Origin of the sequence: Streptomyces luteolifulvus (genome assembly GCF_008806595.1) — a bacterium.
Lineage (GTDB): Bacteria > Actinomycetota > Actinomycetes > Streptomycetales > Streptomycetaceae > Streptomyces > Streptomyces luteolifulvus.
Genome location: NZ_VZRB01000008.1, coordinates 49,562 through 107,232, shown reverse-complemented (window position 1 = coordinate 107,232; position 57,671 = coordinate 49,562). Strand labels below are relative to the sequence as shown.

The 57,671-nt window shown below is 72.1% G+C and carries 45 protein-coding genes and 1 riboswitch (1 of these 46 cut by a window edge); of the genes, 22 read left to right on the top strand and 23 right to left on the bottom strand.

Annotated elements, in window-relative coordinates:
• Both F7R91_RS14110 and F7R91_RS14105 read left to right on the top strand, forming a co-directional pair.
• Positions 1-184: the final stretch of an alpha/beta hydrolase family protein gene (locus F7R91_RS14110; protein ID WP_150948268.1), read on the top strand. The gene continues 854 nt to the left of window position 1, outside the view; the window shows 184 of its 1,038 coding nt (coding positions 855-1,038); its start codon lies off the left edge, out of view; the stop codon is at positions 182-184.
• Positions 185-306: 122 nt separating this feature from the next.
• A complete protein-coding gene (locus F7R91_RS14105) occupies positions 307-1,668 on the top strand; it encodes an amidase (protein WP_150948265.1) in 1,362 nt (453 codons plus the stop codon).
• A gap of 28 nt (positions 1,669-1,696) precedes the next feature.
• Here the strand turns inward: F7R91_RS14105 and F7R91_RS14100 are convergent, their stop codons facing one another.
• Both F7R91_RS14100 and F7R91_RS14095 read right to left on the bottom strand, forming a co-directional pair.
• Positions 1,697-2,182: a GNAT family N-acetyltransferase gene (locus F7R91_RS14100; RefSeq protein WP_150948263.1), complete on the bottom strand. Its 486-nt coding sequence runs from the start codon at positions 2,180-2,182 to the stop codon at positions 1,697-1,699.
• A 54-nt stretch (positions 2,183-2,236) separates the two neighbouring features.
• On the bottom strand, positions 2,237-2,410 hold the full coding sequence (locus F7R91_RS14095) for a hypothetical protein (protein ID WP_150948262.1): 174 nt from the start codon (positions 2,408-2,410) through the stop codon (positions 2,237-2,239).
• Between the two features lie 471 nt (positions 2,411-2,881).
• Between F7R91_RS14095 and F7R91_RS14090 the strand changes: the two genes are divergently transcribed.
• Entirely contained in the window at positions 2,882-3,322 is a 441-nt protein-coding gene (locus F7R91_RS14090) for a hypothetical protein (RefSeq protein ID WP_150948260.1), read from the top strand.
• 714 nt (positions 3,323-4,036) lie between these two features.
• Here F7R91_RS14090 and F7R91_RS14080 read toward each other — a convergent pair.
• The 6 genes from F7R91_RS14080 to F7R91_RS14055 all read right to left on the bottom strand — a co-directional run bounded on the left by F7R91_RS14080 (position 4,037) and on the right by F7R91_RS14055 (position 10,654).
• Entirely contained in the window at positions 4,037-4,270 is a 234-nt protein-coding gene (locus F7R91_RS14080) for a hypothetical protein (RefSeq protein WP_150948257.1), read from the bottom strand.
• A 75-nt stretch (positions 4,271-4,345) separates the two neighbouring features.
• Positions 4,346-5,839, bottom strand: coding sequence for an SDR family NAD(P)-dependent oxidoreductase (locus F7R91_RS14075; RefSeq protein ID WP_150948254.1), 1,494 nt, complete (start codon positions 5,837-5,839; stop codon positions 4,346-4,348).
• Positions 5,840-5,952: 113 nt separating this feature from the next.
• Positions 5,953-7,272 (bottom strand): wax ester/triacylglycerol synthase family O-acyltransferase, encoded by a 1,320-nt coding sequence (locus F7R91_RS14070; protein ID WP_150948251.1) that lies wholly within the window; start codon positions 7,270-7,272, stop codon positions 5,953-5,955.
• A gap of 166 nt (positions 7,273-7,438) precedes the next feature.
• Complete coding sequence (glgC, locus tag F7R91_RS14065) at positions 7,439-8,659, bottom strand: glucose-1-phosphate adenylyltransferase (protein WP_150948248.1); 1,221 nt, start codon at positions 8,657-8,659, stop codon at positions 7,439-7,441.
• A gap of 50 nt (positions 8,660-8,709) precedes the next feature.
• Positions 8,710-9,861, bottom strand: a complete 1,152-nt coding sequence (gene glgA / locus F7R91_RS14060) for a glycogen synthase (RefSeq protein WP_150948245.1) — start codon at positions 9,859-9,861, stop codon at positions 8,710-8,712.
• A 37-nt stretch (positions 9,862-9,898) separates the two neighbouring features.
• Complete coding sequence (locus F7R91_RS14055) at positions 9,899-10,654, bottom strand: (2Fe-2S)-binding protein (RefSeq protein ID WP_150948242.1); 756 nt, start codon at positions 10,652-10,654, stop codon at positions 9,899-9,901.
• Between the two features lie 210 nt (positions 10,655-10,864).
• Here F7R91_RS14055 and F7R91_RS14045 point away from each other — a divergent pair, with 210 nt between their 5' ends.
• The gene (locus F7R91_RS14045; protein ID WP_150948236.1) at positions 10,865-12,067 is read left to right on the top strand and encodes a DMT family transporter; all 1,203 of its coding nucleotides are present in this window, start codon (positions 10,865-10,867) and stop codon (positions 12,065-12,067) included.
• Here the strand turns inward: F7R91_RS14045 and F7R91_RS14040 are convergent.
• Positions 12,057-13,232 carry a transglycosylase family protein gene (locus F7R91_RS14040; RefSeq protein ID WP_150948233.1) on the bottom strand — a complete coding sequence of 392 codons (1,176 nt, stop codon included), beginning with the start codon at positions 13,230-13,232 and terminating at the stop codon, positions 12,057-12,059. The genes F7R91_RS14045 and F7R91_RS14040 overlap by 11 nt on opposite strands.
• 289 nt (positions 13,233-13,521) lie before the next feature.
• Between F7R91_RS14040 and gndA the strand changes: the two genes are divergently transcribed.
• Complete coding sequence (gene gndA, locus F7R91_RS14035) at positions 13,522-14,961, top strand: NADP-dependent phosphogluconate dehydrogenase (protein ID WP_150948230.1); 1,440 nt, start codon at positions 13,522-13,524, stop codon at positions 14,959-14,961.
• 652 nt (positions 14,962-15,613) lie between these two features.
• On the opposite strand, the gene F7R91_RS14025 is transcribed toward gndA, so the two are convergent.
• The 7 genes from F7R91_RS14025 to F7R91_RS13995 all read right to left on the bottom strand — a co-directional run bounded on the left by F7R91_RS14025 (position 15,614) and on the right by F7R91_RS13995 (position 20,953).
• The gene (locus F7R91_RS14025; protein ID WP_150948228.1) at positions 15,614-15,958 is read right to left on the bottom strand and encodes a GNAT family N-acetyltransferase; all 345 of its coding nucleotides are present in this window, start codon (positions 15,956-15,958) and stop codon (positions 15,614-15,616) included.
• 48 nt (positions 15,959-16,006) lie between these two features.
• Positions 16,007-16,426 (bottom strand): aspartate 1-decarboxylase, encoded by a 420-nt coding sequence (gene panD, locus F7R91_RS14020; protein ID WP_150948225.1) that lies wholly within the window; start codon positions 16,424-16,426, stop codon positions 16,007-16,009.
• Positions 16,427-16,615: 189 nt separating this feature from the next.
• Positions 16,616-17,437 (bottom strand): phosphate ABC transporter ATP-binding protein PstB, encoded by an 822-nt coding sequence (gene pstB / locus F7R91_RS14015; protein WP_150948811.1) that lies wholly within the window; start codon positions 17,435-17,437, stop codon positions 16,616-16,618.
• A 106-nt stretch (positions 17,438-17,543) separates the two neighbouring features.
• Complete coding sequence (gene pstA / locus F7R91_RS14010; RefSeq protein ID WP_150948222.1) at positions 17,544-18,449, bottom strand: phosphate ABC transporter permease PstA; 906 nt, start codon at positions 18,447-18,449, stop codon at positions 17,544-17,546.
• Positions 18,446-19,396, bottom strand: coding sequence for a phosphate ABC transporter permease subunit PstC (pstC, locus tag F7R91_RS14005; RefSeq protein ID WP_150948218.1), 951 nt, complete (start codon positions 19,394-19,396; stop codon positions 18,446-18,448). Before pstC ends, pstA begins: the two co-directional genes overlap by 4 nt.
• A 2-nt stretch (positions 19,397-19,398) precedes the next feature.
• Positions 19,399-20,364, bottom strand: coding sequence for a PstS family phosphate ABC transporter substrate-binding protein (locus tag F7R91_RS14000; protein WP_225320643.1), 966 nt, complete (start codon positions 20,362-20,364; stop codon positions 19,399-19,401).
• 112 nt (positions 20,365-20,476) lie between these two features.
• Complete coding sequence (locus F7R91_RS13995) at positions 20,477-20,953, bottom strand: VOC family protein (protein WP_150948215.1); 477 nt, start codon at positions 20,951-20,953, stop codon at positions 20,477-20,479.
• 161 nt (positions 20,954-21,114) lie between these two features.
• A riboswitch (cobalamin riboswitch) is annotated at positions 21,115-21,354 on the top strand.
• Between the two features lie 150 nt (positions 21,355-21,504).
• Here F7R91_RS13995 and metE point away from each other — a divergent pair.
• The 9 genes from metE (at position 21,505) to F7R91_RS13950 (ending at position 38,164) form a co-directional block, all read left to right on the top strand.
• Positions 21,505-23,823: a 5-methyltetrahydropteroyltriglutamate--homocysteine S-methyltransferase gene (gene metE, locus F7R91_RS13990; RefSeq protein WP_150948212.1), complete on the top strand. Its 2,319-nt coding sequence runs from the start codon at positions 21,505-21,507 to the stop codon at positions 23,821-23,823.
• Positions 23,824-24,025: 202 nt separating this feature from the next.
• A complete protein-coding gene (locus tag F7R91_RS13985) occupies positions 24,026-25,837 on the top strand; it encodes a methylmalonyl-CoA mutase family protein (protein WP_150948207.1) in 1,812 nt (603 codons plus the stop codon).
• Positions 25,837-28,011, top strand: a complete 2,175-nt coding sequence (scpA, locus tag F7R91_RS13980; protein ID WP_150948204.1) for a methylmalonyl-CoA mutase — start codon at positions 25,837-25,839, stop codon at positions 28,009-28,011. Before F7R91_RS13985 ends, scpA begins: the two co-directional genes overlap by 1 nt.
• Positions 28,008-29,006, top strand: a complete 999-nt coding sequence (gene meaB / locus F7R91_RS13975; RefSeq protein WP_150948202.1) for a methylmalonyl Co-A mutase-associated GTPase MeaB — start codon at positions 28,008-28,010, stop codon at positions 29,004-29,006. Before scpA ends, meaB begins: the two co-directional genes overlap by 4 nt.
• Before the next feature lie 242 nt (positions 29,007-29,248).
• Positions 29,249-32,116, top strand: a complete 2,868-nt coding sequence (locus F7R91_RS13970) for a helix-turn-helix transcriptional regulator (RefSeq protein WP_331000560.1) — start codon at positions 29,249-29,251, stop codon at positions 32,114-32,116.
• Positions 32,117-32,241: 125 nt separating this feature from the next.
• Positions 32,242-33,021: a hypothetical protein gene (locus tag F7R91_RS13965; RefSeq protein WP_150948199.1), complete on the top strand. Its 780-nt coding sequence runs from the start codon at positions 32,242-32,244 to the stop codon at positions 33,019-33,021.
• Entirely contained in the window at positions 33,021-35,339 is a 2,319-nt protein-coding gene (locus F7R91_RS13960) for a bifunctional serine/threonine-protein kinase/ABC transporter substrate-binding protein (RefSeq protein WP_150948196.1), read from the top strand. The genes F7R91_RS13965 and F7R91_RS13960 overlap by 1 nt, the downstream gene beginning before the upstream one ends.
• Before the next feature lie 10 nt (positions 35,340-35,349).
• The gene (locus F7R91_RS13955) at positions 35,350-37,521 is read left to right on the top strand and encodes a bifunctional serine/threonine-protein kinase/ABC transporter substrate-binding protein (RefSeq protein ID WP_150948193.1); all 2,172 of its coding nucleotides are present in this window, start codon (positions 35,350-35,352) and stop codon (positions 37,519-37,521) included.
• Between the two features lie 139 nt (positions 37,522-37,660).
• Complete coding sequence (locus F7R91_RS13950; RefSeq protein ID WP_150948189.1) at positions 37,661-38,164, top strand: Lrp/AsnC family transcriptional regulator; 504 nt, start codon at positions 37,661-37,663, stop codon at positions 38,162-38,164.
• A gap of 115 nt (positions 38,165-38,279) precedes the next feature.
• Here the strand turns inward: F7R91_RS13950 and hisC are convergent, their stop codons facing one another.
• Positions 38,280-39,326, bottom strand: a complete 1,047-nt coding sequence (hisC, locus tag F7R91_RS13945; protein WP_150948186.1) for a histidinol-phosphate transaminase — start codon at positions 39,324-39,326, stop codon at positions 38,280-38,282.
• A gap of 346 nt (positions 39,327-39,672) precedes the next feature.
• Here hisC and F7R91_RS13940 point away from each other — a divergent pair, with 346 nt between their 5' ends.
• Positions 39,673-40,326, top strand: coding sequence for a hypothetical protein (locus tag F7R91_RS13940; RefSeq protein ID WP_150948183.1), 654 nt, complete (start codon positions 39,673-39,675; stop codon positions 40,324-40,326).
• 56 nt (positions 40,327-40,382) lie between these two features.
• Here the strand turns inward: F7R91_RS13940 and F7R91_RS13935 are convergent, their stop codons facing one another.
• Entirely contained in the window at positions 40,383-42,281 is a 1,899-nt protein-coding gene (locus tag F7R91_RS13935; RefSeq protein ID WP_150948803.1) for an ABC transporter ATP-binding protein, read from the bottom strand.
• Between the two features lie 207 nt (positions 42,282-42,488).
• Here F7R91_RS13935 and F7R91_RS13930 point away from each other — a divergent pair, with 207 nt between their 5' ends.
• From F7R91_RS13930 to F7R91_RS13915, 4 genes are all read left to right on the top strand, one after another.
• The gene (locus tag F7R91_RS13930) at positions 42,489-43,445 is read left to right on the top strand and encodes a lysylphosphatidylglycerol synthase transmembrane domain-containing protein (protein ID WP_225320642.1); all 957 of its coding nucleotides are present in this window, start codon (positions 42,489-42,491) and stop codon (positions 43,443-43,445) included.
• A gap of 46 nt (positions 43,446-43,491) precedes the next feature.
• Complete coding sequence (locus F7R91_RS13925; RefSeq protein WP_150948177.1) at positions 43,492-44,256, top strand: crotonase/enoyl-CoA hydratase family protein; 765 nt, start codon at positions 43,492-43,494, stop codon at positions 44,254-44,256.
• 375 nt (positions 44,257-44,631) lie between these two features.
• On the top strand, positions 44,632-45,729 hold the full coding sequence (locus F7R91_RS13920) for a mechanosensitive ion channel family protein (protein ID WP_150948174.1): 1,098 nt from the start codon (positions 44,632-44,634) through the stop codon (positions 45,727-45,729).
• Positions 45,730-45,876: 147 nt separating this feature from the next.
• The gene (locus tag F7R91_RS13915; RefSeq protein ID WP_150948171.1) at positions 45,877-48,093 is read left to right on the top strand and encodes an NADP-dependent isocitrate dehydrogenase; all 2,217 of its coding nucleotides are present in this window, start codon (positions 45,877-45,879) and stop codon (positions 48,091-48,093) included.
• An 86-nt stretch (positions 48,094-48,179) separates the two neighbouring features.
• On the opposite strand, the gene F7R91_RS42000 is transcribed toward F7R91_RS13915, so the two are convergent.
• Positions 48,180-48,338 carry a hypothetical protein gene (locus F7R91_RS42000; protein WP_191971477.1) on the bottom strand — a complete coding sequence of 53 codons (159 nt, stop codon included), beginning with the start codon at positions 48,336-48,338 and terminating at the stop codon, positions 48,180-48,182.
• A 24-nt stretch (positions 48,339-48,362) separates the two neighbouring features.
• Here F7R91_RS42000 and F7R91_RS13910 point away from each other — a divergent pair, with 24 nt between their 5' ends.
• Positions 48,363-49,160 carry an N-formylglutamate amidohydrolase gene (locus F7R91_RS13910; protein WP_150948168.1) on the top strand — a complete coding sequence of 266 codons (798 nt, stop codon included), beginning with the start codon at positions 48,363-48,365 and terminating at the stop codon, positions 49,158-49,160.
• 39 nt (positions 49,161-49,199) lie between these two features.
• Here F7R91_RS13910 and F7R91_RS13905 read toward each other — a convergent pair whose 3' ends face one another.
• Genes F7R91_RS13905 through F7R91_RS13895 form a run of 3 tightly spaced genes read right to left on the bottom strand, consistent with a single transcriptional unit; the run spans position 49,200 to position 51,774 of the window.
• Entirely contained in the window at positions 49,200-49,700 is a 501-nt protein-coding gene (locus F7R91_RS13905) for a hypothetical protein (protein ID WP_225320641.1), read from the bottom strand.
• An 11-nt stretch (positions 49,701-49,711) separates the two neighbouring features.
• On the bottom strand, positions 49,712-50,347 hold the full coding sequence (locus tag F7R91_RS13900; RefSeq protein WP_150948163.1) for an RNA polymerase sigma factor: 636 nt from the start codon (positions 50,345-50,347) through the stop codon (positions 49,712-49,714).
• Complete coding sequence (locus F7R91_RS13895; RefSeq protein WP_150948161.1) at positions 50,344-51,774, bottom strand: S8/S53 family peptidase; 1,431 nt, start codon at positions 51,772-51,774, stop codon at positions 50,344-50,346. The genes F7R91_RS13900 and F7R91_RS13895 overlap by 4 nt, the downstream gene beginning before the upstream one ends.
• Before the next feature lie 149 nt (positions 51,775-51,923).
• On the opposite strand from F7R91_RS13895, the gene F7R91_RS13890 reads away from it, so the two are divergent.
• A complete protein-coding gene (locus F7R91_RS13890) occupies positions 51,924-54,491 on the top strand; it encodes a CHAT domain-containing protein (RefSeq protein WP_191971496.1) in 2,568 nt (855 codons plus the stop codon).
• An 83-nt stretch (positions 54,492-54,574) separates the two neighbouring features.
• On the opposite strand, the gene F7R91_RS13885 is transcribed toward F7R91_RS13890, so the two are convergent.
• Complete coding sequence (locus F7R91_RS13885; protein WP_191971476.1) at positions 54,575-56,386, bottom strand: LuxR family transcriptional regulator AbsR2; 1,812 nt, start codon at positions 56,384-56,386, stop codon at positions 54,575-54,577.
• Between the two features lie 71 nt (positions 56,387-56,457).
• On the opposite strand from F7R91_RS13885, the gene absR1 reads away from it, so the two are divergent.
• Entirely contained in the window at positions 56,458-57,543 is a 1,086-nt protein-coding gene (gene absR1, locus F7R91_RS13880) for a beta-glucuronidase AbsR1 (RefSeq protein WP_150948157.1), read from the top strand.
• Positions 57,544-57,671 lie beyond the last annotated feature (128 nt).

The window sequence follows — 57,671 nt, the reverse complement described above, 5'->3', positions numbered from 1 at the left end:
CCACCACGGCACCGCGGACGACACCTGCCCCCTCACCTGGTCGAAGCAGACCACGGCCGCATTCAAGGCAGCGGGCAAGGACGTCCGGCTGGTGACCTACCCCGGCGAGGGGCACACCTTCGGTCCGCAGTGGCGGCGCTCGATGGACGTCACGATGGCGTTCTTCGACCGGCACCTGCGCTGAGTCCCGGCCGAACCCCGAATGTCCCGGGGCGCGCACTCTCGACGCGGAGCCCCTGCTCCGGGCACAGTTCTCCCGACGTACTCGCCGGTACGCCCGTGAGACCGCACACCCGAGGAGCCGCCGTGACCACATGGGTCGGCCGCACCGCCGCCGAGATCGCCGCCGCTGTACGCGAGAAACGGGCCACACCGCGCGAGGTGGTGGCCGAGCACCTCGACCGGATCGAGCGGCTCGACGGCCGCGTCGGTGCCTTCCGTACCGTCCGGGCCGAAACCGCGCTCGCCGAGGCCGACGAGGTGGGCGCGCGGGGCGACCTGTCCGAACTGCCGCTCGCCGGTGTGCCGGTGGCCGTCAAGGACAACCTCGCCGTACGCGGCGAGTCCACCCGCATCGGCTCCGCGGCGACCCCGGACACGCCCGCCGCCGAGGACCATGTCACGGTGGCCCGGCTGCGGGCGGCGGGCGCGGTGGTCGTGGGCCTGACCAATGTGCCGGAGCTGTGTGTCTTCGGCACCACGGACGGCGTCCACGGCACGGCCCGCAACCCGTGGGACACCTCGCGCACGGCGGGCGGCTCCTCGGGCGGCAGCGCGGCCGCGGTCGCCGCCGGCCTGGTGCCGATCGCCCTCGGCAACGACGGCATGGGCTCCCTCCGTATTCCCGCGGCCAACTGCGGTCTGGTCACCATCAAGCCGGGCACGGGAGTGGTCCCGGCCGGCATCAGCGACGGCGACTGGTTCGGCATGTCCGAGAACGGCCCCCTCGCGACGACGGTCGAGGACGCGCGCCTGATGCTCTCGGTCCTCGCGGACACGGAGTTCGTACGACCCGGGCAAGCCGCCACCCGCAGGGTCGCCGTGTCCCTGCGCAGCCCGCTCACCGGTGTCGTCGTCACCAAGCCGTACACGACGGCCGTCCGTGACGCGGCCGCGCTCCTGACGAAGGCGGGCCACCAGGTACGGCGCGCCGACCCGCCCTACCCGCCGTCGCTGAGTCTCACCTCACTCGCCCACTGGACCGCGGGAACCTCCGTCGACGCACAGACCCTCGACCCGCGGCTGCTGGTGCGGCGCACCCGCGTCCATGCGGCCGTGGGCCGCCGCTTCGTGGCCGCCGTACGCACCGGCAAGGGCCGGGAGCAACTGCGCCGCCGCCTGGAGCCGTTCTTCGACGAGTACGACGTCCTGCTGATGCCGGCACTGGCCCGCCGCTCCCCCAAGGCCGGGGACTGGCACGAGCGGGGCTGGCTGCGCAACCTCATGGCCAACACGACCTACTCGCCCCTGACCCCGCCGTGGAACCTCACCGGCTGGCCCGCGATGTCGGTCCCCTTCGGCACCCTGCCGTCCGGCGCCCCCTGCGCCGTACAACTGGTGGGCCGCCCGGGCTCGGAGGCGGAACTGCTGGCGCTGGCGGAACAGTTGGAGAAGGCCCATCCATGGCGGCGCATCGCGCCGCTGGAAGAGGCCGGCGCCGAGCGGTAGGGCTTGATCATACGAATCTGACCAAGCCCTACACGAGGGCCCTGTACATGATGTGCAGGCCCACCGGCCCGTGCCGTGGGTGGTCGAACGCGGCCGGTACCGTCCCCAGGATCGTGAAGCCCAGGGAGGTCCACAGGCCCACGGCCGGGTTGGTTTCGACCACGGCGTTGAAGACCATGCCGCGGTAGCCGTCGGCCTCGGCGGCGGCCAGGATGTGTTCGGCGAGGGCGCGGCCGATGCCGCGGCCGGCCTGGTCGGGGTCGACCATGAAGCCCGCGTTGGCGATACGGGCCGCGGGGCCGCCGTAGTTGGGGGTGACATACGCGGAGGCGACGACGGCGCCGGTCTCGTCCTCGACGACGAACACCCGTTTCTCCGGGCTCATCCAGAGGGACCGGGCCGCCTCCTCGGAGGTGTCCCGGTCCCAGGCGTAGGTCTCGCCCGCGGCGACGATCCGGTGCCAGAAGGGCCAGATGCGCGGCCAGTCCCCGGCCGCGGCTTCTCTGATCAGCATGGGCGTGAGTCTGGCACGCCCATGCGGTCGGCGATCGCGACGGTCCTGCCGGCGTCAGTCCACGCTGGGCAGGATGTGGGGCTCCTCGAGGTCCTCCTCGTAGCCCGCCAGGCGGATGGGGGCGGACCGGGCCCACACGTCCAGGCTGCCGAGCTCTCCGGGCCGGCGGCCCGCGCGCTCAGGACGTTCCTTGGGGCGCTGATCGCGATTCGTCTTCTCCGGTGTCACCGCGCACTCCTTATGTGTCGGGTCACCCTCGGGGCACGTCGGCCGGTCTGCGATCCGGCACCCTGCGCCCGCTCGGGTCTGTGTCAACGACTCGGACGCGGTGGCGCCGGTACCTCGTACGAGAGCAGGCCGTTGTGAGCCGGCTTGTCCCATGACGGACCGTGGGTGTGGGTAGGACCCCGTACTGCTGTCCGTCCGATACAGACTAACCAAATGAGCGGGGGTCCGCTCGATGGGGCTGAAAACTTGGTGTAACTTTCGCAAGTCACTCCGTACTCGGTCGAACTGAGTCTGTGCCTGTTTGCAGCTGAATGCGTAGTTTTGGGTCACCCGTCCGGCCTACTCGGGCGCACACGCCGCCGAGCCCGGCCGGGAGCGGGCCGCGCAGTTCAAGTCCCGTTGGCCGTATCGCAAGCCGGCCATGATCTGCTGGCGGACGGCAAAGCCCCGTCCGGCGGGAGGGACTGGCGCATGGAGCTGCGCAGTGTCGAAGAGCTGATGGATCTGCTGTACGCCTGCCGGGGTGCGCCGACCGCGCCGCCGCACGGAAGGGGCCCGGGAGATCCGCACCAGCACGCCCTGCGGACCGCGGCGCTGCTGCGCCGCAGCCGCCCCGCCGACAAGGAACTCCAAGTGGCGGGCCTGGTGCGGGCCATCGGCCCACTGCTGCGGCCCGGCGCTCACACCGACAGCGCGGCCCACGCGGTGCGATCCCTGCTCGGCGAGCGGGTCTTCCGTCTCGTCAGCGGGCACACCCGGGCCGGCAGCCCTGCCGACGACGACCTGCTGCGGCTGCGCCAGGCCGAGGAGGAGAGCCGGACCGCCGGGTTCGACGCCGGGGTCCTGGAGGACTGGCGCACCGTCCTGGAACTGGTGGCGGCACGCAACTCGCGCCTGCGGGCCGTCGACTGACGGACCGTCATGAGACGGTACGGCGATGATGCCGCCGTACGGACTTCAGGGCAGGGCCGCCGTGGTGACCGGCGGCACGCGGGGTATCGGCCTCGCCGTCGCCCGCCGGCACGGCCGCGGCCGGGGCGCTGGTGTGCGTGACCGCGCGGAACGCCGACGACGTGCGGCGGACCACGGAGGAGTTGGGCGGCGTCGGCCGGCAGCGTCGCCGACCCGGACCCATCCGGCACGGGTCACGGAGCCGGCGCTGCGCGAGTTCGGCCGGATCGAGTGGTGGTCGACAAGGCCGCGACGAATCGGCCGTACGGGCCGCTCATGGAGGCTGATCCGGGCGCCTGGCGCGAGGCGTTCGCCGTCAATGTCGAGGCTCCGCTGCGGCTGGGGCAGTCCGCGTGGCGGGCGTGGCTGGGTGAACACGGCGGCGCGGTGGTCGACATCTGCACGGAGGGCGCCGGACATGTGGGGCCAAACTTCGTGTGGGAGCCCGGAGAGCGGGAGGTGGCCTCGGGACTGCCGCTCGGGCGGATCGGGGAGCCCGAGGACGTGGCGCGGGCGGTGGTGTGGCCCGGCCTCGGACGCGGCGGAGTGGGTGACCGGGGCCGATCTGGTGGTGGACGGGGAGACCGGGTCGGGGGGGGGGGGGGGGCGGCGGCGGCCCCCCCCCCCGGCGGCGGGGGTACGCGCCACCGCACGCGGGTCGCTGACCGTCGGGCATCACGGGAACAACGCGATCCCCATGAGGATCACCAGGACGATGGCGGCCACGAAGCCGACCGTGCCCCAGAACCCGCGGTGCTTCAGCGGAGCGGCGGGCCCGCCGCCACGGGGCCGGTCCTCCGGAAGCACAGGATGGGCCGGGCGGTCGCTCAGATAGAACTGCTCGTCCGTCGGGTAGTGGTTGCGCGGATCGTCGAAGGCACGCGGATCGATGCTGTATGGACTGGACATGGCAACTCCCGGCCCGGGATACCCGCTGACTGCGGTTCCCGGCAATACCCAGGGTAGGCGTCCCCGGGCGGCGGGTCACCACTTGCCGGGCGCGTAGTCCTTGAGGAAGACGCCGTACAGGTCCTCGCCCTCTTCGCCGCGCACGATCGGGTCGTAGACGCGGGCCGCGCCGTCGACCAGATCGAGCGGAGCGTGGAAGCCGGCCTCGGCGAGGCGGATCTTGTCGAAGTGCGGGCGCTCGTCGGTGATCCAGCCCGTGTCGACGGAGGTCATGAGGATGCCGTCGGTCTGGAACATCTCCTGGGCGCTGGTCCGCGTGACCATGTTCATCGCGGCCTTGGCGGCGTTGGTGTTCGGGTGGCCCGCGCCCTTGTAGCCGCGGCCGAACACGCCCTCCATCGCCGAGACGTTGACCACGTACGCGCGCCCGCTCGTGGCCTTCCTGGCGGCGTCGGCCATGGCCGGGCGGAGCATGCTGATCAGGATGAACGGCGACGTGTAGTTGCACAGCTGGGTCTCGAGGAGCTCCACCGGGGAGATCTGGTCGATGGTCTGCACCCAGGTGTTGCTGTCGACGACGTCGGGGACCAGGCCGCCCGCGTCGATGGCGGTGCCGTCGAGGTGCCGGGCGACGCTCGCGTTGCCCGCGACCAGGGCGAGGTCGGCGACCTTCTGCGCGTCCAGGCCGCTGGTGCCGAGGGGCAGCGCGGCGAGGCCGTCGACCGCACCGGAGTTGAAGGCGCCGATGACGTGGTGGGCGGGCAGTTCACCGGCGGGCAGCGGAGCGCTCTCGCCGTCGACCAGGGCGGCGTAGGCGGCGGGCAGACGGCGCACGGTCTGCGTCGCGTTGTTGATGAGGATGTCGAGCGGTCCCGCCTCGGCGACCTGGTCGGCGAGGGCCACGGCCTGCGCCGGGTCGCGCAGGTCGATGCCGACGACCTCCAGCCGGTGCATCCAGTCCGCAGAGTCGTCCATGGCCTTGAAGCGGCGGATGGCGTCCTTCGGGAAGCGGGTGGTGATCGTGGTGTGGGCGCCGTCCCGGAGCAGCCTGAGGGCGATGTACATGCCGATCTTGGCGCGGCCGCCGGTGAGCAGGGCGCGCTTGCCGGTGAGGTCGGCGCGGGCGTCGCGCCGGGAGCGGTTCACCTGGGCGCAGTCGGGACAGAGCTGGTGGTAGAAGTAGTCGACTTCCACATAGCGGCTCTTGCAGGTGTAGCAGGAGCGCGGGCGCTGGAGTATCCCCGCGATCTGTCCCTCCGCGGTGACCGAGGACGGCAGGATGCCTTCCGTCTCGTCGTCGATGCGCTGGGCGGAGCCGGTCGCGGTGGCCTCCGTGACCGCCTTGTCGTGTGCGGTCTTGGCGGCCCGGCGCTCCTGGCGGCGGCGCTGCTTGACGGTGCGGTAAACGCCGGCGGTGGCGCGGCGCACGGCGATCGCGTCGGGGTGGTCGATGTCCAGCTTGTCGAGTTCCTCGAGCACGCTGAGGCAGACGGCGAGCCGCTCCGGGTCGATGCCGGGCCCGTGGACCACCGCGTCCGTGATCGAAGAGCCGTTGTCTGTCACCGTCATGCCCGCTGCCGTTCCCTGATGTCCCGCGGCGCTCCGACCGCGACCGCCTTCGAACGGGGGATTTTACGGAGCGCCGGGCCGCACCGCCAAACACGGGCGGCAAGACGGGGCGATCAGGGGGCGCAGGCGGTGATCAGTGTCTCCACCTCCTCGGACACGGCGCGGGCCAGGCGGTCGAGGTCCGGGACGGCCTCGGCGTCGGCGACGAGCCCGTAGTGGACGTGTCCGCGGTACGTCGAGATCGCGACCGCCAGGGAGTGGCCGCGGGCCAGCGGGGCGAACGGGTAGACCTCGGTGACCGGGTTGCCGCCGAGTTTCAGGCCGAGGCCGGGCAGCGGCACGCTGGTGACAAGGATGTCGAACCACAGCCGCGCGGCCTGGCCGGCCAGGGGCCCGCCGAGCCGGTGGCCGAGCGCCGGGACATGGTCGGCGAGCAGCGCGACGGCGCCGGCGCCCCGGTTGGGGCCGGCGTCCTTGTTGCGGTCCATGGCCGAGCGGACGCTGTGCAGGCGGCGCAGCGGGTCGGGGTCGTTCACCGGCAGCCGTATCACATAGCCGGAGAGCCGGTTGCCCTGCGGGTGGGCGGTGCGCGGACGCCGCTTGGAGACGGGGATCAGCGCACGGGGCCGCACACCCTCGCTGCCGTCGCCGCGTTCGTCCAGCCAGCGGCGCAGGGCGCCCGCGACGACGGCGATCAGTACGTCGTTGACGGTGCCGCCGACGGCCTTGCGGATCCGGTGCACATCGTCGAGGTCGACGGCCACCCCGTCGGTGCGGCGGGTCCCGCTGGGCTCGGCGGTCAGCGCGGGCGAGGAGTGCACACCGAGGCCGGACACGGCGAGGGAGGCGCCGATGTCGAGGGCCCGTCCCAGGTCGGACACCGCGCCGCGCAGCAAGTCCGGCAGCTTGCGCACGTCCGGGAGGCGGCCGTGCGGTGGCTCCTCCCGCCGGGGGCGCCGTGCGGGCAGGTCCATGGGGTCGAGGACGGCGGCGGCCAGGCCGAGTGCGCGCAGCCCGTCGGCGAGGGCGTGGTGGAACTTGAAGAGCACGGCGAAGGACACACCGTCCTCCCCCGGCAGCACATGGGCCTCCCACGGCGGCCGCCCGCGCTCCAGCGAGCGCTCCATGAGCCGCCCGGCCACGGCCTGGAAGTCGGCTGTGGGGGCGTGCAGGCGGACATGGTTCATGGGGTCGAAGCCGGGGTCGGGCTCACGTGTGGCGCTGCCGAAGGAGAGCGGCTGCCACACGTCCCGGATCCGCATCCGCAGTCCGGGCACGGCGGCGGCCCGGGCGGCGAGCAGGTCGGCCGCGTGGGCGCCCGCGGTGGGCGAGTGCGCGGCGAAGACACCGAGCGCGGCCAGGTGCATCGGGTGCCGGTCGGACTCGATGTTCCAGAACGCCAGGTCGAGGGGAGCGAGCAGGTCAGAAGTCACAGGCTTGCCTCGCGTCGACGACGGGTGGGCAAGCAGTCAATCGCCCCGAGGTGATTACGGTCAAGTACGATCAGGCTACGCACAGTTAACGGCAGATTAAAGACTCCGCCTGGTGCACCATCCGCCTCAGAGGCCTCAGAAGCCCTCAGGGGCACCACAGTCACCGTCAGGTCACCAGCTGGCCCTTCCCCAGCGCGATGACTCCGCCCTTGGACACCGTGTACAGCTCCGCGTCCCGCTCCGGATTGACCCCGATCGTCGCGCCCGGCGGTACTTCGACGTTCTTGTCGAGCACGGCACCGCGCACCACCGCACCCCGCCCGATGTGGACGTTGTCGTGCAGCACCGAGCCCTGGACCACCGCACCGGGGTCGACCACGACGCCCGGGGAGAGCACGGAGCGGGTGACCTGTCCGCGGATGAGGCAGCCCGCGCTGATGATCGACTCACCGGCGATGCCGCCGGCGTTGAAGCGGGCCGGGGAGAGCTGGCCGGAGTGGGTGTAGATGGGCCAGCTGCGGTTGTACAGGTTGAAGGCGGGGCGCTCGGCGATCAGGTCCATATGGGCGTCGTAGTACGCGTCTAGGGTGCCCACGTCGCGCCAGTAGCCCTGGTCGCGGCTGGTCTCGCCGGGCACGTGGTTGGCGCTGAAGTCGTAGAGCTGGGCCTCTCCGCGGTCGGTGAGCTGGGGCAGGATCGAGCCGCCCATGTCGTGCACCGAGCCGTCGTCCTCGGCGTCCCGTTGGAGCGCCTCGATCAGGGTCTTGGTGGTGAAGATGTAGTTGCCCATGGAGGCGAAGACGCTCTCCGGGTCGTCGGGGAGGCCCGGCGGGTCGGCCGGCTTCTCCAGGAAGCGTTCCACGGTCTGGCCGTCGGAGCCGGGACTGATCACTCCGAACGACGAGGACTCGCCGCGCGGGACGCGGATCCCGGCCACCGTCACGCCCGCGCCGCTGTCGATGTGCTGGGCGAGCATCTGCCGCGGGTCCATGCGGTAGACGTGGTCGGCGCCGAAGACGGCGACGTATTCGGGCCGCTCGTCGTAGATCAGGTTCAGGGACTGCAGGATGGCGTCCGCGCTGCCGAGGTACCAGCGCGGGCCGAGGCGCTGCTGGGCGGGCACCGGGGTGATGTAGTTGCCGAGCAGGCTGGACATCCGCCAGGTCGTGGTGATGTGCCGGTCCAGCGAGTGCGACTTGTACTGGGTGAGCACGCAGATGCGCAGGATGTCGCCGTTGACGAGGTTGGACAGGACGAAGTCGACGAGCCGGTAGGTGCCGCCGAAGGTGACCGCGGGTTTGGCGCGGTCCGCGGTCAGGGGCATCAGGCGTTTGCCCTCTCCGCCCGCCAGTACGATGCCGAGCACCGAAGGACCACCACGACGCATGGCCGCTCCCCTCACCTGGTTGACCCATGCCTGCCCTTGTGCCGGGCCGCCTACGCCTGTTTGAGGATCTCCTCGTAGAGCCGGACCGTACGCCGTGCGACCGCGTCCCAGCCGAACTCGCCCACCGCGCGTTCCCGCCCGGCCTCGCCCATCCGCCGGGCGGTATCGGGATCACCGAGCACGGAGTCGAGCGCCTGCGCGAGCCCCGTCTCGAAATCGTCGTCCACGGGCACGAGTACCCCGGTCTTGCCGTCGTCCACCACCTCGGGGATCCCGCCCACCCGGGACGCCACGACCGGAGTGCCGCAGGCCATCGCCTCCAGGTTGACGATGCCGAGGGGCTCGTAGACGGAGGGGCAGACGAAGGCGGCGGCGTGTGTGAGGAGTTGGATCACCTCCGGACGCGGCAGCATCTGCGGGATCCAGTGCACGCCCGCCCGCACGCGGCTCAGCTCCTGGAACAGGTCACGGAACTCCCGGTCGATCTCGGGTGTGTCCGGGGCGCCCGCGCACAGCACGACCTGCGCCGCGGGGTCGATGTTCCGCACCGCGCGCAGCAGGTGGGGCACGCCCTTCTGGCGGGTGATGCGGCCGACGAACAGGATGTACGGACGGTCCGGGTCGAGGCCGATCCGGTTCAGGACGTCGGTGCCGGGGTCGGGCCGGTACAGGCCGGTGTCGATGCCGTTGTGCACGACATGGACCTTGGCCGGGTCGAGCACCGGGTAGCAGTTCAGGATGTCCTCGCGCATGGCTCCGGACACGGCGACCACCGCGTCGGCGGCCTCGATCGCGATGCGTTCGGCCCAGCCCGACAGGGCGTATCCGCCGCCGAGTTGCTCGGCCTTCCAGGGGCGCAGGGGCTCCAGGGAGTGTGCGGTCATCACATGCGGGATGCCGTACAGGAGCTTGCCGAGGTGGCCGGCCAGATTGGCGTACCAGGTGTGCGAGTGGACGAGCTCGCGGCCCTCGACGGCGGCGGTCATGGCGAGGTCCACGGAGAAGGTGCGCAGCGCGTCGTTGGCGGTGTCGAGCGCCGACCAGGGCCGGTGGCGCAGCACGCCGTCGGTGCGGCCCTCGCCCCAGCAGTGCACGTCCAGGTCGACGAGGGACCTCAACTCGCGGGCGAGGAACTCGACGTGGACGCCCGCGCCGCCGTACACGTCGGGCGGATACTCCCGGGTCAGCAGTCCCACTCTCACCCGGAACCCCCTGTCGCAGCGGCTGGTTCCTTCATGGTCACCCAGATGGGCCGCGCGGGGAAGAGCGTGGGGGCCTTGTGAAGCAACAGTCACCGCAGATTCCCCCGCCGGGCACCTGGTAGTAGAGACAGCAGCTGCGACGTCGGAAGGCGGTGCCGGTGAGGGTACCGGTGCCGGCCAGGAGGGGGTGGGCGAGGAGGTCCGCGGTCAGGGACCGGGTCCGGGCGGCGGCTTCCGTACGCCCGTTCGCCTGGGCCCACCGGTCCAGTTGCCGGGCGGCACCCGCCAGCGCGGAGGCCGCGTTGCCCCACAGCAGGCCCCGCGCGAGGCGGTGGCGGGCGCGCAGGGCCGCGGTCAGGGGTTCGAGGTGGCCGCGCAGGACGGCGTCCACGACGGTCGCGGTGTCCCCGGGCAGCGGGCGTACCTCGGACAGCCACAGGTCGTCGGGGGCGCTGCCGTCGGGGTCCCAGTGCAGCAGCCGCGCGTCGAGGTCGGGGATCCGGCCGTACAGGGCGGCGCAGCCGAGCGCCACGGACCACAGCCGGGCCGCGAGCCCCTGGTGGGCCACGGACGCGGCGATCCGCACCTCGGGGGCGCGCAGCGTGTCCGCGACCTTGTGCACACGGAAATTCAGGACATCTCCGTAAACATCCGATGACCCGCCTTCGTATGCTCGCGCCAGCGTCGGCAGCGACGGGCGGGGCACTCCTGCCGTGCGTAGGAGGAAGAAGCCGCCGAGCGGCCTCAGCGCCGCAAGTCCGGGGTCGAGGTCCACGAGAAGCAGTAGTACCAGGGCGGATGGGGGAACCCAGTAGGGGCCCTCCCCCTTGCGTCACCCACCCTGGGGATGACGGCGGCCCGGTCCTACTCCATCGGCAGTAGGACTCATTGCCTGCTCAGGGACGACGACGGGAAGACTTTTCAGCGGCAAGCTGTTGGTTATGGATGCCGACCGTTCGCCGCGCCGGGCCCAGCGCCCCGGCCTCGCGCAGAGGAGCCATGGATGAGCGCCCTCGCGTTGTCCGTGCTGCTGTCGCTCGTGTCCGCCATCGCCTACGCCGGCGGAGCGATCGTGCAGGAGCACGTCGCGGTGTCCTCGCCGGGCAAGCAGTACGCACCGCTGCGCCGCCCGGTCTGGTGGGCCGCGGTCGCGCTGAACGGCCTCGGCGGACTGCTGCACGTCGTGGCGCTGGCCTACGGCCCGCTGAGCCTGGTCCAGCCGCTCGGCGCGCTGACCATCGTGTTCGCCCTGCCCATGGCGGCGCTGTTCGTGGGCCGCAAGGCCGGGGCGACCGCGTGGCGGGGCGCGATCATGGCGACGGTCGGTCTCGCCGGTCTGCTCTCCCTGGTCGGCGCGTCCGACGCGCAGACGCTCGGCACCACCCAGCGCATAGCCGCCGGCCTGGTCACCGCCGCCGCGGTCGTCGCCCTGATGATCGCGGGCCGGGCGGCGCACCGGCACCCGGCGGTGCGCAGCATGCTGCTCGCCACCGCGGCCGGCATAGCCTTCGGCATGTCCTCGGTGTTCACCAAGACGGTCGCCGTCGACTGGACCGGCGGTCCGTCGGCGACCGACCTGCCGTCCCTGGCCGCGATCGGCGTGCTGGCCACGGCGGGACTGCTGCTGTCGCAGGCCGCCTACCGGGGCGCCGGGCTCGCGGCCCCGCTGGCCACGCTCACGGTCGTGAACCCGGTGGTGGCGGCCGCGGTCGGCATCACGATGTTCGGCGAGACGTTCCGCTACGGCACCACGGGCACGGCGCTGGCCCTGAGCTGCGGTGTGGTGGCGGCGGGCGGCCTGATCCTGCTGACCACGGAGCGGCTGGCCCGCACGACCGGAGAGCCGGTCCGGCCTCATGCCGAGCCTGCTGTGGTCGCCGAGCCGGAGCCGGTCCTCAGCCTCATGTCCGAGCCGGAACCGCTGCCGGGCTTGGGCGCCGACCCGGAGCCGCTGCGGCGCTTCACCGCCGACCTCGTGCCCGCCGAGGAACTCCTCGTCCGGCTGGCCGAGCGCCCCACCACCGCGCGGGACGAGGTCCTCGTCCCGGCCCAGGCGTCTGCACCGGTCCCGGAGAGTCAGTACGAGGAAGAGGCGGCGGTGGCCGACGCCGCTGTAGAACCCACGTACCTCTACGGCCCCTACTTCGGCGGCGTGTACATCCCGATGCCGGTCATGGACCGGCACCGTATGCGGGTCAAATCCTGACGCCACCGGACCGGAGATACGCGACCGGGTCGATGTCCGTGCCGAAGCCGGGCCCCGTCCGCACCTCGAAGTGCAGATGAGGGCCTGTGCTGTTGCCCGTGGACCCCGAGCGGCCGATGCGCTGGCCGCCGCCCACCGACTGGCCTGCCTTCACCGAGATCGCCGACAGGTGCGCGTACTGGGAGTAGCGGCCGTCGGCGTGCCGGATCACGACCTGGTAGCCGAAGGAACCGCCCCAGCCCGCGCTCACGACCCGGCCGGCGGCAACCGCCTTCACGGACGTGCCGGTGGGCACGGGGAAGTCGACTCCGGTGTGGTAGCCCTTCGACCAGGAGGAGCCCGCCGCGTGGTACTGCGTGCCCGTCGCGGCGCTCACCGGGGCGACCATCGAGTGGCTCGTGCCGGCCGGCCGGTCGCTGTCCGAGGACTCCCTCTTCTTGGACGACTTGGAGGAGGACTGAGTCGTCGTTGACGTGTCGGTGGTCGCGTCGGTCGTCGTGGCCTTGGCCCGCAGATTCAGCCGCTGTCCCGGCAGGATCAGGTCGGGGTCCGCGCCGATGATCTTGCGGTTGGCCTGGTACAGCCGCTGCCAGCCGCCCCTCACGTGCTCCGCGTCGGCGATGCCGGAGAGCGTGTCGCCGCGGACCACCGTGTACATCTCGGCCGTCCCGGCCCGGGACTGCGGTGTCGTCTGCGGCTGTACGTCCTCGACGGAGGTCCTGCGCGTCCTCTGCTCGTTGACGGTCCCGTCGCCCGTGCCGGCGGGGTGGATGTCCTGGGTGCCGCCGCCGCGACTGAGCCCCGCCCGCACCGAGCACACCGGCCAGGCGCCCGGACCCTGCCCGTCCAGTACCTTCTCGGCCACCGCGATCTGCTGGTCCCTGGTGGCCAGGTCCGCACGGGGCGCGTACCGCGTGCCGCCGTACGCCTCCCAGGTGGACCGGGTGAACTGGAGTCCGCCGTAGTAGCCGTTGCCGGTGTTGATGCTCCAGTTGCCGCTCGACTCGCACGCGGCGACCTTGTTCCAGGTGTCCGCGTCGGCCGCGTGGGCCGCGCCGGTGCCGATGAGCGGGATCGCCATCCCGGCGCCGCCCGCCGTGACGGTGAGTGAGGCGCGGTTGATCCTGTTCGGCTGATACCGGCGGTGCCGGCCGCGTACGGCCATGAAGAGCCCCCTCGACAAGCGTCAGGAGGGCCAAAAGTAAGCGTGCCGAACAGGCCATGACAAGGCGGAAATTCGGCCGCCCCGTATCTCAAGTGACCAGGAATGCACCCCGGTTGCGAAACGGCTGAGGCGGGCGGGGCCTCGCGTGCGTATCTGCGGAGGCAAGCGTACGCATCATCGGACACCCCGGATGTGCGACCGGAGTACCGGCACGTCAGGATGGTCGAGGGGCAATACTGGCGGGCACGACCGGCACCACGATTTCCTGGATCCTTAGGAGCCAAACCGTATGAGCACTTCAGCCCAGATCGGCGTCACGGGCCTCGCGGTCATGGGCCGCAACCTCGCCCGAAACTTCGCACGCAACGGCTATACGGTCGCGGTGCACAACCGGACGGCGTCGCGCACGCACGCGCTGGTCGAGGAGTTCGGGAACGAGGGCGACTTCATCGCGGCCGAGACGGCCAAGGACTTCGTCGCGGCGCTGGAGCGGCCGCGGCGCCTGGTCATCATGGTGAAGGCCGGTGACCCCACGGATGCGGTGATCGAGGAGTTCGCCCCGCTCCTCGAACCCGGCGACATGATCATCGACGGTGGCAACGCGCACTTCGCGGACACCCGGCGCCGCGAGCGCGAACTGCGTGAGCAGGGCATCCACTTCGTCGGCATGGGCGTCTCCGGCGGCGAGGAGGGTGCGCTGCACGGGCCGAGCATCATGCCGGGCGGGCCGAAGGAGTCGTACGACTCTCTCGGCCCGATGCTGGAGAAGATCTCGGCGAAGGCGGCGGACGGGGCGCCCTGTGTGACACACGTGGGTCCGGACGGCGCCGGGCATTTCGTGAAGATGGTGCACAACGGCATCGAGTACGCGGACATGCAGCTGATCGGTGAGGCGTACCAGCTGCTGCGCGATGTGGCCGGGTACTCCCCCGCGCAGATCGCGGAGATCTTCCGCACCTGGAACCGGGGACGGCTGGACTCCTACCTGATCGAGATCACCGCCGAGGTGCTGTCGCACGTGGACGCGGCGACCGGCAAGCCGTTCGTGGACGTGGTGGTGGACCAGGCGGAGCAGAAGGGCACGGGCCGCTGGACCGTCCAGATCGCCCTCGACCTCGGCGTGCCGGTGTCGGGCATCGCGGAGGCGGTCTTCGCCCGCTCGCTGTCCGGTCACGCGGCGCTGCGGGAGGCCTCACGGGGCCTTGCCGGACCGAAGGCCGCGCCGCTCGACGAGTCGGAGGCGGGCGCCTTCGCCGACCGGGTGGAACAGGCGCTGTACGCCTCGAAGATCGTGTCGTACACCCAGGGCTTCCACAAGATCGCGGCGGGCAGCGAGGAGTACGGCTGGGACATCGACCTCGGCGCCGTCGCCTCGATCTGGCGGGGCGGCTGCATCATCCGCGCCGCGTTCCTCGACCGCATCCGCGCCGCGTACGACACCCGGGCGGACCTGCCGAGCCTGCTGTCCGACGACACGTTCGCGCAGGAGATCGCGGCCGCCCAGGACGACTGGCGCGAGGTCCTCGTCGCCGCCACCCGCCAGGGTGTCCCGACCCCGGGCTTCGCCGCGGCCCTCGCCTACTACGACGCCCTGCGCGCGGAACGCCTCCCCGCCGCCCTGACCCAGGGCCAGCGCGACTTCTTCGGCGCCCACACCTACCGCCGCACGGACCGCGACGGCTCGTTCCACACCCTGTGGGGCGGCGACCGCTCGGAGGTGTCGGCCTAAGCGCTCCGCTGGAATGCCGCGATGCGTCGTCGGCCGTCTGCGGCGCCATCGTGGCTGGTCGCGCAGTTCCCCGCGCCCCTTCAGGGCGCTGCCGAACCGTAGGGGCGGGTCGCCAGGTGACTGGCGGCCCGCCCCGGCTTTTTAGACCCCGACGGACGGGGTCATCCGGGACCGGCGGGCCCCGCCCAGCGACACGCCGTAGAACGCCCGGCACAGCTTCAAAGGCGGACGAGACGAGTGACCGGCGGCTGCCCCTCTGCTGTCCACATGGCCGAGGCCTGCAGGGCTCACGCCATGCGTCTCCCGCCCCTCACGTCAGCGGCGGTCCAGGTTCCGGGTTCGGGACCGGTTCCGGGCCCGGGGGGATCGGGGACGGGGAAGGTTCGGGGGTGGGGCGGGGGCCCGGGCTGGGGGGTGGTGGGGGTGGGAGTGGGGTCGGGCCCGGGGCCGGGGGTGGTTCCGGGGTGGGGACCGGGTGCGGCTGGGGGTCCGGGCCCGGTGTGGGACCCGGGGTGGGGTCCGGGCCCGGTGGGATCGGGTCGGGGTACGGGTTCGGCATGGCGTCCTCCAGCCAGTCGGGCGACATCGGCTCTGGACTACTCCCCGCCTACCCGACGGCGGCCCCGGCACTCACTCCCCCGCATGACCCCCGTCAGAACCGGCCGGGGTGCGAAACCAGCCACGCCTTTGCCGCCCGCTGCAGCTCCGGGTCGGCCTGAGGAGCCTCCTCGGGGTGGCGTTCCGCCCACTTGATCACGTACGGGCACAGCGGGGCGACGACCTTCCCCTCGCGCTGCGCCGTCCGGTACAGCTCGCGCGCCAGCGACCCCGCGATGCCCTTCCCCTCGTGTGCCGGCTCGACGATGGTGTGGACGGGCACGAGCGCACGCTCGGGTGATGCGAGGACGAAGTACTCGATGTGGCCGAGGACTTCGCCGCCGCCGATCGCCTCCAGACGGCCGGCCGCCCGGTCGTCGCGGATCTCCGTGTCGCTCATGGGTACGCTCCTGCTCCGATGATCGTCCGATCGTCCGGAAAGCCCGGGTCAGACCCCTACCGCCTGCGGGCTGCGCTCCTGGTCCGACCCCGGCACCGGCTCGGACGGGTCGGCCCCGAGGGCCACGATCCGGTTGTCGCGGTCCACGTGCACGACCCGGGGCCGCAGCGCCCGCGCCTCGGCGTCGCTCACCTGGGCGTAGCTGATGATGATCACCAGGTCTCCGGGGTGGACCAGGTGGGCGGCAGCCCCGTTGATACCGATGACGCCCGAGCCGCGCTCGCCCTCGATGACGTACGTCTCCAGACGGGACCCGTTGGTGATGTCGACGATGTGGACGAGCTCACCGGGCAGCAGATCGGCGGCGTCGAGCAGATCCGCGTCGATGGTCACCGATCCCACATAGTGCAGGTCGGCCTGGGTGACCGTGGCTCGGTGGATCTTGGACTTGAACATGGTGCGCAGCATGAAGGTACTCCCGGACCTAGGCTCCCTGCCCGCGTTTGCAGGTCAAGGGCTGTTCCTTACCCAATGACGAGTCGGGTGCCCGGTCCCTGGGGCCTTGCGGCACGACGACGGGGACCAGCCTACGCACCGGCCTTGGCCTGCCCGCGTGACCTTCGCCACTACGGGCCCCGTCCGCCGCTCACGCCGGGCTCAACCGAAGCGGCCGGTGATGTAGTCCTCGGTCCGCTGGTCGACCGGGTTCTCGAAGATCTTCTCCGTGGCGTCGTACTCGACGAGCCGCCCGTGCCGCACCCCGGCGGGATCGATGTCGGAGGTGAAGAAGGCGGTGTAGTCCGAGATCCGTGCCGCCTGCTGCATGTTGTGGGTGACGATGACGATCGTGAACTCGGAGGCCAGCCCGGCCATGAGGTCCTCGATCTTGGCGGTGGCGATCGGGTCGAGGGCGGAGCACGGCTCGTCCATCAGGACCACCTCGGGCCGGACGGCGATGGCCCGGGCGATGCACAGCCGCTGCTGCTGGCCGCCGGAGAGGGCCAGCGCGCTGCCCTTGAGGTTGTCCTTCACCTCGTCCCACAGGGCGGCGCCGGTCAGCGCCTCTTCGACGATGTCGTCGAGCTTTCCCTTCATGCCGTTGACCCGGGGCCCGTAGGCGACGTTGTCGTAGACGGACTTGGGGAACGGGTTGGGTTTCTGGAAGACCATGCCGATACGGCGGCGCACCTCGATGGGGTCGACCTCGGGGTCGTAGAGGTTCTCCCCGTGATAGGACACCTTGCCGACCACCCGAGCCCCGGGGATCAGGTCGTTCATCCGGTTCAGACAGCGGATCACGGTGGACTTTCCACAGCCGGACGGGCCGATCATCGCGGTGATCTGGCGGCGGCCGATGGTCATCGTGACGTCGCGCACGGCCTGGTGGTCGCCGTACCAGACGTCGAGGTCGGAGAGGTGGAAGACAGGATCGTCGAGGGACGCCTCGGGCCGCCCGGGCCGGCGGCTGAACAGCGACATCGACCGGCCCTCCTGCTCCTCGGCGCCGGCGGGCGGCTCGGGCAGGTCGATTGCGGCGGCTTCCGGAGCGGGCTCGGGGCTGCGGTCACGATCGGGGGTCATGGGATCACCAGCGCTTGCTGTAGCGGTTGCGGAGCCAGATCGCTGCGGCGTTCATCAGCAGGAGCAGGACGAGCAGGATCACGATGGCCGCCGCGGCGAGGTGGTGGAACTCTTCGCGGGACTGGCTGATCCAGCCGTAGATCTGCACGGGAAGCACGGTGTACGCGCTGTCGAGCCCCTCGGGGTTGAAGGCCACATAGGTCACCGCGCCCAGCAGGATGACGGGCGCGGCCTCGCCGATGGCACGGGACAGGGCGAGGATCGAGCCGGTGGCGATGCCCGGGACGGCGGCGGGCAGCACCTGGCGCCTGATGGTCTGCCACTGGGTGGCCCCCAGCGCCAGGGATGCCTGGCGGATGGACTGCGGTACGGCCCTGATGGCCTCCCGTGAGGCGATGATCACCACGGGAAGCACGAGCAGGGAGAGGGTGAGCGAGGCGGTCAGCACGGTGGTTCCGAGGCCGAGTTGGCGGGCCAGAAGCCCGAGACCGAGAATGCCGTAGATAATCGAGGGTACGGCAGCGAGGTTCTGGATGTTGAGTTCGATCAGCCGGTTGTACCAGCGGTCCGGATCGGCGTACTCCTCCAGATAGATCGCCGCCATGATGCCGACGGGCAGGCAGAACAGTCCGGTGAAGGCGATCACCCAGATCGTCCCGGAGATCGCCGACTGGGCACCGGCACGCTCCGGGCGGCGGATCGAGGGGAAGTTGGTCCACAGCCGGGAGTCCAGCCGCGGCCAGGCCTCGACCAGGACGTAGGTCAGCAGGACGCCGAGGAACACGATGCCGATGGCCAGACAGGCGAAGAGCATCCAGCGGAAGGCGCTCTCCCCGGGGCGGAAGCGCGGGCCCGCAAGTCCGCTGGTGCTCGCAGGGGCCTCGGCGATCGCTTCGCGTTCCGTGCTCATTCGTAGACCTCGCGGTACTTGCGCACGAGCCGGATGCTGATCACGTTCATCACGAAGGTGAGCACGAACAGGTACGCGCCGACGGCGAAGATGGTCTTGTACTCGAAGGAGGCCGTGGAGACGTCGCCGGAGGCGGCACCCGCGATGAACGCGGTCATGGTCTGCATCTCGTGCAGCGGGTTCCAGGACAGATCAGGCCTGGCGCCCGCAGCGATGAGCACGATCATCGTCTCACCGATCGCCCGGGAGATGCCGAGGACGAAGGCGGCGACGATCCCGGACAGGGCGGCCGGGACGACCACCCGCACCGCAACCGTGCGACGGCCCGAGCCCAGCGCGTACGCCCCGTCGCGCAGCGAACGCGGTACGGCGGCCATGGCGTCCTCGGCGAGCGAGGCGATGGTCGGCACGATCATCACGCCCATGACCAGACCGGCCGAGAGGGCGTTCTTGATCTCGGGGCCGTCACCGCCGAAGGGCCACCAGTCCTGGAGCCGCGGGGTGACGAAGGCGAGCGCGAAGAATCCGTAGACCACGGTGGGGATGCCCGCAAGGACTTCGAGGGTGGGCTTGAGCAGCTTGCGGGTGCGTGGATGGGCGTACTCGCTCAGATAGATCGCCGCGCCCAGCCCGACGGGGATCGCGACGGCCACCGCGATCCCCGTGATGAGCAGTGTCGCGGCGAGCAGCGGCAGCACGCCGTACTCGGGTTCGGCGAACAGCGCGGTCCAGACCGTGCCGGACAGGAACTCCCAGACGCCGACCCGTTGGAAGAAGTCGACGGTGGGTGGGATCAGCGCGATCACGATGCCGATGGTGGTGGCCACCGACACCAGGGCGGCGATCATCAGCAGGGCCTTGACGAGTTGCTCCGCATAGCGCGGGTGCGCCTGCCGCAGGGACCGGGAGCCGGTTCCTGCGGCAGGCTTGGCGGCCGGAGCGGTCATGGCTAGGGCTTCAGCTGATCGAAGTCGGACGTGAGCTGCTGAGCCTGCCGGCTGCTGAGCGGGATGAACCGGGCGTCCTTGGCGATGTCGGCGTTGTTGTCGACGTAGTACTGCACGAAGTCCAGCACTTCGTCCCGGCCGAGGGCCTCCTTGGAGGGATAGATGAACAGCGGGCGCGAGAGCGGCGTGTAGGTGCCGTCCTGCGCGGTCTTGGCGCCCGGCGCCACACAGCCCTTGCCGCTGTTGATCTGCAGCGCCTTGAGCTCGTCCTGGTTCTCCTCGAAGTAGGTGTAGCCGAAGTAGCCCATGCCACCGGGGGAGCCGGCGACGCCCTGCACGATGACGTTGTCGTCCTCGCTGGGGCTGTAGTCGGTGCGGGAGGCGCCCTCCTCGCCGTTGATCTCCTCGGTGAAGTAGTCGAAGGTGCCCGAGTCGGTGCCGGGGCCGAACAGCTTGAGCGACTCGTCGGGAAACTGGGCGTCGACCTGGTTCCAGTTGTCGACGGTGGAGCCGGGTTCCCAGATCTTCTTCAGCTGCGCGGTGGTCAGGCAGTCGACCCAGTCGGCGTCCTTGTTGACGACGACGGTCAGGGCGTCGTTGGCGACGGTCAGGGCGCCGTAGGTGACGCCGTTCTTCCGGCAGGCCGACTTCTCGTCGTCCTCGATCGGGCGGGAGGCGTCGGAGATGTCGGTCTCACCGTTGCAGAACTTCTCGAATCCGCCGCCGGTGCCGGACGTACCGACGGTCACCCGCACCTCGGGTTCTTCCTCGGCGTAGAACTCCGCGGCCGCGGTGGTCAGCGGAGCCACGGTGCTGGAGCCGTCGACCTTCACGGTGCCGGACAGATCCTGCTGCTGGGATTCGGCGCCCGCGCTCCCCCCGCAGGCGCTCAGTGGAAGTGCCGCGGCGAGGAAGAGCGCTGCGGCACCGATGGTCTTCCTTCTCGAACTGGCGATCGTGTTCTTCACGTGTCGTGATCCTCGAAGTCGTGACTCTGTTCAGACGCATCGATGGATACGATCTCCAGTTTTTCTGCTTCCTTCACGATATGTCCGCCATTGGACGGATGCTGCGGCACACTCAGCCGTCGCCGTGTCCGGCCTCCATCATTTCCTTGGCCCGTCTCTTCAGCTCCTCCGGCGGGACGTCCTCCACATGGGTCGCGACGTTCCACCGGTGACCGAAGGGGTCCTCGAACCCTCCGGAGCGGTCGCCGTAGAACTGGTTCTTCACCGGCTCCAGCTCCAAGGCGCCCAGGGCCAGGGCCTGGGAGTGGACCGCGTCGGCGTCCTCGACGTACACATAAAGGGTCACCGGCGTACCGCCCACCGTCTTCGGCCCGCTCATTCCCATCTCCGGGAACTCGTCCGCGATCATGACAACCGAGTTGCCGATCTGCAGTTCGGCATGGCCGATCTTGCCGCCGGGTGCCGGCATCCTCATGCGCTCCGTCGCACCGAGGACGGCGATGTAGAAGTCGATGGCGGACGCGGCTCCGTCGACGCAGAGGTACGGCGTGACGCGCGGATAGCCCTCGGGAACTGGCTCAACGCTCATGGTCTCCCGCCTGTTCGAATAGGCCTGATATGCCTTCAATGTGGGGCACACCGCCAGCGTGACACGCATCGCCGGGCCGCGCAGCCAGGACTGGGGCGACCTGCCGAAGCAGCAGTCCCTGCACACCACGAAAGACCGGCACCGACCACCCGGCGGACCGGTAGGCTGCCCGTGCAGCTGGTTCGCCCCGTCCGCCAGGCGGGATGCGTCGTAAGAGGGAACCCGGTGGGAATCCGGGACTGCCCCGCAGCGGTGAGCGGGAACGACCGCCGTCATACGCACTGGGCCCGGCGAGGGTCTGGGAAGCGACGGCCAGTAGGTGTCTCGTACGCATACGTACGACTGCGTACGAGCGAGACGTGCCCGCGAGTCCGAAGACCTGCCATCTGCCCGTGTGCGAAGCACTCGCGCGCGGACATCCCGGTGACCTCGAGGGCGGGTCGGCGCACACCGAACGGACGGCCGCAGGCCGTCGGCGTCCGGTGCGTCACCCTTCGCGTTCTCGTCCCGTCCCCGGGATCTCAGGGATTCATCTCGCGAAGGAGATCTCCGTGACCACCAAGCCCGCAGCCGCGGCAGCACGGGCCACCGTGTACGGCTACCCCCGCCAGGGACAGGGCCGGGAACTGAAGAAGGCGATCGAGGGCTACTGGAAGGGCCGGGTCACCGCCGACGCCCTGCGCGCCACCGCCGCCGGACTGCGCCGGACCGCCTGGCGGCAGCTGGCGGACGCCGGTGTCGACGAAGTCCCGACGGGCGACTTCTCGTACTACGACCATGTCCTGGACACCACCGTCATGGTGGGCGCGATCCCCGCCCGCCACCGGGACGCCGTCGCCGCCGACCCGCTCGACGGCTACTTCGCCATGGCGCGCGGCACGAAGGACGTCGCGCCGCTGGAGATGACGAAGTGGTTCGACACCAACTACCACTATCTGGTGCCGGAGTTGGGCCCGGACACCGTGTTCGTCGCCGACTCCGCCAAGCAGACCGGCGAGCTCAAGGAGGCGCTCGCCCTCGGTCTGACGGCCCGCCCCGTGCTGGTCGGACCCGTCACCTACCTGCTGCTGGCCAAGCCCACGCCCGGGGTGCCCGCGGACTTCGCACCGCTCACGCTCCTGGACCGCCTGCTGCCGGTGTACGCCGAGGTGCTCGCGGATCTGCGCGCGGCCGGCGCCGCATGGGTCCAGCTCGACGAGCCCGCGCTCGTCCAGGACCGCACCCCCGCCGAACTCGACGCCGCCCAGCGTGCCTACCGCGCTCTCGGCGCCCTCACCGACCGGCCGAAGCTGCTGGTGGCCTCCTACTTCGACCGTCTGGGCGAGGCCCTGCCGGTCCTGGCCAAGGCCCCGGTCGACGGGCTCGCGCTGGACTTCACCGAGCGGGCCGCCGCCAACCTGGACGCGCTCGCCGCCGCCGGTGGACTGCCCGGCAAGCGGCTGGTCGCCGGGGTCGTCAACGGCCGCAACATCTGGGCCGACGATCTGTCGGCGTCGCTCGCCACGCTCGGCACCCTGCTCGGGCTGGCCGACCGGGTCGACGTGGCCGCCTCCTGCTCCCTGCTGCACGTCCCCCTGGACACGGCGGCCGAGCGGGACATCGATCCGCTGATCCTGCGCTGGCTCGCCTTCGCCCGGCAGAAGACCGCGGAGATCGTCACCCTCGCCAAGGGCCTGACCAGCGGCACCGACGCGATCGCCGGAGAACTGGCCGCGAACCGCGCCGTCCTCGCCTCCCGCGCGAACTCGCCCATCACCCGCGACCCGGCCGTCCGCGCCCGCACCGGCGCGGTCACCGCGGCGGACGCGCGCCGCGCACAGCCGTACGGCGAACGGGCCGCCGCCCAGCGCGCCGCCCTCGGCCTGCCGCTGCTGCCGACCACGACCATCGGCTCCTTCCCGCAGACCGGCGAACTGCGCACCGCCCGCGCCGATCTGCGAGCCGGGCGGATCGACACGGCCGGCTACGAGGAGCGCATCAGGGCCGAGATCCAGGAGGTGATCTCCTTCCAGGAGAAGACCGGACTGGACGTGCTCGTGCACGGCGAGGCCGAACGCAACGACATGGTCCAGTACTTCGCCGAACAGCTCGTCGGCTGCCTCGCCACGCAGCACGGCTGGGTGCAGTCCTACGGCACGCGCTATGTCCGCCCGCCGATCCTCGCCGGCGACATCTCCCGCCCCGAGCCGATGACGGTGCGCTGGACGACGTATGCCCAGTCCCTCACCGTCCGCCCGGTCAAGGGCATGCTCACCGGTCCGGTCACCATGCTCGCCTGGTCGTTCGTGCGCGACGACCAGCCCCTCGCCGACACCGCCCGTCAGGTCGCCCTCGCCCTGCGCGACGAGGTCGGGGATCTGGAGGCGGCCGGGACGTCGGTCGTCCAGGTCGACGAGCCCGCGCTGCGGGAGACGCTGCCGCTGCGCACCGGCGACCGCCCGGAGTATCTGGCGTGGGCGACGGAGGCGTTCAGGATCACCACCAGCGGTGTCCGGCCGGACACCCAGATCCACACGCACATGTGCTACGCCGAGTTCGGTGACATCGTCCGGGCCATCGACGACCTCGACGCGGACGTCATCAGCCTGGAAGCCGCCCGCTCCCATATGCAGGTCGCCCATGAGCTCGCCGCGCACGGCTACCCGCGCGAGGCCGGGCCCGGCGTGTACGACATCCACTCACCGCGCGTGCCCAGTGCGCAGGAGGCGGCCGGACTGCTGCGCACCGGCCTCGCCGCCATCCCGGCCGAGCGGCTGTGGGTCAATCCGGACTGCGGGCTGAAGACCCGCGGCTGGCCCGAGACCCGCGCCGCCCTGGAGAACCTGGTCGCCGCGGCCCGTACCGTGCGTGGTGAGCTGTCCTCGTCCTGACCCGGATGGTGTGAACTGTCCGTGTCCCGACCCGGACGAGCCGGACGAACGGCAGGGCCCGGGGCGCTCCCACGCACCCCGGGCCCTGCCCCCCACGCGTCACCCCGGCGGGCATCAGCGATCCACGTCACAATTCCGGGGAGAACAAGGTCACAATCGGATCCTCTGCTGCTCATCTGCCGTCCTGCCCTAGCATCCGAGTATGACGGTCCTGCCTGACGACGGGCTCTCCCTGGCCGCCGAGTTCCCTGACGCGACACATGAGCAGTGGCAGCACCTGGTGGCGGGTGTCCTGCGCAAGTCCGGCAAGGAGGTCTCGCGCGACGAGGCGGAGGACGCCCTGTCCACCGCGCTGGAGGACGGGCTTCGCGCCCGCCCCCTGTACACCGCGGACGACACCGCACCCGAGCCCGGTCTGCCCGGCTTCGCCCCCTATGTGCGAGGGGGCCGCGCCGAGGGGAACACGGTCGGCGGCTGGGACGTACGCCAGCGGCACACCGTGGCGGACCCGGGCGCGGTCCTCACCGACCTCGAGAACGGCGTCACCTCCCTCTGGCTGGCCGTGGGCGAGTCCACCGGCATCCCGGTCCCCGAGCTCGACCGCGTCCTCGACGGGGTCCTCCTGGATCTGGCGCCCGTCATGCTCGATCCGGGCGACGAGGCCGACCGGGCCGCGCGGCGGCTGCTCAGGCTCTACAAGGAGCGGGGTGTCGCCGACGAGGCGGCGCGCGGCAATCTGGGCGCCGACCCGCTGGGGCACGAGGCCCGCACCGGCCGGACGTTCGACTTCGCTCCCGTGGCCGAGCTGGCGCGGCTGTGCGCCGACCGCTACCCGGGCCTGCGGGCGCTGACCGTGGACGCGCTGCCGTACCACGAGGCGGGTGGTTCGGCCGCGCAGGAGCTGGGCTGCTCCCTGGCGACGGGTGTGGCGTACCTGCGTGAGCTGACCGCGGCGGGCCTGAGCGTCGAACAGGCCTGTGCGCAGCTGGAGTTCCGGTACGCGGCCACCGACGACCAGTTCCTGACCATCGCCAAGCTGCGGGCGGCGCGCCGGCTGTGGGCACGCGTGGCCGAGGTGTGCGGGGCGGCCGCCGCGGGCGCGCAGAAGCAGCACGCGGTGACCTCGCCGGTGATGATGGCGCGCCGCGACCCGTGGGTGAACATGCTGCGCACGACGGTCGCGGCGCTCGCCGCGGGGGTGGGCGGGGCCGACTCCGTCACCGTGCTGCCCTTCGACGACGCGCTCGGCCTGCCCAACGCGTTCGCCCGCCGTATCGCCCGCAACACCTCCACCATCCTGATCGAGGAATCGCATCTGTCCCGGGTGATCGATCCGGCGGGCGGTTCCTGGTACGTCGAGCGGCTCACCGATGAACTCGCCCACGCGGGCTGGGAGTTCTTCCGGACGATCGAGCAGGCGGGCGGACAGGCGGCCGCACTGCGCGACGGGACGGTCCGCTCCCGGCTGGCCGGGACCTGGGCCGCGCGCAGCGCGAAGCTCGCCAGGCGGAAGGAACCGGTCACCGGGGTCAGCGAGTTCCCGGACCTGGCGGAGAAGCCGGTCGTCCGCGAGCCCGCACCCGAGCAGGCCTCCGGAGGGCTGCCGCGCGTGCGGATCGACGACGCCTTCGAGGCCCTGCGCGCCCGCTCCGACGCCCACCTCGCCGCGACCGGGTCCCGGCCACGCATCTTCCTGGCCGCCCTCGGCCCGGCCGCCGCGCACACCGCGCGCCTCACCTTCGCCTCGAACCTGTTCCAGGCGGGCGGCATCGAGCCCGTCACCGAGGGCACGTTCGAGGAGAGCGGGGCACGGGACGTGTGCCTGTGCTCCAGTGACACGCTGTACGGGGAGCAGGCCGAAGCCGTCGCCGAGACGCTGCGGGCGGCGGGTGCCGAGCAGGTGTTCCTCGCGGGCCGTCCCGGGTCCTACGCCGGAGTCGACTCGTACGTCTTCGCGGGCTGTGACGCCGTCGCCGTGCTGTCCGCCGCCCTCGACCGCATGGGAGTGTCCTGATGTCCATCCCCGACTTCTCCGGGATCGAACTCGGCACGCCGACGGCCGACGGCAACCAGGACGACTGGCGTGCGGCCGTCAAGAAGGCCGCCGACGGCGACGATCTCCTCTGGGAGACCCCGGAAGGCATCACGGTCCGGCCGCTGTACACCGGACAGGACCTGGAGGGCCTGGACTTCCTGGGCACCTACCCGGGCATCACCCCGTATCTGCGCGGCCCCTACCCGACGATGTACGTCAACCAGCCCTGGACGATCCGCCAGTACGCGGGCTTCTCCACGGCCGAGGAGTCCAACGCCTTCTACCGCCGCAACCTGGCGGCCGGCCAGAAGGGCCTGTCGGTCGCCTTCGACCTGCCCACGCACCGCGGCTACGACAGCGACCATCCGCGGGTGACCGGCGATGTCGGCATGGCGGGCGTGGCGATCGACTCGATCTACGACATGCGGCAGCTCTTCGACGGCATCCCGCTCGACCGGATGACCGTGTCGATGACGATGAACGGTGCCGTGCTGCCGGTGCTGGCGCTCTACATCGTGGCGGCGGAGGAACAGGGCGTACCGCCCGAGAAGCTGGCCGGGACCATCCAGAACGACATCCTCAAGGAGTTCATGGTCCGCAACACCTACATCTATCCGCCGAAGCCGTCGATGCGGATCATCTCCGACATCTTCGCCTTCACCTCCCAGCGGATGCCCCGCTACAACTCCATCTCCATCTCCGGCTATCACATCCAGGAGGCGGGAGCGACGGCCGACCTGGAGCTGGCGTACACGCTCGCGGACGGTGTGGAGTACATCCGGGCGGGCCGTGAAGCGGGCCTGGACGTGGACGCGTTCGCACCCCGGCTGTCGTTCTTCTGGGCGATCGGCATGAACTTCTTCATGGAGATCGCCAAGCTGCGCGCGGCCCGGCTGCTGTGGGCGAAGCTGGTGAAGCAGTTCGACCCGAAGAACACCAAGTCGCTGTCCCTGCGCACCCATTCGCAGACCTCGGGCTGGTCGCTGACGGCGCAGGACGTCTTCAACAACGTCACGCGCACGTGCGTGGAGGCCATGGCGGCCACCCAGGGCCACACCCAGTCCCTGCACACCAACGCCCTCGACGAGGCGCTGGCGCTGCCCACCGACTTCTCGGCGCGCATCGCCCGCAACACCCAGCTGCTGATCCAGCAGGAGTCCGGCACCACCCGGGTGATCGACCCGTGGGGCGGCAGCGCGTACGTGGAGAAGCTGACGTACGACCTCGCCCGCCGGGCCTGGCAGCACATCCAGGAGGTCGAGGCCGCCGGCGGAATGGCGCAGGCCATCGACGCGGGCATCCCGAAGCTGCGCGTGGAGGAGGCGGCGGCCCGGACGCAGGCCCGCATCGACTCCGGTCGCCAGCCGGTGATCGGCGTGAACAAGTACCGCGTGGAGAACGACGAGCAGATCGACGTGCTCAAGGTCGACAACTCCTCGGTGCGCGCCCAGCAGATCGAGAAGCTGCGGCGGCTGCGCGCGGAGCGGGACGAGACCGCCTGCCAGGACGCGCTGGACGCGCTGACCCGGGCGGCCGGCGGCGAGGGCAACCTGCTCGAGCTCGCGGTGCGGGCGGCCCGTGCGAAGGCGACGGTCGGGGAGATCTCGTACGCCCTGGAGAAGGTGTACGGGCGGCATGCGAGCCAGATCCGTACGATCTCCGGTGTGTACCGCAACGAAGCAGGTGAGTCGCCGTCCGTGGACCGCACCCGCGCCGTCGTCGACGCGTTCGCCGAGGCGGAGGGCCGGCGCCCGCGCATCCTGGTCGCCAAGATGGGCCAGGACGGCCATGACCGCGGCCAGAAGGTGATCGCCACCGCCTTCGCCGACCTCGGCTTCGACGTGGACGTCGGCCCGCTGTTCCAGACTCCGGCAGAGGTGGCCCGTCAGGCCGTCGAGGCGGACGTGCACATCGTCGGGGTCTCGTCGCTGGCCGCCGGGCATCTCGCGCTCGTCCCGGCGCTGCGTGAGCAGCTCGCCGAGGAGGGCCGCGAGGACATCATGATCGTGGTGGGCGGGGTGATCCCGCCGCAGGACGTGCCGACGCTGCTGGAGATGGGCGCGACGGCCGTCTTCCCGCCCGGCACGGTGATCCCGGACGCCGCGCGCGACCTGGTGGCGCGGCTGGGGGCGGACCTCGGGCACGACCTGTGATCGATGTCGACGCGTATGTGAAGGGCGTACTCGACGGGAAGCGTGCGGTCATCGCGCGCGCGATCACGCTCGTCGAGTCCACCCGGCCCCAGCACCGGGCGCTGGCCCAGGAGTTGCTCACCGAGCTGCTGCCGCACGGCGGGCGGGCGCGGCGGATCGGGATCAGCGGGGTGCCGGGGGTCGGCAAGTCGACGTTCATCGACGCGTTCGGGACCATGCTCACCTCGCTGGGGCACCGGGTCGCCGTGCTCGCCGTCGACCCGTCCTCCACCCGGACCGGCGGGTCGATCCTGGGCGACAAGACCCGTATGGAGCGTCTGGCCGTGGACCCGGCGGCCTTCGTACGGCCCTCCCCCTCCGCCGGCACGCTCGGCGGGGTCGCCAAGGCCACCCGGGAGTCGATGGTGGTCATGGAGGCGGCGGGGTACGACGTGGTGCTGGTCGAGACGGTCGGCGTCGGCCAGTCCGAGACGACCGTCGCGAACATGGTCGACTCCTTCCTCCTGCTGACCCTGGCCCGTACCGGCGACCAGTTGCAGGGCATCAAGAAGGGCGTCCTGGAGCTGGCCGACGTGATCGCCGTCAACAAGGCGGACGGCCCGCACGAACGCGACGCGCGTGCCGCCGCACGGGAGTTGGCGGGCGCGCTCAGGCTGATGCACGGCAAGGACGCGTTCTGGACGCCGCCCGTGCTCAGTTGCAGCGCCCGGGAGTCGGCCGGCCTCGACATCGTCTGGGAGCGGCTGGAACAGCACCGCACACTGCTGGACTCCACCGGGCGCCTCGCCGCCCGGCGCAGCGACCAGCAGGTCGACTGGGCCTGGGCCATGGTCCGCGACGAACTGCTGGACCGGCTGCACGCCGACCCCGCGGTCCGCTCCCTCGCCCCCGTCCTGGAGCAGCAGGTCAGGGCGGGCGAGCTGACGGCCACACTGGCCGCGGAACGCATCCTGGGCGCGTTCGGGGAGCAGCGGACGTCTCCGCCCTCCGGGTGACCTGCTCCGGCCCGGGGCTGCCGCGCGACGTACAGGTCGTCCCCTGCCGATGGTGTTCTCGCGCCGCCGTTCCGTCTGAGACGCGCACGGCGGCGCCTGCGGTTCTCCGGCGGACACAACCGCCTGCCGTGAGGATCCCCACGCCGGTGGCACGAGTCCGAGTGTCGGTACCCGACCTTAGGGTTGGCTGTGGGGACGAAGAACGACGCAGGCAGGCGAATCGCCGGTGGGGGGATGCGAGCGTGACACAACTGGTGGGCAGAACAGCAGAACTCGGGCGGCTCGAGACGCTGCTCGCCGAGCTGGGGCGGCCCGAGGCGCCGGCGGTCGTCGACATCTCCGGTGAACCCGGCATCGGGAAGAGCCGGTTGCTCGGCGAGGTGTGCGCGCGGGCCCGCCGGGCCGGGTTCACCGTGCTGCGCGGCCGCGCCACCGAGTACGAACGGCATGTGCCCTTCCAGGTGTTCACCGACGCGTTCGCCGATGCCGATCCCGGCGCCTCGGCCGCGGAGCCCGCCCTCACCGAAGCGGGCTCCGTGCTGCACGGTGTCTGGCATGCGCCGGGAGGCGTCGCCCGCTTCGAACTGCAGCGTGCGATCGCCGGGTTCCTCGCCCACCTGGGAGAGCGCGGTCTGGTGCTGGCCCTCGACGATCTGCACTGGGCCGATCCCGCGTCACGGGAGCTCGTGGACCATCTGGTCCGGCATCCGGTGCGCGGCCGCGTGCTGCTGGTCGTGGCCCGGCGGTCCCGGCAGACACCGACATCCCTGACCGCGGCGCTGACCCGCGGTGCCGACATGGGAGCCGTGCTCCACCTCGATCTGGAACCGCTGCCCGAGCAGGAGTCGATCCGGGCGCTGGCCGCGGACCTGCCCGAGGACGAGGCCAAGCGGTTGTACGCCGCCAGCGAGGGCAACCCCCTGTATCTGCTTTCGCTGGTGCACGCGTACCGGGACGGCGCGCCGCTGCGGGACTGCACGGTCCATACCGGCGCCACGTGGTCGGTCGGTGTGCCCGCCGGGCTCGCGGCACTGCTGCTCGACGAGTTGACCACGCTGACCGGGCCGCAGCGCCATGTCGTCGAAGCGGTGGCCGCCCTCGGCGACCATGCCACGACCGCCATGCTGTCCGCCGCGACCGGGCAGTCGGTGCAGGACGTGGCGGACCGGACCGGCGCCATGGTGGCGCGGGACGTGCTGCGTTCCCGGCCGGGCGGCCGGTGGATGCTCCGGCATCCGCTGCTGCGGGCACTGGTCTACGAGAACACCGCGCCGGAGCGGCGGGCCGAGGTCCATCGACGCGCCGCGCGGGAACTCGCCCGTGGCGGTGCTCCCGCCACCGAGCGCGCCCACCATGTCGAACGGTCGCTGACCGGCTGGGATCCGGAGGCCGCGGCCGTGCTGAGCGAGGCCGCCGCGCAGTTCGCGCAGACGGCGCCGGCAACCGCCGCCCATCTGCTGGACGTCGTCCTGACCCATATGCCGGACACTCCCCGCGAGGTCAGGCGGCGCGGCGAACTCGTGCTGGCGCGCGCCCGTGCCCTCGGGGTCAGCGGGAACCTCCGGGAGAGCCGGGACCTGCTGCACACCCTGATCGAGGTGTCGGGCAAGGACCATCCCGAACTGCGGACGGAGGCCGTCGCCCAGTGCGCCGTGATGGAGCGGCATCTCGGCCACTCCCCGGAGGCCGCGGCCCTGCTGCGCCGGGAACTGTCCCGCGTTCCGGGCCCGTCCCCAGCCCAGGCGGTCTCGCTGCGGCTCGCCCTCGGCATGTCGGCGCTGCTGACCGCGTCCTATCCCGAGGTGCGTGATCAGGTCGCGGAGGCCGTCGCCGTCGCGCGCTGCGACGGCGACGCCGCGAGCGAGGCGGCGGCTCTGGCACTGGCGGCCCTGGGAGAGGCCTACGAGGGGGAGACGGATGCGGCGGTCCGGTTCGCCGACGCCGCCTGCTCGCTCACGGACGCGCTGACGGATCCGGACCTCGCTCAGGTGTGCGAGTCGCTGGTCTGGCTGGCCTGGGCGGAAGCGCTGCTGGAGCGCTACGGCGACGCCGAACGGCACATCACCCGCGGACTCGGCATCGCCCGCCGCACCGGCCGGCTCCATGTCCTGCCGCATCTGCTGACGAGCAGGGCCTTCATCCACGTCGGCACCTGCCGTCTGCCCTCGGCGCTGGAGGCGGCCGAGGAGGCGGAGTCCATCGCCCGGGCCGCGGGGAGCAGTGACCTGCTGGCCTTCGCCCTCGCCATCAAGACGCTGGTGCTGCTGCTGATCCGCCCGCTGGGCGACGGCAGCGCCCTGGCCACCGGTGAGGAGGCCGTCGCGGCGGCCGGCGGCAGCAAGGGCTGGTGGGCCGCCCTGGCCTGGTGCATGCTCGGGCACGCGACCTTCGTGAGCGGGGACCCGCACGGCGCCCAGGAGGCGATTCTCACAGCGGGCGGGGGCCCCGGACTGCCCCTGCTGCAACCGTCGATCCGGCCGGGCCAGCTGGACACCCTCGCTGCCGCGGCGCTCTCCGCCGGTGACGTGGCCCAGGCCGGACGCTGGGCCGCACAGGCGGCGCGCGAGGCGGTGCGGATCGGCCTCGGCGGTCAGCAGGCGGCCGCCCTGCGTGCCGAGGCCACACTGGCCGAGCACCGCGGCGACACCGTCGAGGCGGTACGGCTTCTCGACGTGGCGGCACGGGAATACGCGCGCTGCGGCCAGACCCTGTGGGAGGCGTACTCCCTGCTGCGGGCGGCGCCGTTGGCGCAGCGTGCCGGGCAGGGCGCGCGCGCCGCCGCGATGTGGCATCGCGCCCACCGCACAGCCGTCGGCGGCGGCGCACGACTGCTGGTGGACCTGGCCGAGTTGATCCGCCCTCAGGTGATGGCGGAGACACCGGCGCCTCCGGCCGAGCTGGCGGAACTGACGGCGCGCGAACTGGAGGTGGCAGGGCTGGTCGCGGAGGGGATGAGCAACCAGGACATCGCCGCCCGGCTGCACCTCAGCCGGCGCACGGTCGAGACCCATCTGTCCTCGATCTACCGCAAGGCGTCGGTGCCGTCCCGCTCCGCCCTGGCCGGCCTGGTGACGCGCCTGGGCCTGGGCGCCGGACCACGGAATACGTAACCGGATACGTGGTTCTACGGAAGCCGCTTCCTCCGCGGCTCCGCTACGTTCGAGGAGCCGGACGACGCGAGCTGACCAGAGGGGACCGAGTGAGAGGCAACACCCAAGGAATGCGGGGGAGTTGGGTGACCCTCCTGGTGGCGGGGAGTCTGCTGGCCGGGTGTTCGGCGCAGGGGGACGACGGGGCTGCCCGGCGGACCACGTCGCCCTCGTCCAGTGCCTCGCCGGGAGAGAGGGCGACGCCCTCGGCCGGGTCGACCGCCGCGTCCGTCCTGACACCCGACGCCTCACTCGTCCCCAAGACCTCGAAGGACGGGCGCGTCTTGGCCGACTCCGTGGTGCTCGCCCCGGGTGACTGGGGCCGGGACTTCGTCGCCCAGAGCCCGGCCGAGAGCACCCCGGGCACCTGGGCGGTGCTGGACGACGGCTGTCGCTGGCAGCGCGAGAAGCTCCCCCGCGGGGTGCTGGCCGGCGTGTCCCGGTACAGCCGCCTGCCAGCCGGCGGAGGCAAGGGTGCCGTCACGGTGACGGCCGCGGCCACGGTGCACGGCTCCGCCCTCAGCGCCGACGAACAGCTGAGTACCACCCTCGAGGAAGTGCTGCGCTGCCCGGAACAGCAGCCCCGGGCCGATGCGCGGATCACGGGCCTGATGTCGCTCGGCACCCCCTTCGGCGCCCGAGAGCAGGAGTACGCCGACGACTCCGTCCTCGAAGCCGGGCAGTACGTCGAGCAGGGCGGGGACGCCCAGCTGTACCGGTGGATGGTCGCCCGGCTCGGCACGGTCGTCGTGGCCGTCTCCGTGACCGGCGGCAAGGGACACACCCGGCAGGACCTGGAACAACTGGGCGGCAGCGCCCTGGCGAAGATGCTGACGCGCGTCGAGCAGCGGTTGGAGGGGAAGTGATGGAGCCGCTCCGTACCTCCGACCCGGCCAAGCTGGCGGGCTATCGGCTCCTCGGGCGGCTCGGCGCCGGCGGCATGGGGGTGGTCTTCCTGGCCCGCTCGGCCGGCGGATCGCTCGTCGCACTGAAGGTGATCCAGGCCGAGTACGCCGAGGACGCCGACTTCCGGGAGCGGTTCCGGCGCGAGGCGGACACGGCCCGCCGGATGACCAGCCCCTGGGTGGCATCGCTCGTGGACGCGGACCCCGAGGCGGCCGAACCCTGGCTGGCCACCGCCTTCGTACCGGGACCCTCGCTCGGTGAGGCCGTCGCCGCGCACGGACCGCTGCCCGTGCGCAGCCTCCGGCTGCTGGGGGCGCGGCTGGGGCAGGCCCTCGGGGACCTTCACGCGGTGGGTCTCGTGCACCGGGACGTCAAGCCCGGCAATGTGCTGCTCGCGCTCGACGGACCACGGCTGATCGACTTCGGTGTGGCCCGCGACCAGGAGGACACCGCCCTCACGTCGACGGGCGTCGTGGTCGGCACCCCCGGCTTCCTCTCACCGGAACAGGCCGGGGGCGGGGGCGAGTTGGGGCCCGCCTGCGACATCTTCTCGCTCGGCTGTGTGCTGGCGTACGCGGCCACCGGCCGCCCGCCGTTCGGTACGGGCACGCTGGATGCTCTGCTGTACCGCACGGTGCACGACGCGCCGGATCTGGAGGGCCTTGCGGAGGAGCTCGCCGAAGTGGTGGGCGGCTGCCTGGAGAAGGACCCGCGGCTGCGGCCGACCGCACAGGCGCTGTCGGAGGCCCTCGCGGCCGCCGCGCCCGGGCCCGGCACCGCCTCCGCCCCGGACGGATCGCCCGCCGACCCGCGGGAGGCCCTGCGCGCGGAGCGTCCCCCGGCGCGGCCCGGTGCGTCTCCTGCCGAATCAGCCGGGCCCGAGGAGCAAGTCCCGGGCGACGAAGCCTGGTTGCCGGAGCCGTTGATCCGGCTGATCGCCGAGAGGTCGGCCGCCGGGCTCGCGCTGCCCGGCATCGACGACACCGAGGTCGACGCGTCGGCCGACGGCGCCCCGGCGGCGGGGACCACCGTCGCATCGTCGCAGGACCGCACCGTCGGCCGACGCCGCTTCCTCCTGCTCGCCGGTGGCGCCGCGGCCGTCGCGGCGGGGGGTGGCGCTGCCGCCTGGGCGGCCCTCTCCGGTGACGGTGACGACAAGAGCAGTGCCTCCGGTGCGGCCGCGACGGCCTCCGGTCCCGTGCACACCATCGGGCTGCATGCCGACCTCAGCGGGGATCAGAAGTCGATCGGCCGGGCTCAGGAGCGGGGCCTGCGGCTGGCCGTCGACGAGTTCAACTCCCGGGCGGGCAAGCCGTTCACGCTCGCCGTGAAGACCGTGGACGACGGTGGCGATCCGGCCAAAGCGCCCGTCGTGGCCAAGCAACTGGTCGCCGACCGTTCCGTCCTGGCCGTGGTCGGTCCCACCACGGATGCGACCGCCCTGGCCTCATTGGCGACGTACGACGCCGCGTCGCTGCCCCTCATCGCGGTGTCGCCCGGCGCCACCGCACTGCTGGTGATGGGCAGCCGGTCCTTCCTGCACGCCCGTGTGACGGACACGGTCCTGCCGATCTACCTGGACGCGTTTCTGCGGGGCGCCGCGAAGTCACGCACGATCGGGATCGTCGACGACCGGGCGGCGGACGCGTACGCCTGGGAGATCAGCAGCACGCTCGCCGGAGTCCTGCGGGACGCCCGACAGCCGGCCGTGCCGAAGGTGGTCAGCGCCCTGCGGACCGACTTCGGTCCGACCCTCGAAGCGCTGCTCGACGGCGGCGCGGACTCCGTGGTCTTCGCCGGTTACCACGACCGGGCCGCGCTGCTGGCCCGTGAGCTGAGAAACTGTGACTTCCCGGGTGCCCGGACCGCGGCCCAGGGCGTGCTCGACGCCCGTTTCCTGTCCGCCGCCGGCGACGCGGCCGAGGGCTGGGTGATCGTCGCCCCGGTCATGGACGCCTCCGTGGCCCCCGAGGCGAGGGCGTTCGCCGCCGCGTACCGCAAGCGTTTCGGTGCAGAGCCGGAGCGGTACGCCGTCGAGGCGTACGACGTGGCCCGCATGGCCGCACAGAGCCTGGGCACTCTCACCGCCGGGAAGGCCACCCGCGCGAACCTGACGTCGGCGCTGCGTTCGGCGACGTACAAGGGGATCACGAAGAACTTCGCGTTCGACAAGAGGACCGGGGCCCTCGTCGCCGACGGCGGCGGGGTCTATCTGTGGAAGGTCGACGGCGGGCGGTTCCGGTACCAGGGCGCCGCGCCGTACCAGGTGTCCACCTGATGGGGCGCTGATGGAGCCGTTGCGCGGCGCCGACCCGGCGAGGATCGCGGGCTACCGGCTGCTGCGCCGGCTGGGCGCGGGCGGTATGGGTGTGGTGTACCTGGCGCGCTCCGGCGGGGGTTCGCTCGCCGCGGTGAAGGTCATCCGCGGCGCGTACGCGCACGACGCGGGCTTCCGGGCCCGCTTCCGCCGTGAGGTGGAGACCGCGGGCCGGGTCGTCAGCCCGTGGGTGGTGCCGCTGCTCGACGCGGACCCGGACGCGGAGTCGCCGTGGCTCGCCACGGCGTTCGTGCCGGGACCCTCGCTGGCGGAGGCGGTGGAGGAGTGCGGGCCGCTGCCGCAGGACTCGGTACGGTTCCTGGGCGGCCGGCTCGCCGAGGCGCTGGCCGCGGTGCACGGGGCGGGTCTGGTGCACCGGGACGTCAAGCCCGGCAATGTGCTGCTCGCGGTCGACGGACCCCGGATGATCGACTTCGGTATCGCCCGGATGCCGGAGGACACCGCGCTCACCGCCAGCGGGATGGTGGTCGGCTCCCCCGGCTTCCTCTCCCCCGAGCAGGCCCAGGGGCGGGGCAGGGAGATCGGGCCGGCCAGCGACGTCTTCTCGCTCGGATGTCTGCTGGCCTACGCAGTGACGGGCGAACGCCCCTTCGGCCGGGGCTCCGCGGCGGACGCGCTGGTGCGTACGGTCCACGACGAGCCGGACCTGGACGGCGTACCGGAGACACTGCTGCCGCTGCTGCGGGCCTGCCTGGCGAAGGATCCCGGCTCCCGTCCCACGGTGACCGAGGTGCGGGAGTCCCTGCAAGGCGACGGCGACGGCGAGGGCGGGGGGCGGCTGCCGGAGACGCTGACCGGCCTGATCGCGCGCCGCTCGACCGCCGTCCTCGCCCTGCCGGACGTCGAGGCGACCGAGGTGTCCGGTGCTCCGGCCGAGGCGGACACGGTGCACAGCGCGGAGGAACCGCCGCAGGACTCCACTCGGCGCCGCTTCCTGGTGCTGGGCTCGGCCGCCGGGGTCCTGGCGGCGGGCGGATCGGCCGCCTGGTGGACGTCGCAACGCCCCGGCCGTACCCCCGCGCAGGGAGGCGGAACGCGGCTGCCGCGGCTGGTCGTCGCCGTGCACGCCGATCTGACGGGAGACCGGAAGACGGCGGGCCGTGCCCAGGAGAACGGCGTCCGGCTCGCCGTCGAGCACGTCAACTCCCGCACGGGGCGCGGCTTCGAGCTGGCGCTCCAGGTGCACGACGACGCGGGCAGCCCGGCCCGGGCGGTGCGGATCGCGCGGAAGCTCGACGCCGACGACCGGGTCCGCGCGGTGATCGGGCCGACCACCGACGCCTGTGCGCGGGCCGTCCGCGCCGCGTACCAGCGGGCGCTGCTCCCGATGGTGTCCGTGTCCGTCGGACTCGACGACGTGTCCCCGCACCAGCACCGGGTGTACGCGGCCACCCGTCCGTCCGACACCGGCCTGGCGGCGCCGGTCGTCGCCCACCTCGTCCGCACCGCAAGGGCGCGCAGGACGGTGCTGATCGACGACGCGGCCGAGGGCGACTTCAGCTGGACGTTCTGCGCGGGCGTCGACGAGGCCGTGCGCTCGCCGCAGCGCACCACTGTCCGGCGCAGGCTCGCCGCCGAGGACGACTCGGCCGACGTATTCCGCGCCCTCGCCGAGTCGGTGACCGGCTGGGACGCGGACGCGGTGGTGTTCGCCGGAGGGTACGCGCGCGCGGCGCAGCTGGCCCGCGCGCTGCGCTCCGCCGGTTACTCCGGTGCGCGGCTGGCCACCCAGCGCGCCCTCGACCCCCGTTTCCTCGGCTCGGCGGGCGAGGCCGCCGAAGGCTGGGTGTTCGCGGCCACCTTTCTGGATCCGACCGGGGTGACGGCCGCGAAGTCCTTCGTCACCGCCTACCGGCAACGCTTCGACGCCTCCCCTCCCTGGTACTCCGCCGAGGCCTACGACGCGACGCTCTTCGTCGCCCGTGCCATGACGGCGCTGGGCGCGTCCCGTGCCGAACGGGGCGCGATCGTGGGCCGGTTGCGGGAGACCGACTACCAGGGGATCACCAAGCGGCTGCGCTACAACACCTCGAGCTACGTCTACGCGGACGCGATGTACTTGTTCCGGGCGTCCGGCGGGCGCTTCCACTGTCTCGGCGAGTACCGGGAGGCCACCGCGTGAGCAAGTCTTCACGGACAGGGAGAGCGCTCGGTGTCTCTGGACACTTGACAGGAGAATGGTCACCACTGCGGAATATGTGTTCCGTACTTCGGCCGAACCGGCGATGAACTGCCGGATCCAGGGTTCTGGGAGTGCAAAAGTGTCCGAGGAATTCCCCTCGCCGGTCGCGGCAGCCGGTCGAACTGCCGCCGCCGCGCTGGACGACATCGACCGGCAGATCCTGGCCCGGCTCCTGAAGGACGGACGGATCTCGGTCCGGGCGCTCGCCGAGCAGGTGCACATCTCGCGCGCCAACGCGTACACGCGCATCGGACGGCTGGTGGCCGAGGAGGTGATCACCGGTTTCACGGCTCAGCTGAACCCGCAGCGGGCCGGCTTCGGCACCAGCGCGTACGTGACCCTGTCGATCGACCAGAACGCATGGCGGGACATCTCACGCGAGCTGCGCGAGATCCCCTACGTCGAGCATGTCGCCCTCGTCACGGGCGACTTCGACGTCCTGGCGCTGGTCAGGACGCCCGACAACCAGCTGCTGCGCCAGGTCGTGCTGGAGAGCGTCCAGGCTATCGAGGGAGTGCGTTCCACCCGTACCTGGCTGGTCTTCGACGAGGTGCGCGGGCGTGGCGCCGCCTGGACCGCCTGAGCGAAGCCGCCGGGACCGTACCGCCCGGAACCGCCCGGCGACGAAGGAGGCGCCCGCGGCCGGGAGGTCCGCGCCGGCCGAGGAGCCGCTCACAGGGGCTGGGGGCGCACGGCCGTCAGCCGCTCCACGCCGCGGCGAGCGCGAGGAACGCGTCGTTCTCCTCGGGCAGGCCGATCGTCACCCGGACCCCCTCGCCGGGGAACGGGCGGACCACGACCTTCCCGTCGAGACAGTGCCGGGCGAAGCGCGCGCTGTCGTCCCCGAGCGGCAGCCACACGAAGTTGGCCTGCGATCCCGGGACTTCGAAGCCCAGCTCGCGCAGTGTCGCGGTCACCCGTTCCCGTTCGGCCACCGTGAGCGCTGCCCGTCGGGCCACCTCCGCCTGCTCGCCGAGGGCGACGACGGCGGCCTCCTGGGCGAGGGCGCTGACGCTGAACGGCACCTGGGTCTTGCGCACAGCGGCGGCGATCTCCGCCTGCGCCACGCAGTAGCCGACGCGCAGTCCCGCCAGGCCGTACGCCTTGGAGAAGGTCCGCAGCACCACGACGTTCGGCCGGTCGCCGAGCAGGCCGAGGGCGTCGGGGACCAGTGCCGGGTCGGCGTACTCCCGGTAGGCCTCGTCCACGACGAGCAGCACGTTCTCCGGCACGCGGTCGGCGAAGTCGAGCAGCGCCCGCTCGCCGACCACGGTGGAGGTGGGGTTGTTGGGGTTGCAGACGAAGACCAGCCGGGTCCGGTCGGTGATCGCCGCCGCCATGGCGTCGAGGTCCAGCCCATGGTCGCGCAGGGGGACCTTGACCGCCGTACCGCCCGCGACCGCCGTGAGGATCGGGTACGCCTCGAAGGACCGCCACCCGAAGACGGCCTCGTCGCCGGGGCCGACGACGGCGTGCAGCAGCTGGCCGCAGACCTCGGAGGACCCGGCGCCCACCGCGATCCGCTCCGGATCGACCCCGTGGTGGCCCGCGATGGCCCGCACCAGCGAGCCGGCGCCCATGTCGGGGTACCGCGACACCCCGCCGGCCAGCTCCGCGAGCCGTCCGGCGACGCCCGGGAGCAGCCCGTACGGGGACTCATTGCTGGCCAGGGCGGCCGCACCGGGCAGCTTGCGGCCCGGGACGTAGGCGGGCAGCTCCTCCAGGGACGAACGGACACGCACCATGCTCGACTCGCTTCCGCGGCGGCGGAGCCCGGGGACGTGCCTCCGGGCACTTGACAGGGAAATCGTGAAGAGCGGACGACAAACGCTCAACCGTTCGGAGAATTCGGCGACGGATCGTCGAGATGCGGCACGGTCGGCGGCAGATCGTCTCCCTACTGGCGAGTCCGCACCCCTTCCGCGAGACGGACTGCGCAACGGCCGACAGACATCCCTCACGTCCGATGATCACAAAACGGCCACATCCCATTTCCCTATCCCGGGATTCCCGGCCACTGCACGAAGACTGCTTTTCGGCCCATCGCCGAGGCGAGGCACCCCGCCTCGCCCGCCTTGATCGAGGGAGATCATGTCCAGGACGCTCATCGCACAGGCCTCTTTCACGTCGCTGGTGGCGGCGGTCGCGCTGCTGGCGGCCGGCTGTGCGGGAACGGCAGACGGTGCGGAGGCCGGCGGCTGCCGGGACGACGGCGGCCGGTCGGCGCGGGAGCGGGCGCAGTGGCTGCGCCCCGCCGTGTCGTTCGACGAGGCCGCGTCCGGTGAGGAGGCCGCCGTCGAGATCGGCCCGCGGGGCACGGGCGACGGCGGGCCGCAGTGCGATCCGGTCGCCGTGCAGGTCCAGTTCTGGCGGCTGACCGCCACGCCGTCGGGCACCGAACTGAATTCCGCCCTGCGCGTACGGCTGGGCAGCGAGGGAGGCGAAGGGCGGACCGTGGGGCTCCCACCCGGTCTTTCCGCCAAGGAACGCGGCGCCTGCACCGGCGTCCTCATGGCGGTGTACACCGGCCCGCCCCTCACCGGCGGCGAACTGCCGGACGGCGGCACCGGCCACGTGGACGGCATCGCAACGCCGAAGGTGAAGTTCCGGACCGACCGCATCGCCGCGTACCGGCTGATTCCGCCCTCGGACCCGGAGCGGTGCGACACGGACACGGTGGCCGGGGGCAACGCCACGACCACCCCCTCCGCCACCTCGAACCCTTGGGACCCGGACCATCCGTGAGTGCCGGTTCGGGAGCGTTGCCCGGCCCCTTGACGGGCCGGGGTCACCTCTGCCGGCTACGCCACCGCCTCGATCTCCGTCACTTCGCCCTCCTCCCCGTCCCGTTGCTCGAACTGTGTGCGGTACAGCTCCGCGTAGCGGCCGTCCGCGGCGAGCAGTTGTTCGTGGGTGCCGCGTTCCGCGATGCGGCCGGCCTCCACGACCAGGATCTGGTCGGCCGTCCGCACCGTGGACAGCCGATGGGCGATGACGACCGCGGTCCTGCCATCCAGGGCTTCGGTGAGTGCCTCCTGGACCGCCGCCTCCGAGGTGTTGTCCAGGTGGGCGGTGGCCTCGTCGAGGATGACGACACGCTGACGGGCCAGCAGCAGCCGGGCGATGGTCATCCGCTGGCGCTCGCCTCCGGAGAGCCGGTAGCCGCGCTCGCCGACCACCGTGTCCAGGCCGTCGGGCAGGGACCGTACGAGATCGTCGAGGCGGGAGCGTCGCAGGGCGTCCCACAGCTCGTCCTCGGTGGCGGTGGGGCTCGCCAGGAGGAGATTGGCGCGCACCGAGTCGTGGAAGAGGTGGCCGTCCTGGGTGACCATGCCGAGGGTGCCGCGCAGCGAGTCGGCGGTCAGGTCGCGGACGTCGACGCCGCCCACGCGGACCGCGCCCCCGTCGACGTCGTACAGCCGCGGCAGGAGCTGGGCGATGGTCGACTTGCCCGCGCCGGAGGAGCCGACGAGCGCGACCGTCTGCCCGGGTTCGGCGCGGAAGGACACCCCGTGCAGGACCTCGGAGCCGCCCCGGGTGTCGAGGGAGGCGACCTCCTCCAGGGAGGCCAGGGAGACCTTGTCGGCGGACGGGTAGGCGAAGCGGACGTTCTCGAACTCGACGGCGACCGGGCCGCCTGGAACCGTCCTCGCGTCCGGCCGCTCCTCGATGAGCGGCCGGAGGTCGAGCACCTCGAAGACCCGCTCGAAGCTGACGAGCGCGCTCATCACCTCGACGCGCGCGCCGGCCAGCGCGGTGAGCGGCGCGTACATACGGGTCAGGAGCAGCGCCAGCGCGACCACGGCGCCCGGCTCCAGGGTGCCGCGCAGGGCGAACCAGCCGCCGAGGCCGTAGACGAGCGCGAGAGCGAGCGCGGAGACGAGGGTCAGGGAGGTGATGAACGCCGACTGGGCCGTCGCGGTGCGGATGCCGATGTCCCGGACGCGGCGGGCGCGCGCCGCGAACTCCTCGGACTCCTGCTCGGGCCGGCCGAAAAGCTTGACCAGGGTGGCGCCGGGTGCGGAGAAGCGCTCGGTCATGCGGGTGCCCATCGCCGCGTTCAGCGCCGCCGCCTCCCGCTGCATCCCGGCCATCCGGCTGCCCATGCGCCGGGCCGGCACCACGAACACCGGGAGCAGCACCAGCGCCAGCAGGGTGATCTGCCACGACAGGGTGATCATCACGGCAAGGGTGAGGACCAGGGTGACCAGGTTGCTGACCACTCCGGACAGGGTGTTGCTGAACGCGCGCTGGGCGCCGATGACGTCGTTGTTGAGACGGGAGACGAGCGCTCCCGTACGAGTGCGTGTGAAGAACGCGACCGGCATGCGCTGCACATGATCGAACACAGCCGTCCGCAGATCCAGGATGAGACCCTCCCCGAGCGTCGCCGACAGCCGCCTGGCGAGGATGCCGAGAGCCGCCTCCGCGACCGCGATGAGCGCGATGAGCAGGGCGAGACGCACGACCGTGCCTTCGTCGCCGCCCGACACGATCGCGTCCACGACACGGCCGGCCAGTACCGGGGTGGCGACGGCGAGCAGTGCGGTCACCACCCCGAGCAGGACGAACTGTGCGATACGGGTGCGATGCGGGCGGGCGAACGCCGCGATGCGGCGCAGCGTCGCGCGGGCAAAGGGGCGGCGTTCCTGCTCCGCGTTCATGACGCTGTGCAACTGGGTCCAGGCCGTGGTCTCCATGCTCATGGGAGAGAACGTAGAACCTCAAGCCTCGTTGAGGTCAACAGCATGATGGAAACCGGCTCCCGCCCTACGTCCCCCTCCCCCGTGTCCGTCTCCTCCCCCGTGTCCGTCTCCTCTCGCGCGAAGGACCCGATGAGCGTCCGTAATCCCCCGTCCCCGCTTCAGCAACCCGCCGTTGGCGCAGTGCGGAGAACCTCTCCGGATGTGACAGCGGTACACCCTCCCCGCCGACGGAAAGTCCCCGTCCGCCACATCCTGTGCCTGCTCCCGCTCCTGCTCGTCGCCGTCGTCGCGGTGCAGCACCGGTCGGTGCTCGCCGAAGGCTTCGGCCACCTGCGGTCGGCCGAGTGGCCATGGCTGCTGGCCGCGGCCGGCGCGACCTGTCTGACCTGGGTCGCGGCGGCGGTCACCCGGCAGGGTGCCGTCGTGGACCGGCTGCCCCTGCGGCGGCTGCTGGCCACGCAGTTCGCGGCGGGCTCGGCCAACCATCTGCTGCCGACCGGGCTGGGCGCGAGCGCGGTCAATCTTCGGTTCATGGCGGTGTGCGGAGTGCCGCTCGCCCGTTCCTCCGCCGCGCTCGCGCTGTATCTGCTCGCGGAGAGTGTGGCCCGGCTCGGCCTGCTGGCGGTGCTGCTCATCGCCTTCCCCCATGCCCTGCGCATCGGGACCCTCCTGCCCGAAGGAGCACTCGGTCCGCTGCTGCTGGTCATCGGCGGGGTCGCGGTGGTGGCGGCGGGCGCGCTCCTGCTCGTACGGCGGCTGCGCACGGCCGTGTTCTCGTTCCTGCGCACCGCGCTCTGCGAGGCACGCTCGGTGCACACGCGTCCGGCGCGGGCGCTCGCCCTGTGGGGCGGTTCGCTGGCGTTCCCCGCGCTGCAGGCCGCCGGACTGGTCCTGGTGGGGCTCGCACTGAGCCTGCCGATTCCGCCCGCGCACATGGCGCTCGCGTATCTGGCGGCGACCGTCGCCGTCGCTCTCGTGCCCACGCCGGGCGGTCTCGGCTCGGTCGAGGCTGCGCTGATCGTAGCGCTGGTGGCGGCGGGCGGTCCGGCCGCCCTCGCCACGGCGGTGGTTCTCGCCTATCGGATCATCACGGTCTGGCTGCCGCTGCTGCCAGGGGCGTTGACGCTCGGCGCCCTGGTCCGGCTGAAGGTCATCTGACGACGCGGTAGCGTGCCGACCGGTCGAGTCGAGGAGGTTCTTCATCGTGCCGGTCCGGATCGAGCGTCAGGGATACGTCACCACCGTCGTCCTCTCCCGGCCCGCCGCCCGCAACGCGGTGGACGGGCCGACGGCCGCCGAGCTGGCCGCCGCCTTCCGCGAGTTCGAGGCCGACGAGGAGGCCCGGGTGGCGGTGCTGTGGGGTGAGGGCGGCACATTCTGCGCGGGCGCGGACCTCAAGGCGATCGGCACCGAGCGCGGCAACCGGGTCGAGGAGGACGGCGACGGCCCGATGGGCCCGACCCGGCTGCGTCTGTCCAAGCCGGTGATCGCCGCGGTCGCGGGGCACGCGGTGGCGGGCGGCCTGGAGCTGGCTCTGTGGTGCGACCTGCGCGTCGCCCAGGAGGACGCCGTCTTCGGGGTGTTCTGCCGCCGCTGGGGCGTCCCGCTCATCGACGGCGGTACGGTACGGCTGCCCCGGCTGATCGGCGCGAGCCGTGCGATGGACCTGATCCTGACGGGACGGCCGGTGCCGGCCCGGGAGGCGCTGGAGATGGGCCTCGCCAACCGGGTCGTCCCCACGGGTACCGCCCGCACCGCGGCCGAGGAACTGGCCGCCACGATCGCCCGCTTCCCGCAGTCCTGTCTGCGCAGCGACCGGGCCTCCGCCCTGGACCAGGAGGGCCTGGACGAGCCGACGGCAATGCGGAACGAGCTCCGCCACGGCCTGGGCGTGCTGCCGGAAAGCCTCGACGGCGCCGCACGGTTCACCGCCGGTGAGGGGCGGCACGGGTCCTTCGGGGAAGCGTGAACGCCGGGGCGGATCCAGCACCGCCGCCCCGTCTCACGACAACCGGGCCCCCGCCCACAGCGAACCGCGTCGTTCCGTCCTGGATCAGGAGGGCCTGGGCGCCTGGCCGATCAGAACCACCCGGTCGACTCGTGACAACCGGGGCCCGTGGTGGCGGAGTTGGGGGTTGCCGTGTCCTAAAGGCGTTGTGGGGGTGCCGGGCCCGGTACGAACCCCCGTATCGGATACGGCAGGATGAGCGGTCGCGCCTGGCCCACGGCCGTGCGGCCGGCGTGAGACGCACTCCCGTGAACGAGCAGGTGGCAACGTGACGAGACTTCACATCCGGCCGTCGGCGAAGGCCTTCGCCGCAGTTCTTCTCCCCGGAGGTGCCCGGTGAAGCGAGCGCTCACAGTGGACGACCTGGTCATCGCCGGAATCGCGGTGGCCGCCGGCCTGCTGGCGGCAGTCCTGCTGCGGATGCTGCTGCGCTGGCTGGGCAAGCACGCCGACCGCACTCGCTGGAGCGGCGACGACATGATCGTGGACGCCCTGCGCACCGTGGTGCCGTGGGCGGCGTTCGTCGGCGGCGCGGCCTCCGCGGGGGCGGCGCTGCCGCTGACGAAGACGGTCCAGAACCATGTCAACCAGGTCCTGACCGTTCTGCTGATCTTCGTCGTGACGATGACGGCGGCCCGGGTGATCGCCGAACTGGTGCGGACGGTCACCCAGTCCCGCTCCGGCGTCGCGGGCTCGGCCACGATCTTCGTCAACATCACCCGCGTGCTGGTCCTCGCCATCGGCTTCCTGGTGGTGCTGCAGACGCTGGGCGTCTCCATAGCCCCGCTGCTCACCGCCCTGGGCGTGGGCGGTCTCGCGGTCGCGCTGGCCCTGCAGGACACCCTCGCGAACCTGTTCGCGGGCATCCACATCCTCGCCTCCAAGACCGTCCAGCCGGGCGACTACATCCGGCTGAGCAGCGGCGAGGAGGGCTATGTCGAGGACATCAACTGGCGCCAGACGACGGTCCGCGCGCTCTCCAACAACCTGGTGGTCATCCCCAACGGGGAGCTCGCGAAGACGAACATGACCAACTTCATGCGTCCCGAGCAGCAGCTGACGATCCTGGTCCAGGTGGGCGTCGCCTACGACAGCGACCTGGAGCACGTGGAGCGCGTGACCACCGAGGTCGTCGCCGACGTGATGACCGAGATCACCGGGGCGGTACCGGAGCACGAGCCGGCCGTCCGCTTCCACACGTTCGGCGACTCCCGGATCGGTTTCACGGTCATCCTGGGCGTCGGCGAGTTCAGCGACCAGTACCGGATCAAGCACGAGTTCATCAAGCGCCTGCACAGGCGCTACCGCGAGGAGGGCATCCGTATCCCGGCCCCCACCCGGACCGTCGCGCTCCAGCAGGGCTCGGTCGCCATTCCGCAGCAGCGCGGCCCGGAGACCGAGCCGGACGAGGTGCCCGCCGCCCGGCGGGACTGACCGGAGGATTCCGGCCACCGGAACGGGGCGATCATTCACCGGATGATCGCCCTTTTCGGGCTCGGGGTCCGGGCCCCCGTCGAGCCCGGGCCGGTCACGAGATATCTTGATGTCGAGCAATGTTGCAGACGTGGAGCGGAGCACCCGGTGACTGACTCGACCATCATCTATACGCACACTGACGAGGCCCCGGCCCTGGCGACGTATTCCTTCCTGCCGGTGGTCCAGGCGTACGCCTCGCAGGCGGGTGTCTCCGTGGAGACCCGCGACATCTCGCTGGCCGGACGCATCATCGCGGTGTTCCCGGAGTACCTCACCGAGGACCAGCGGATCCCGGACGCCCTCCACGAGCTGGGCGAACTGGCCAAGACGCCCACGGCCAACATCATCAAGCTGCCGAACGTCTCGGCGTCGATCCCGCAGCTCAGGGCCGCAATCGCCGAGCTCCAGGGCAAGGGCTACGCGCTGCCGGACTACCCGGACGACCCGAAGAGCGACGAGGAGCGCGACATCCGCGCCCGCTACGACAAGATCAAGGGCTCCGCGGTCAACCCGGTCCTGCGCGAGGGCAACTCCGACCGTCGCGCCCCCGCGTCGGTCAAGAACTACGCCAAGACCCATCCGCACCGCATGGGCGCCTGGTCCTCCGAGTCCAAGACGAACGTGGCGACCATGGACGGCGACGACTTCCGCTCCACCGAGAAGTCCGCGGTGATCGCCGAGGACGGTGCCCTGCGTATCGAGCTGAAGGGCGACGACGGCTCCACCGCCGTGCTGCGCGAGTCCGTACCCGTCCTCGCGGGCGAGGTCGTCGACGCCTCCGTGATGCGTGTCGCCGCACTGCGTGAGTTCCTGACCGCGCAGGTCGCCCGCGCCAAGGCCGAGGGCGTGCTGTTCTCCGTACATCTCAAGGCCACGATGATGAAGGTGTCCGACCCGATCGTCTTCGGTCATGTGGTGCGCGCCTTCTTCCCGAAGACGTTCGCGGCGTACGGCGAGACGTTCGCCGCGGCCGGCCTGACCCCGAACGACGGTCTGGGCGGCATCCTCAAGGGCATCGAGTCGCTGCCCGAGGCCGCCGACATCAAGGCCTCCTTCGACGCCGAGCTCGCCGAGGGCCCGGCGCTGGCCATGGTCGACTCCGACAAGGGCATCACCAACCTGCACGTGCCGTCCGACGTGATCGTCGACGCCTCGATGCCTGCCATGATCCGCACCTCCGGCCATATGTGGGGCCCGGACGGCCAGGAGGCCGACACCCTCGCCGTGCTGCCGGACTCCAGCTACTCCGGCGTCTACCAGGCCGTGATCGAGGACTGCCGCGCCCACGGCGCCTACGACCCGTCGACGATGGGCTCGGTCGCGAACGTCGGCCTCATGGCGCAGAAGGCCGAGGAGTACGGCAGCCACGACAAGACCTTCGAGATCCAGACCACCGGCACGGTCCGTCTCGTCGACCAGGCCGGCAACGTCGTCCTGGAGCAGACCGTCTCCGCCGGCGACATCTTCCGCGCCTGCCAGGCCAAGGACGCCCCGATCAAGGACTGGGTGAAGCTGGCCGTCACCCGTGCCCGCGCCACCGGCGACCCGGCGGTGTTCTGGCTGGACGAGACCCGCGCGCACGACGCCAACCTCATCGCCAAGGTCAAGCAGTACCTGACGGAGCACGACACCGAGGGCCTGGACCTCCGCATCCTGTCCCCCGTCGAGGCGACCAAGCTGTCCGTGGAGCGCATCCGCCGCGGCGAGAACACCATCTCCGTCACCGGCAACGTGCTGCGTGACTACCTGACCGACCTGTTCCCGATCCTGGAGCTGGGCACCAGCGCCAAGATGCTGTCGGTCGTCCCGCTGATGGCGGGCGGCGGCCTGTTCGAGACGGGCGCCGGCGGCTCCGCGCCGAAGCACGTCCAGCAGCTGGTCAAGGAGGACTACCTGCGCTGGGACTCGCTGGGCGAGTTCTTCGCGCTCGTGCCCTCCCTGGAGCAGTACGCCAAGACCACCGGCAACGCCCGCGCCCAGGTCCTCGCCGACACGCTCGACCGCGCCACGGCGACCTTCCTCAACGAGGACAAGTCCCCGACCCGTCGCGTCGGCGGCATCGACAACCGCGGCAGCCACTTCTACCTGTCCCTGTACTGGGCGCAGGAGCTGGCGGCGCAGACCGACGACGCGGACCTGGCGAAGGCCTTCGCCCCGCTCGCCGAGACGCTCTCGGCCAACGAGCAGAAGATCGTCGACGAGCTGATCGCCGTCCAGGGCAAGCCGGCCGAGATCGGCGGCTACTACCAGCCCGACCCGGCCAAGGCCGCCGCCGTCATGCGCCCGTCGGCCACCTGGAACGAGGTGCTGGCGTCCCTGTGACGCGAGGGTCCTCGTGACCCGCTCCTGAGTCCGCCCCGGCCTGGCGACTGCCCGGCCGGGGCGGAGCCGTACCGCCCCGAGGTCCCTCACCGGTCCCGGGTCGCGATCAGCTCCTCACCGTCCGCGTCCTCGAAGCCGTACGCCCTGATCCGGGCGGCCACCGAGGTTCCGGCCTTCAGACGGCCTTCGAGGACCCCGGTGATCGCCGGGCCGGCGGGCCGCTCGGTCCTGATGCACCGCACCACCGACAACGCCCCGGGAGCAGCCTCATGGCCCCTGCCGCACCGTCCTTCGAGCTTCTGCCCGGTGCCGAGGCCTCACCGGTGATCCTGCATGTGCCGCACTCCGCACGCGACATTCCACCGGCCGTACGGGCGGGCATCGTCCTGGACGAGGAGGCGCTGGAGCGGGAGCTCGACCACATCACCGACGCGCACACCGCCCGGCTCGCCGAGACGGCCGCGCTGCTGTCCGCGCTCACGCCCTGGCGGTTCGTCAACCGGCTCTCCCGGCTGGTGGTCGACCCGGAGCGCTTCCCGGACGAACGGGAGGAGATGGTCTCCGTGGGCATGGGCGCCGTATACACACGGACCACGCACAGGGCCGTTCTGCGGCCCGACGGCAGCGATCCCGAGCCGCTGCTCGACCGGTACTTCCGGCCGTACGCGCAGGCGATGACGGACGCGGTGGCCGGCCGGCTGGCCGCCACGGGGCGCGCCGTCATCGTCGACGTGCACTCCTATCCGACCGCCCGGCTCCCCTACGAGCTGCACGGCGAGGGTCCCCGGCCGCCGGTCTGCCTGGGCACCGACGCCCTCCACACCCCGCCCCCGCTGCGGGCGGCGGCGCGCGAGGCGTTCGCCGGGTGCGGGGAGGTGGGGCTCGACAGTCCGTTCAGCGGCACCTACGTCCCGCTCGCGTTCCACGGGACCGAGCCACGGGTGGGCGCCCTGATGGTGGAGATCCGCCGGGACACCTACATGACCGAGCCGGGCGGCCCCGCCGGTCCCGGCCTCGACCGTCTCGCGTCCGCGCTGGCGGCACTGGTCGACGCCGTGACCGGGTGACCCCCGGCTCAGGCAGGTGTGGCGGCACCGGCCGCGGGCTCAGGCCCGCAGCCACTCGGTGACCACCACCTCCCCGGCGGTCCGCAGCCGCAGGGCGAACGGGCCGGCGGGGCTCACGTCGGACGTGAAGCGCCCCATGTCGTCGGCCACGAGCGGCAGAGCCGCCTGCGGCCCGCTGAGCACCTCGATGCTCGCCGACTGCGGGGGCAGCACCTGCCCCAGCAGTCCCTGCGCGCTCACCTCCACGTCCACGGTCACGTCGCCCGAGTGGAAGGTCAGCATCCGCGGCACGCTCGTCGCCCCCCTGACCGGGATGGCGTCCACCACGGAGTCGAACGTCAACTCGGCGATACGGGCGTCGAGATCGTGCAGTGCGAAGGCCTCCACGGCGATCTGCCGCAGCTCGGCCGGCACCGGGTCCAGGATGGCGGCCGCCCGGCGCAGCTCCTCCTCCAGCGGGCCGGTGTCGAAATCCATGTCGTCGAAGAAGCTTTCGCCGACGTCGTCATTCACCGCGCTCACATCGGTCAGGTCACTCATGTCGTCGTTCATCATGCTCCCCGTGCGTCGAGTCGGGCCCGAAGGCGGCGCAGACAGCGCTGGCGCAGCGGCCCGATGCTGCCGACGGCGATGCCCAGTGCGGCGGACACCTCCTGGTAGCTGGGCGGCGGCGAGGCCATCAGGACGCGCAGCAACTGCCTGCAGCGGTCGCCGAGTTCGCCGAACTCCTGCCATACGCGGCGGATCCGCTCGGTCTCGGCGGCGGCCTCCTCGGAGTCGATGAGGAACTCCTCGGGCGTTCGGTCCTCGCTGACCCGGTCGAGCACCTGGGGATCGTCCGTGAGTGTCAGCCGCCTTAAGCTCTTGATCAGCTTCAGGCACTCGTGGCGCGCGGTGCTCGCCAGCCACGACCCCGTCTTCTCCGGTTCCCGGATGCGCCCCAGGTGCTGGGCGAAGCGGAACCACACGGTCTGGTACACCTCGTGCGCGTCGGCGTCCGAGAGGCGGTGCGCGCGCACCACCGACCACACCAGTGGGCTCAGCCCTTCCACCAACGCCTTCCAGGCCGCCGCGTCACCGTCGACGGCGGACTGGACGAGCGCGCCGACATCTGCACGGTCCACGGCCCCACCCCTCGTGTACGGCAAGTCATCGTACGCCGCGGAGGGGGCTGCTTTGACCGTCATGCTCCGGAAGCCAGCTGCACGACCGGCGCAGGGCGCCACGTGGGGGGCACAAGCGCCGGAACGTGCGCCCCGCGTACTTCCGCGAACTCGGTGTTCGCCGCCAATAGTTGCCGACGGGCGACACGCGGGTCCGCCTCCTTGTGCGCCGTCATGTGACTGGCGATCAGGCCCGCTGCCACGGGGGTGGCGAACGAGGTCCCGCTCCAGTGTGCGAACCCCTCGAACATGACCTGATCCGCCTTGGCCGTGGCGCCCTGCTCGCTCAGCACACCGGTGTGCCGGGGCGCCTGGCAGGTGCACACGTAGGTGAAGCCGTAGCGGCAGGCCTCGTACGTGGAGTGCTGGTACACGTACGGGACGGGCGCGTCGAAGCCGGTGAAGGAGCTGGTGAGGCGCTCGCCGGGGGCGTAGACCTTGACCCAGGAGCCGTGGTTGCTGAAGCAGGCGCCGAACTCGCCGTCGGCGCGCAGCGCGCCGACCGACAGCACGACGTCCTCGTACTCGGGCAGGGAGGCGTAGGCGGCGGGCCAGAAGGGGGTGGCGCTGCCGTTGTTGCCGGCGGCCGCGACCAGGAGTGTGCCTTGTTCGCGCAGCTCCTGCATGAAGGCGTCCACGCCGAGGAGGCCGTCGGTGCGGCCGTTGGAGGTGCCGGCGGACAGGCTGATGATGTCGGGCCAGCCGTTCTCGTCGACGGCCTCGAAGAGCTTGGCGCCGAAGTCGGACTCCAGGATGGCGCCGGCGTCGTTCAGGGTGCCCCGCACCGTCAGGTCCGTGTTGGGCGCGACGGCCGCGACCAGCCCGGCGATGAACGTGCCGTGGCCGACGTACTGCTGGAGGATGCCCTGGTCGTCGGTCTCCTTGACCTGGGCGTCGCCCTGGGTGTGCGCGAGCAGCGGGTAGGAGCGGTAGTCGTGCATGAGCCCGGTGTCGATGACGAGGACACCGACGGCGGTGTCGGCGTCGTGGACCCCCTCGGCCGCGGCCGGGTTCGGCCGCTGGGTCAGCGGGGCGGGCACGGGCTCGTCGCCGGGACAGGCGTTGACTGCGATCGACACCACGTGGTTGCGGCTGACCAGCCGGCGCCCGGCCCGCCCCTCCGCCTCCCGCAGCGCGCGCAGAGCGCCGGCGACGGCACGGTCACCGCGCCGGTCGCCGTGTCCGGGGTCGCCGACCTGGATACGGGTGATGCCCGTCCGGTTGGTCTCCGGACCGGCCCGGCGCACGTGGTCCGCGACCAGTCCGGTGGCGGCGGTGAAGTGCGTGCGCACGGTGTCCTCGACGACGCGGGCCTCCTCGCCGTCGCGGGCGAGGACGACGCCCTTCTCGTACATGAACTCGGAGGAATCGTCCGGCCCCATCGCCAGGGGGACGTCGGGCATGGAGCGTTGGATCTGGTCGAACTGCTCGTGGAATCGCTGAGGTGCCATGGCGTGTCCTCCCACTGAGGCGGCGGTTCGTCAATCAGAGCTGTCCGACCGTAGATTGATACAGCGCCAAACCAGTGTGGGCCGCCTTCGGGGCCACTACCATCCTTGGAGTGACAGCGGGAAGCGACTCGGTTCTCGAACTGCTGCCGATGGTGTTCGCCGACCCGGGCGAGGCTCTGGCGAGGGCGGAAAGGGTGCTCGGCGCCGATGCCTCACCGCTGCACGCCTCCGTCGCCCACCAGGTGATCGGCATCTGGCAGCGGGACTTCGGCGATCTGCGGCTCGCGCTGACCCATCTGCGGCGGGCCCGCGACCTCGCGGCCCGCTCCGAGTCGGCCGACCGGGAGGCGGACGTCCTCGGCACGCTCGGCGTGGCGCTGGTCCACGCGGGCCGCACCCGGCAGGGGCTCACCGCCTTCCAGCGGGGTGTCGCCCGCGGCAGCGGCCACACACGCGCGCGTGTCCTGTACCGGCGGGCGTACGTCTGGTGGGTGCTCGGCCACCATCGCGAGGCGCTGGAGGACGTACGCCGGGCCATCCCGGTGCTGCGGCAGGCCGACGACGTGATCTGGACGGCGCGGGCGCTGACGCTGCGCGCGACCGTGCATCTGGCGCTCGGCTCCGTGGAGCGGGCCGACGCCGACTTCTCCGCGGCCGAGGCACTGTGGGGCACGACCGGCCAGGAGCACGACAAGGCCGACGCGGTGGAGAGCCGGGGACTCGCCGCGTTCCGGTCGGGCGACGTCCCCGTGGCACTGCGGCTGCTCGACGAGGCCGAGGAGCGGTACGCCAAGCTCGGTACACCGACGTTCATGCTCAACATCCGGCGCTGCGAGGTCCTGATGGCCGCCGGGCTGGCCCCCGAGGCGCTGGCCGAGGCGGATGCCGCGATCGGCGTGCTCGACGGCATCGGCGGGCAGTCCACCCGCAAGGCGGAGCTGCTGCTCGCCGCCGCCCGGGCCGCCCGGCTGGCCGGTGATCCGCACACCGCGATCGCCCGCGCGGCCCTGGCCGTACGGCTGTTCGCGGGACAGCGGCGCACCTGGTGGGAGACGCACGCCCGGCTGGTGCTGATCGAGGCGCGGCTCGCGGCCGGGCGGGGTTCGGGGCGGCTCGTCGCCGACGCGGCCGCGGTGGCCGACCGGCTGGCCGCGTTCGGTGCTCCGGCCGCGCCCCAGGCGTCACTGCTCGCGGGCCGGATCGCGCTGGGCCTCGGCTGGACGGCGGACGCGGAGCGGCATCTGGCCGTCGCCGCCCGCAGCCGGCACAGCGGGCCGCCGCTCGCGCGGATGACCGGCTGGGCCGCGCAGGCGCTCAGGGCCCGGGCCGCGGGATCGGGGCGAGGGGTGCTGGAGGCCTGCCGACGGGGCCTGGACGTGCTCGACGACCACCGGATGACGCTGGGCGCCTCGGAGTTGCGCGCCCGCGCCACCGAGCAGGGCGCGGAACTCGCGGCCATGGCCCAGCGGGCCAGCCTGGACTCCGGAGGCCCGCGGCGGCTGCTGGTGTGGAGCGAGCGCTGGCGTGCCACGGCGCTGTCCGCACCGCCGACCCGGCCGCCGGCCGATCCGGCGCTGCTCAGCGGTCTCACGGCCTTCCGGGAGATCGCCGCCCGAGCGGAGGCCGCCCGTATGGACGGCCATCCGATCCTGGCCCTGGAGCGTGAACAGCGGCGTCTGGAGCGGGAGATCCGCTCCCGCACCCTGCACATCCGCGGCGAGTCTCCCGGCGACGGACACCGGTTCGACCCGGGCCGGCTGCTGGAACGGCTGGGCGACGACATACGGCTGGTGGAGCTGGCCGTGCTCGACGGGCGGGTGCAGGTGCTGCTCTGCGGGGAGGGGCGGGTACGGCGGTTCGAGGCCGGGCTGCTCGCCGACGCGGAGCGGGAGGCCGAGCATGTGCAGGCCGGGCTGCGGCGGCTGGCGCACCCGGGGGCGGACGCCAGACTGCCGGTGGTGGAGGCGGCCGGCCGGCGCCTGGAGAAACTGCTGCTCGGGCCCGCCGCGGCCCAGTTGGGCAGCGGGCCGGTCGTGGTGGTGCCGCCGGGGCGGCTGCACCGGGTGCCGTGGGCGCTGCTGCCGTCGCTGCGCGAGCGGGTGCTCAGCGTGTCGCCGTCGGCGAGCAGCTGGCTGCGCGCACGGGAGACGGAGCCGCCGCCGGGCGGCCGCCCGGTGCTGGTGCGCGGCCCCGGTCTGGCGACCGGCGGTGCCGAAGTGCCCGAACTGGCCGGACGGTACGGCGATGCCGTCGTGCTGGAGGAGAACGACGCGCGCGTGCCACGGGTGCTGGAGGACCTCGACGGCGCCGCGCTCGCGCACATCGCGGCCCACGGCACCTTCCGCGCGGACAGCCCCCTGTTCTCCGCGCTGCGGATGGCCGACGGTCCGCTCATCGTCCACGACTTCGAACGCCTGGACCGCAGCCCGTACCGGATCATTCTGTCCTGCTGCGACACCGCCCGGTTCGCGTCGGTCGGCGCCGACGAGCTGCTCGGTGTGGTCACCGCGCTGCTGCCGCTGGGCACGGCGGGCGTGGTGGCCTGCACGGCGCCCGTCAACGACGCCGCGGTGGTACCGCTGATGCTCGCCCTGCACAAGGGCCTCAGCTCCGACCTGTCCCTGGCCGAGGCCCTGCGCGACGCACGAGCCGCCCTGCCGGGCGACGCCCTGCACCAGGCGACGGGCTGGGCGTTCTCGGCGTTCGGGGCGGCTTGACGGGCTGGTGGCTTCGGGGGTCGGCGGGCTGGACGAGTAGTTCCACGACCACCTGCAACCCCCCGAACGCCCGAGTCACCAGCTCACGCCGACTCCGCGGCAGGCAGGTCGACCAGCCAGGGCAGGGACGCTCGGTCGCCGGCGCCCAGGCGGGCGTAGGCGCTGTACAGATGGTTGCCGACCGTGCGGATGGAGAGGGTGAGCCGTTCCGCGATCTGGCGGTTGCTCAGGCCCGCGGCGGCGAGGGTGACGATCTGGCGCTGCCGGGCGGTGAGTTCGCCGAGGACGAGGCCTGCGAGGGCCGGGGTCCGGGCGCCCTGGCAGCGCCCGGCCAGGGCGACGGCGCGGGTGCGGGCGGTGCGGGCCGCGCGCGGGTCGCGGTGCGCACGGACGGCCTGCGCATGCGCCTCGGCGGCGAACAGCAGGAAGCCGCGCCGCTCCAGGGCTTCCCCCGCCCGGTCGAGGGCGGGCCCGTCGCCGCGGGCGAGCGCGTCGGCGTGCGCGGCGAACACACCGGACAGCCGGCCGGCGGCCCGCTCGGGGGCACCGAGGCGTACGGCGTCGTAGGGAGCGTCGTCGACAGCCGCGAGGGCCGCGTCGGTGTCGCCGCGGGCCGCCGCGAGCCAGGTGTCGGCCTGGCCGTCGGCGGTCTCGCACCCGCTCATCACCTCGCCCGACTGTGCGGCGGCGAGCACGAGTTCGGCGCGGCAGGACGGATCGTCGGCGGCGCCCCGCAGGCCCTCCCTGGCCCAGGCCGCAGCCTCCCGCAGTTCCCCCCGCAGCCGGGAGAACCGAGCGCGCAGCGCCGCGTACCCCGCGGGCACCGGCGCGCCCTCTTCCACCAGCCACTCCCCCACGGGCGTCGGCATCGAGCGGACGTCCGACGACTCGATCTGCCGGATCAGGGCGGCCGCCTCCACCTCCAGGGCGGGCCAGCACTGGTCCGGGGTGCGGGCCAGCCGCCTGAGGCGCAGCCGCCCCGCCGCGGCCCGCAGTGCCGGGCCGTGCAGGGGGTGGGCGAGGCGGACGGTGCCGTAGTCGTCGACGTGGACGAGGCCGTCGGCCTCCAGCTGTTCCAGGCTGCGCAGATCGAGGTCGTCGAGGTCCAGCGGCAGGGGTTCGGCGAAGGCCAGGCGTTCGAGGGTCTCGCGCTCTTCGGCGCGGGCCCGGTCGAGGACCGCCGCGGCGCGCTCCCGCACTGTCGCGCTCAGCGGTACCGGGCCCCGCCACGCCCATTGGTCCGAATCCGGGACGGGAGCGAGCAGTTCGCCCTCGCGCACCGCGCCCACCAGGTCGCGCAGCAGGCGCAGGTCGCCCTGGCACAGGCGGTACAACCGGTTGAAGGTGAGCGGTTCGGGGCCCGAGGCCAGCAACTGTGCCATCTCCTCGCGGGGCAACGGCTCCAGGACGAGGCGGGGCAGCAGCTCCCCGGTCCACAGCCGGAAGACCGCGCCGGGCACCGGGACGCCGTCCGTGGCGGCGACGAGCAACCGGGTGCGTCCGTGCACGGCCAGCTGGTGGACGAGGGCCGCCGAGGCGTCGTCGAGCAGATGGGCGTCGTCGACCAGCAGCAGCCGGGTGCCGGACAGCAGTTGGACCGCGCGGTGCAGCGACACCGTCTCGGGCAGCAGATGGGCGAACGCGGCGAACGGGATCTGCCGGGTCTCGGGGGTCCCGGCCACCTTGGCGCAGTCGGCGCCGCGGACCGCCTGGGTGATCAGCCGGGTCTTGCCGCAGCCGGCCGGGCCGGTCACCACGATGCCGGGTCGGCCTGCCGTCACGGACCGGCGGACCAGTTCGAGTTCGCTCTCCCGCCCGGTGAAGGGCCAGGGCAGTTCCAGGGTCTTCGCGTCCCGTTCGAAAGTCGTCACGACAACGAGAGTCCGGATACTCATCCCTGATACAGGGTGACTTGAGTAGCCCCCGACTCACGCGCCCGACCGCGGTCACCGGCAGGCTGTGCGCCATGACCGCTCGCTACTGCTCGCTCGCCCAGCGATCGGCCCCCGTCTTCGCACCGGGGCTGACCGCCGAGCGGCTCAGTGCGCTCATCGGGGGACGCCCGATGTGGGTCAACGGCACCGTTGTGCACTACTGCTTCTTCGACGGCGACACCGACGCGTCCGTCATTCCCGTTCCGGGAACCGGGCAGTCCCGGCGGGTGTCGTGGGTCGGCGCCAAGGAGCAGCGGGACGTGGTGCGTGAGTGCTTCAAGGAGTGGCAGGACCTCGGCATCGGACTGTCGTTCGCCGAGGTCGACGACCGCTCCGAGGCCGAACTGCGCATCGGGTTCCAGCTCGGCGACGGCTCCTGGTCGACCGTGGGCAAGGACGCGCTCCAGGTCGGCCTGAACGAACGCACCATGAACTTCGGGTGGGACCTGACCGCGCCGGGGGAACGCGCGACGGCCCTGCACGAGATCGGGCACGCTCTCGGCATGCTGCACGAGCACCAGAGCCCGTTCGCCGGCATCCACTGGGACGACGAGGCCGTCTACGCCGATCTGGCGGGCCCGCCGAACTTCTGGAGCCGGGACAGGACGTACGTCAACATATTGCGCAAGCTCGACCCGGACGAGGTCAACGGCTCCCTCTGGGACTCGCAGTCGATCATGGAGTACCCCTTCTCGGCGGGGCTGATCCTGGAACCGGAGCAGTACCGCGGCGGCCTGAACCCGCCCGGCACACTCTCCCCCGCCGACAAGGAGTTCGTCCTGCGCTGGTACCCGCCGGCCGGCCCGGCACGGCCGCCCGCGCTGGTGCCCTTCCGCTCGGCGCCGATCGGCCTGGGCCCGGGCGAGCAGGCCGACTTCACCGTCGAGCCGCCGGAGACCCGCGAGTACACCGTGGGCACCTTCGGCGAGAGCGATGCCGTCGTGGTGGTCTTCGAGGAACGGGACGGGGAGCCGCGCTACCTCGTCGGCCAGGACGACGGAGGAACCCCGCGCAACGCCACCATCAGGGCCCGCCTCGTCAAGGGCCGCCGCTACTTCGTCCGTGTGCGCCTGTACTCCAGCTGGGGTTCGGGGGAGACCGCGGTCATGTGCTGGTGACAGCACAGCCCGCCTCCGCACGGACGGCTCGGACCACAGTCCGGCACCGGGGGAGCGGTCGCGGACGTCACCTTCGGGGGAGGGGTGCGGCCCCCCCACACCCCCCGTCTGGCCCGCCAGCCCCGTGG

Bases quoted from the DNA above. Each gene is read 5' to 3' on its own strand.
- F7R91_RS13955 (WP_150948193.1), top strand. From the start codon at position 35,350: ATGGAGCCGTTGCGCGGCGCCGACCCGGCGAGGATCGCGGGCTACCGG.
- F7R91_RS13910 (WP_150948168.1), top strand. From the start codon at position 48,363: ATGGCCCCTGCCGCACCGTCCTTCGAGCTTCTGCCCGGTGCCGAGGCC.
- F7R91_RS13885 (WP_191971476.1), bottom strand. From the start codon at position 56,386: ATGAGTATCCGGACTCTCGTTGTCGTGACGACTTTCGAACGGGACGCG.
- F7R91_RS14100 (WP_150948263.1), bottom strand. From the start codon at position 2,182: ATGCTGATCAGAGAAGCCGCGGCCGGGGACTGGCCGCGCATCTGGCCC.
- pstC (WP_150948218.1), bottom strand. From the start codon at position 19,396: ATGACCGCTCCGGCCGCCAAGCCTGCCGCAGGAACCGGCTCCCGGTCC.
- pstA (WP_150948222.1), bottom strand. From the start codon at position 18,449: ATGAGCACGGAACGCGAAGCGATCGCCGAGGCCCCTGCGAGCACCAGC.
- F7R91_RS14090 (WP_150948260.1), top strand. From the start codon at position 2,882: ATGGAGCTGCGCAGTGTCGAAGAGCTGATGGATCTGCTGTACGCCTGC.
- absR1 (WP_150948157.1), top strand. From the start codon at position 56,458: ATGACCGCTCGCTACTGCTCGCTCGCCCAGCGATCGGCCCCCGTCTTC.
- F7R91_RS13890 (WP_191971496.1), top strand. From the start codon at position 51,924: ATGGTGTTCGCCGACCCGGGCGAGGCTCTGGCGAGGGCGGAAAGGGTG.
- F7R91_RS13995 (WP_150948215.1), bottom strand. From the start codon at position 20,953: ATGAGCGTTGAGCCAGTTCCCGAGGGCTATCCGCGCGTCACGCCGTAC.
- F7R91_RS13985 (WP_150948207.1), top strand. From the start codon at position 24,026: ATGACGGTCCTGCCTGACGACGGGCTCTCCCTGGCCGCCGAGTTCCCT.
- F7R91_RS14075 (WP_150948254.1), bottom strand. From the start codon at position 5,839: ATGACGGTGACAGACAACGGCTCTTCGATCACGGACGCGGTGGTCCAC.
- F7R91_RS14080 (WP_150948257.1), bottom strand. From the start codon at position 4,270: ATGTCCAGTCCATACAGCATCGATCCGCGTGCCTTCGACGATCCGCGC.
- F7R91_RS14040 (WP_150948233.1), bottom strand. From the start codon at position 13,232: ATGGCCGTACGCGGCCGGCACCGCCGGTATCAGCCGAACAGGATCAAC.
- hisC (WP_150948186.1), bottom strand. From the start codon at position 39,326: ATGGTGCGTGTCCGTTCGTCCCTGGAGGAGCTGCCCGCCTACGTCCCG.
- F7R91_RS14045 (WP_150948236.1), top strand. From the start codon at position 10,865: ATGAGCGCCCTCGCGTTGTCCGTGCTGCTGTCGCTCGTGTCCGCCATC.
- F7R91_RS13895 (WP_150948161.1), bottom strand. From the start codon at position 51,774: ATGGCACCTCAGCGATTCCACGAGCAGTTCGACCAGATCCAACGCTCC.
- F7R91_RS13900 (WP_150948163.1), bottom strand. From the start codon at position 50,347: ATGACGGTCAAAGCAGCCCCCTCCGCGGCGTACGATGACTTGCCGTAC.
- F7R91_RS14025 (WP_150948228.1), bottom strand. From the start codon at position 15,958: ATGAGCGACACGGAGATCCGCGACGACCGGGCGGCCGGCCGTCTGGAG.
- gndA (WP_150948230.1), top strand. From the start codon at position 13,522: ATGAGCACTTCAGCCCAGATCGGCGTCACGGGCCTCGCGGTCATGGGC.
- F7R91_RS13960 (WP_150948196.1), top strand. From the start codon at position 33,021: ATGGAGCCGCTCCGTACCTCCGACCCGGCCAAGCTGGCGGGCTATCGG.
- glgC (WP_150948248.1), bottom strand. From the start codon at position 8,659: ATGCGTCGTGGTGGTCCTTCGGTGCTCGGCATCGTACTGGCGGGCGGA.
- F7R91_RS13935 (WP_150948803.1), bottom strand. From the start codon at position 42,281: ATGGAGACCACGGCCTGGACCCAGTTGCACAGCGTCATGAACGCGGAG.
- scpA (WP_150948204.1), top strand. From the start codon at position 25,837: ATGTCCATCCCCGACTTCTCCGGGATCGAACTCGGCACGCCGACGGCC.
- F7R91_RS13905 (WP_225320641.1), bottom strand. From the start codon at position 49,700: ATGAGTGACCTGACCGATGTGAGCGCGGTGAATGACGACGTCGGCGAA.
- F7R91_RS13940 (WP_150948183.1), top strand. From the start codon at position 39,673: ATGTCCAGGACGCTCATCGCACAGGCCTCTTTCACGTCGCTGGTGGCG.
- panD (WP_150948225.1), bottom strand. From the start codon at position 16,426: ATGCTGCGCACCATGTTCAAGTCCAAGATCCACCGAGCCACGGTCACC.
- pstB (WP_150948811.1), bottom strand. From the start codon at position 17,437: ATGTCGCTGTTCAGCCGCCGGCCCGGGCGGCCCGAGGCGTCCCTCGAC.